Annotated in this window: 44 protein-coding genes, 3 rRNA genes, 3 pseudogenes and 1 riboswitch (2 of these 51 running past the window's edge); of the genes and pseudogenes, 21 read left to right on the top strand and 29 right to left on the bottom strand. The window is 67.7% G+C overall.

Annotated elements, in window-relative coordinates; genetic code table 11:
• Window positions 1-1,511: the 3' portion of an alkaline phosphatase D family protein gene (locus tag ACRQ5B_RS02055; protein ID WP_432396439.1), read on the top strand. Its footprint begins 100 nt before the window's first position; only the last 1,511 of its 1,611 coding nucleotides appear in the window; its start codon lies off the left edge, out of view; its stop codon occupies window positions 1,509-1,511.
• Between the two features lie 174 nt (window positions 1,512-1,685).
• On the opposite strand, the gene ACRQ5B_RS02050 is transcribed toward ACRQ5B_RS02055, so the two are convergent.
• Complete coding sequence (locus ACRQ5B_RS02050; RefSeq protein WP_432396436.1) at window positions 1,686-2,579, bottom strand: glucose 1-dehydrogenase; 894 nt, start codon at window positions 2,577-2,579, stop codon at window positions 1,686-1,688.
• A gap of 213 nt (window positions 2,580-2,792) precedes the next feature.
• Between ACRQ5B_RS02050 and ACRQ5B_RS02045 the strand changes: the two genes are divergently transcribed.
• The 4 genes from ACRQ5B_RS02045 to rrf all read left to right on the top strand — a co-directional run bounded on the left by ACRQ5B_RS02045 (window position 2,793) and on the right by rrf (window position 10,215).
• A complete protein-coding gene (locus ACRQ5B_RS02045) occupies window positions 2,793-4,061 on the top strand; it encodes a plasmid pRiA4b ORF-3 family protein (protein ID WP_432396434.1) in 1,269 nt (422 codons plus the stop codon).
• Between the two features lie 588 nt (window positions 4,062-4,649).
• Window positions 4,650-6,170: ribosomal RNA gene (locus tag ACRQ5B_RS02040) — 16S ribosomal RNA — on the top strand.
• Between the two features lie 575 nt (window positions 6,171-6,745).
• A 23S ribosomal RNA gene (locus ACRQ5B_RS02035) occupies window positions 6,746-9,872 on the top strand.
• Window positions 9,873-10,098: 226 nt separating this feature from the next.
• Window positions 10,099-10,215 (top strand): 5S ribosomal RNA (rrf, locus tag ACRQ5B_RS02030).
• Together the 16S, 23S and 5S rRNA genes form the textbook arrangement of a ribosomal RNA operon.
• A gap of 84 nt (window positions 10,216-10,299) precedes the next feature.
• On the opposite strand, the gene ACRQ5B_RS02025 is transcribed toward rrf, so the two are convergent.
• Both ACRQ5B_RS02025 and ACRQ5B_RS02020 read right to left on the bottom strand, forming a co-directional pair.
• Complete coding sequence (locus ACRQ5B_RS02025; RefSeq protein WP_432396431.1) at window positions 10,300-10,953, bottom strand: glycoside hydrolase family 16 protein; 654 nt, start codon at window positions 10,951-10,953, stop codon at window positions 10,300-10,302.
• Complete coding sequence (locus tag ACRQ5B_RS02020; RefSeq protein ID WP_432396428.1) at window positions 10,899-11,249, bottom strand: hypothetical protein; 351 nt, start codon at window positions 11,247-11,249, stop codon at window positions 10,899-10,901. The genes ACRQ5B_RS02025 and ACRQ5B_RS02020 overlap by 55 nt, the downstream gene beginning before the upstream one ends.
• A gap of 326 nt (window positions 11,250-11,575) precedes the next feature.
• Between ACRQ5B_RS02020 and ACRQ5B_RS02015 the strand changes: the two are divergent.
• Window positions 11,576-12,405 (top strand): annotated as a pseudogene (locus ACRQ5B_RS02015) (SDR family NAD(P)-dependent oxidoreductase).
• A gap of 51 nt (window positions 12,406-12,456) precedes the next feature.
• Here the strand turns inward: ACRQ5B_RS02015 and ACRQ5B_RS02010 are convergent.
• From ACRQ5B_RS02010 to ACRQ5B_RS01965, 10 genes and pseudogenes are all read right to left on the bottom strand, one after another.
• Window positions 12,457-13,155, bottom strand: a complete 699-nt coding sequence (locus ACRQ5B_RS02010) for an EAL domain-containing protein (RefSeq protein ID WP_432396425.1) — start codon at window positions 13,153-13,155, stop codon at window positions 12,457-12,459.
• Entirely contained in the window at window positions 13,062-14,264 is a 1,203-nt protein-coding gene (locus ACRQ5B_RS02005) for a diguanylate cyclase domain-containing protein (protein ID WP_432396423.1), read from the bottom strand. Before ACRQ5B_RS02005 ends, ACRQ5B_RS02010 begins: the two co-directional genes overlap by 94 nt.
• Before the next feature lie 154 nt (window positions 14,265-14,418).
• Window positions 14,419-16,518 (bottom strand): EAL domain-containing protein, encoded by a 2,100-nt coding sequence (locus ACRQ5B_RS02000; RefSeq protein WP_432396421.1) that lies wholly within the window; start codon window positions 16,516-16,518, stop codon window positions 14,419-14,421.
• A gap of 92 nt (window positions 16,519-16,610) precedes the next feature.
• Window positions 16,611-18,398, bottom strand: a complete 1,788-nt coding sequence (locus ACRQ5B_RS01995; RefSeq protein WP_432396418.1) for a putative bifunctional diguanylate cyclase/phosphodiesterase — start codon at window positions 18,396-18,398, stop codon at window positions 16,611-16,613.
• Window positions 18,399-18,488: 90 nt separating this feature from the next.
• Window positions 18,489-19,859 (bottom strand): UDP-glucose dehydrogenase family protein, encoded by a 1,371-nt coding sequence (locus tag ACRQ5B_RS01990; RefSeq protein ID WP_432396415.1) that lies wholly within the window; start codon window positions 19,857-19,859, stop codon window positions 18,489-18,491.
• Window positions 19,856-20,680: a glycosyltransferase gene (locus ACRQ5B_RS01985; protein ID WP_432396412.1), complete on the bottom strand. Its 825-nt coding sequence runs from the start codon at window positions 20,678-20,680 to the stop codon at window positions 19,856-19,858. Before ACRQ5B_RS01985 ends, ACRQ5B_RS01990 begins: the two co-directional genes overlap by 4 nt.
• 41 nt (window positions 20,681-20,721) lie before the next feature.
• Window positions 20,722-20,985: pseudogene (locus tag ACRQ5B_RS01980) on the bottom strand (glycosyltransferase); the annotation flags it as partial.
• Between the two features lie 120 nt (window positions 20,986-21,105).
• Window positions 21,106-21,354, bottom strand: a complete 249-nt coding sequence (locus ACRQ5B_RS01975) for a hypothetical protein (protein ID WP_432396409.1) — start codon at window positions 21,352-21,354, stop codon at window positions 21,106-21,108.
• 9 nt (window positions 21,355-21,363) lie between these two features.
• Window positions 21,364-22,851, bottom strand: coding sequence for a flotillin family protein (locus ACRQ5B_RS01970; RefSeq protein WP_432396407.1), 1,488 nt, complete (start codon window positions 22,849-22,851; stop codon window positions 21,364-21,366).
• A gap of 185 nt (window positions 22,852-23,036) precedes the next feature.
• Complete coding sequence (locus tag ACRQ5B_RS01965) at window positions 23,037-23,438, bottom strand: DUF4383 domain-containing protein (RefSeq protein ID WP_432396404.1); 402 nt, start codon at window positions 23,436-23,438, stop codon at window positions 23,037-23,039.
• Window positions 23,439-23,635: 197 nt separating this feature from the next.
• Between ACRQ5B_RS01965 and ACRQ5B_RS01960 the strand changes: the two genes are divergently transcribed.
• A complete protein-coding gene (locus ACRQ5B_RS01960) occupies window positions 23,636-24,979 on the top strand; it encodes a cell division protein PerM (RefSeq protein ID WP_432396401.1) in 1,344 nt (447 codons plus the stop codon).
• Window positions 24,980-24,996: 17 nt separating this feature from the next.
• Here ACRQ5B_RS01960 and ACRQ5B_RS01955 read toward each other — a convergent pair whose 3' ends face one another.
• A complete protein-coding gene (locus ACRQ5B_RS01955; protein ID WP_432396398.1) occupies window positions 24,997-25,389 on the bottom strand; it encodes a hypothetical protein in 393 nt (130 codons plus the stop codon).
• Between the two features lie 39 nt (window positions 25,390-25,428).
• Here ACRQ5B_RS01955 and purN point away from each other — a divergent pair, with 39 nt between their 5' ends.
• Together purN and ACRQ5B_RS01945 are read left to right on the top strand one after the other, a co-directional pair.
• Window positions 25,429-26,001, top strand: coding sequence for a phosphoribosylglycinamide formyltransferase (gene purN, locus ACRQ5B_RS01950; RefSeq protein WP_432396396.1), 573 nt, complete (start codon window positions 25,429-25,431; stop codon window positions 25,999-26,001).
• Between the two features lie 120 nt (window positions 26,002-26,121).
• On the top strand, window positions 26,122-27,057 hold the full coding sequence (locus tag ACRQ5B_RS01945; RefSeq protein WP_432396393.1) for a hypothetical protein: 936 nt from the start codon (window positions 26,122-26,124) through the stop codon (window positions 27,055-27,057).
• Window positions 27,058-27,141: 84 nt separating this feature from the next.
• Here the strand turns inward: ACRQ5B_RS01945 and ACRQ5B_RS01940 are convergent, their stop codons facing one another.
• Window positions 27,142-28,494 carry an MFS transporter gene (locus ACRQ5B_RS01940; RefSeq protein ID WP_432396390.1) on the bottom strand — a complete coding sequence of 451 codons (1,353 nt, stop codon included), beginning with the start codon at window positions 28,492-28,494 and terminating at the stop codon, window positions 27,142-27,144.
• A gap of 188 nt (window positions 28,495-28,682) precedes the next feature.
• On the opposite strand from ACRQ5B_RS01940, the pseudogene purH reads away from it, so the two are divergent.
• A pseudogene (gene purH / locus ACRQ5B_RS01935) lies at window positions 28,683-30,370 on the top strand (bifunctional phosphoribosylaminoimidazolecarboxamide formyltransferase/IMP cyclohydrolase).
• A 230-nt stretch (window positions 30,371-30,600) separates the two neighbouring features.
• Here purH and ACRQ5B_RS01930 read toward each other — a convergent pair.
• Window positions 30,601-31,602, bottom strand: a complete 1,002-nt coding sequence (locus ACRQ5B_RS01930; protein ID WP_432396387.1) for a trypsin-like serine peptidase — start codon at window positions 31,600-31,602, stop codon at window positions 30,601-30,603.
• Between the two features lie 262 nt (window positions 31,603-31,864).
• On the opposite strand from ACRQ5B_RS01930, the gene ACRQ5B_RS01925 reads away from it, so the two are divergent.
• Window positions 31,865-34,084: an NADP-dependent isocitrate dehydrogenase gene (locus ACRQ5B_RS01925; protein WP_432396384.1), complete on the top strand. Its 2,220-nt coding sequence runs from the start codon at window positions 31,865-31,867 to the stop codon at window positions 34,082-34,084.
• A gap of 80 nt (window positions 34,085-34,164) precedes the next feature.
• Here ACRQ5B_RS01925 and ACRQ5B_RS01920 read toward each other — a convergent pair whose 3' ends face one another.
• The 12 genes from ACRQ5B_RS01920 to purU all read right to left on the bottom strand — a co-directional run bounded on the left by ACRQ5B_RS01920 (window position 34,165) and on the right by purU (window position 47,458).
• Complete coding sequence (locus ACRQ5B_RS01920) at window positions 34,165-34,782, bottom strand: SRPBCC family protein (protein ID WP_432396381.1); 618 nt, start codon at window positions 34,780-34,782, stop codon at window positions 34,165-34,167.
• Between the two features lie 127 nt (window positions 34,783-34,909).
• A complete protein-coding gene (locus ACRQ5B_RS01915; protein WP_432396379.1) occupies window positions 34,910-35,485 on the bottom strand; it encodes a mucin-associated surface protein in 576 nt (191 codons plus the stop codon).
• Window positions 35,482-36,804, bottom strand: a complete 1,323-nt coding sequence (locus ACRQ5B_RS01910) for a serine/threonine-protein kinase (protein ID WP_432396376.1) — start codon at window positions 36,802-36,804, stop codon at window positions 35,482-35,484. The genes ACRQ5B_RS01915 and ACRQ5B_RS01910 overlap by 4 nt, the downstream gene beginning before the upstream one ends.
• A gap of 518 nt (window positions 36,805-37,322) precedes the next feature.
• A complete protein-coding gene (locus ACRQ5B_RS01905) occupies window positions 37,323-38,615 on the bottom strand; it encodes a hypothetical protein (RefSeq protein ID WP_432396373.1) in 1,293 nt (430 codons plus the stop codon).
• Window positions 38,616-38,779: 164 nt separating this feature from the next.
• Entirely contained in the window at window positions 38,780-39,856 is a 1,077-nt protein-coding gene (locus ACRQ5B_RS01900) for a Gfo/Idh/MocA family protein (RefSeq protein ID WP_432396370.1), read from the bottom strand.
• A 145-nt stretch (window positions 39,857-40,001) separates the two neighbouring features.
• Entirely contained in the window at window positions 40,002-41,102 is a 1,101-nt protein-coding gene (locus ACRQ5B_RS01895) for a substrate-binding domain-containing protein (protein WP_412882376.1), read from the bottom strand.
• 62 nt (window positions 41,103-41,164) lie between these two features.
• Entirely contained in the window at window positions 41,165-42,433 is a 1,269-nt protein-coding gene (gene mmsB, locus ACRQ5B_RS01890; RefSeq protein ID WP_412882377.1) for a multiple monosaccharide ABC transporter permease, read from the bottom strand.
• A 43-nt stretch (window positions 42,434-42,476) separates the two neighbouring features.
• Window positions 42,477-44,033 (bottom strand): multiple monosaccharide ABC transporter ATP-binding protein, encoded by a 1,557-nt coding sequence (gene mmsA / locus ACRQ5B_RS01885; protein ID WP_412882378.1) that lies wholly within the window; start codon window positions 44,031-44,033, stop codon window positions 42,477-42,479.
• 130 nt (window positions 44,034-44,163) lie between these two features.
• The gene (locus ACRQ5B_RS01880) at window positions 44,164-45,354 is read right to left on the bottom strand and encodes an ROK family transcriptional regulator (protein WP_290258833.1); all 1,191 of its coding nucleotides are present in this window, start codon (window positions 45,352-45,354) and stop codon (window positions 44,164-44,166) included.
• 109 nt (window positions 45,355-45,463) lie between these two features.
• On the bottom strand, window positions 45,464-45,982 hold the full coding sequence (locus tag ACRQ5B_RS01875; protein ID WP_432396365.1) for a gamma carbonic anhydrase family protein: 519 nt from the start codon (window positions 45,980-45,982) through the stop codon (window positions 45,464-45,466).
• 117 nt (window positions 45,983-46,099) lie between these two features.
• Entirely contained in the window at window positions 46,100-46,543 is a 444-nt protein-coding gene (locus ACRQ5B_RS01870; protein ID WP_432396362.1) for a methyltransferase domain-containing protein, read from the bottom strand.
• 54 nt (window positions 46,544-46,597) lie between these two features.
• Complete coding sequence (purU, locus tag ACRQ5B_RS01865) at window positions 46,598-47,458, bottom strand: formyltetrahydrofolate deformylase (RefSeq protein ID WP_412882381.1); 861 nt, start codon at window positions 47,456-47,458, stop codon at window positions 46,598-46,600.
• 32 nt (window positions 47,459-47,490) lie between these two features.
• Window positions 47,491-47,576: riboswitch (ZMP/ZTP riboswitch) on the top strand.
• Window positions 47,577-47,699: 123 nt separating this feature from the next.
• Between purU and glyA the strand changes: the two genes are divergently transcribed.
• The 10 genes from glyA to ACRQ5B_RS01815 all read left to right on the top strand — a co-directional run bounded on the left by glyA (window position 47,700) and on the right by ACRQ5B_RS01815 (window position 57,134).
• Entirely contained in the window at window positions 47,700-49,001 is a 1,302-nt protein-coding gene (gene glyA, locus ACRQ5B_RS01860; RefSeq protein WP_432396358.1) for a serine hydroxymethyltransferase, read from the top strand.
• Window positions 49,002-49,018: 17 nt separating this feature from the next.
• Entirely contained in the window at window positions 49,019-49,912 is an 894-nt protein-coding gene (locus tag ACRQ5B_RS01855) for a bifunctional methylenetetrahydrofolate dehydrogenase/methenyltetrahydrofolate cyclohydrolase (RefSeq protein WP_432396355.1), read from the top strand.
• Between the two features lie 258 nt (window positions 49,913-50,170).
• Complete coding sequence (locus ACRQ5B_RS01850; protein ID WP_290258869.1) at window positions 50,171-51,046, top strand: ABC transporter ATP-binding protein; 876 nt, start codon at window positions 50,171-50,173, stop codon at window positions 51,044-51,046.
• A gap of 10 nt (window positions 51,047-51,056) precedes the next feature.
• Window positions 51,057-51,881: an ABC transporter permease gene (locus ACRQ5B_RS01845; RefSeq protein ID WP_432396352.1), complete on the top strand. Its 825-nt coding sequence runs from the start codon at window positions 51,057-51,059 to the stop codon at window positions 51,879-51,881.
• Window positions 51,878-52,729, top strand: coding sequence for an ABC transporter permease (locus ACRQ5B_RS01840; protein ID WP_412882384.1), 852 nt, complete (start codon window positions 51,878-51,880; stop codon window positions 52,727-52,729). Before ACRQ5B_RS01845 ends, ACRQ5B_RS01840 begins: the two co-directional genes overlap by 4 nt.
• Window positions 52,730-52,825: 96 nt before the next feature.
• Window positions 52,826-53,395, top strand: coding sequence for a hypothetical protein (locus ACRQ5B_RS01835; RefSeq protein WP_412882385.1), 570 nt, complete (start codon window positions 52,826-52,828; stop codon window positions 53,393-53,395).
• A gap of 10 nt (window positions 53,396-53,405) precedes the next feature.
• Complete coding sequence (locus ACRQ5B_RS01830) at window positions 53,406-54,239, top strand: exodeoxyribonuclease III (protein ID WP_412882386.1); 834 nt, start codon at window positions 53,406-53,408, stop codon at window positions 54,237-54,239.
• A 16-nt stretch (window positions 54,240-54,255) separates the two neighbouring features.
• Entirely contained in the window at window positions 54,256-55,353 is a 1,098-nt protein-coding gene (gene trpS / locus ACRQ5B_RS01825; RefSeq protein WP_432396347.1) for a tryptophan--tRNA ligase, read from the top strand.
• A gap of 112 nt (window positions 55,354-55,465) precedes the next feature.
• The gene (locus tag ACRQ5B_RS01820; protein WP_412883227.1) at window positions 55,466-56,035 is read left to right on the top strand and encodes a 2'-5' RNA ligase family protein; all 570 of its coding nucleotides are present in this window, start codon (window positions 55,466-55,468) and stop codon (window positions 56,033-56,035) included.
• Window positions 55,980-57,134, top strand: coding sequence for a YihY/virulence factor BrkB family protein (locus ACRQ5B_RS01815; RefSeq protein WP_432396345.1), 1,155 nt, complete (start codon window positions 55,980-55,982; stop codon window positions 57,132-57,134). The genes ACRQ5B_RS01820 and ACRQ5B_RS01815 overlap by 56 nt, the downstream gene beginning before the upstream one ends.
• Here the strand turns inward: ACRQ5B_RS01815 and ACRQ5B_RS01810 are convergent.
• Window positions 57,091-57,671, bottom strand: partial view of an alpha/beta hydrolase family protein gene (locus ACRQ5B_RS01810; RefSeq protein WP_412882389.1) — the 3' portion only. It continues 190 nt past the right edge of the window; 581 of the gene's 771 nt are visible here — the last part of the coding sequence; its start codon lies beyond the right edge, outside the window; its stop codon occupies window positions 57,091-57,093. The genes ACRQ5B_RS01815 and ACRQ5B_RS01810 overlap by 44 nt on opposite strands.

Raw genomic sequence — 57,671 nt, 5'->3', positions numbered from 1 at the left:
GCGTCGCCCTGGTCCGCAACCGCCTGACCCTGCCCTCCGGCATCTCCACCGGCGACGTCACCACCGGCTCCGGCGTCCTCTGGTCCCGCGCGTCCGGGCCCGGCACGCTGGTGGCGGAGCTGCTCGCAGTCGACGACGGCGGGTCCCCGCTGAGCGGCGGCCGCGCCTTCCGCCGGGTGCTGCGGGGGAGTGCAGCCACCGAGGCCACCGACTTCACCGCCCGGATCGACGCGAGCCACCTGCCCGCCGGGACCCGCTTCGCCGTGAGCATGCATTTCGAGGACGCCGACGGCAACGCCGGCGAGACCGCGCAGGGTTCCTTCAGCACCGCCGCCGACACCGGTCTGCTGGCCAGCGGCCGTGAAGCCCGCGGCCAAAGCTTCGTGTGGACCGGCGACACCGCCGGCCAGGGCTGGGGCATCAACGAGGAGATCGGCGGCATGCGCGGCTACGCGGCCATGCACGCCACCCGCCCGGACTTCTTCATCCACTCCGGCGACACCATCTACGCCGACGGGCCCATCAGCGCCCAGGTCACCGAACCGAACGGGCAGATCTGGCGCAACCTGGTCACCGAGGAGGTCTCCAAGGTGGCCCAGACGCTCAACGACTTCCGCGGCCGGCACCGCTACAACATGATGGACAAGAACATCCACGCGCTCTACGCCGAGGTGCCCGTCATCGCCCAGTGGGATGACCACGAGACGCACAACAACTGGTACCCCGGCCAGATCCTCACCGACACCCGCTACACCGAACGCCGCGTGGACGTCCTCGCCGCCCGCGGCCGCCAGGCCTGGCAGGAATACCAGCCCATCGCCGGGGTGACCGCCGGCGGCACCGGGTTCGAACCCGAGCGGATCTACCGCAAGATCTCCCGCGGCCCGCAGCTGGACATCTTCTGCCTGGACATGCGCAGCTTCAAGGACCCCAATACCGACGGCAAGGAAACGCACCTGACCCACATCCTGGGCCAGGAGCAGACCGACTGGCTGATCCGCGAGGTCAGCCGCTCCAAGGCCACCTGGAAGGTGATCGCCAACGACCTGCCGCTGGGCCTGGTGGTCCCGGACGGGCCGGTGAACGAGGAATCGCTGTCCAACCACGACGACGGCGCCCCGCTGGGCAAGGAGCTCGAGCTCGCCGCGGTCCTCTCCGCGTTCAAGCGCGACCGGGTTAAAAGCGTGGTCTGGCTGACCGCCGACGTGCACTACTGCGCCGCGCACCACTACTCGCCGGACCGGGCCGCGTTCACCGACTTCGACCCGTTCTGGGAATTCGTCGCCGGGCCGATCAACGCCGGCAGCTTCGGACCCAACGCCCTGGACGGCACGTTCGGCCCCAAGGTGGAGTTTTTCAAGGCCGGCGCCTACGCCAACGAGTCCCCGCGCAGCGGCACCAGCCAGTTCTTCGGCCACGTGGACCTCGGCGCGGACGACGTCTTCACCGTCAGCCTCCGCGACGCCAACGGCACCGTGGTCTGGAGCAAATCCCTCCCGCCGCAGCGCTAACCTCCGCGCGTGCCTGGGAGCCGCCGTCGTCCGCCCCACCCAACTAGCTCGCACCTGAGGCCGTTTTCACCCCTCAAAACGGCCTCACCTGCCAGTCAGTTGGGTCCCCAGAAGGCCAGTGGGCCCCTCCCGGAGTATCCCGGGAGGGGCCCACTGGCGTTCGACGCGAGGACGTTACGGCGTCGGCATGCCGCCGTTGACGTTCAGCGTCTCGCCGATCACGTAGCTGGACTCGGGCGAGGCCAGGAACACGTAGGCCGGGGCGAGCTCGGCCGGCTGCCCGGCGCGGCCCAGCGGGGTCTCCTTGCCGAACTCCGGCAGGTCCTCGGTGAGCTGGCCGCCGCTGGGCTGCAGCGGGGTCCAGATGGGGCCCGGCGCCACGGCGTTGACGCGGATGCCCTTGGGTGCCAGCTGCTGGGCCAGGCCCTTGGTGAAGTTGTTGATCGCGGCCTTGGTGGAGGCGTAATCCACCAGCGTCTCCGACGGGCTGTACGCCTGGATGGAGGTCGAGTTGATGATAGTCGCGCCGGCCGGCAGGTGCGGCAGGGCTTCCTTGGTCAGCCAGAACATCGCGTACACGTTGGTCTTGTACGTGTGGTCGAACTCGACGTCGGTGATGTCGCCCAGGGCCTTCTGCGCCATCTGCTTGCCGGCGTTGTTGACCAGGATGTCCAGGCCGCCGAGTTCGCGGACGGCGGTCTCGACCAGTTCGCGGCACACGGCCGAATCCTTCAGGTCACCGGGAACCTTGACCGCCTTGCGGCCGGCCTTCTCGATCAGCCCGGCGATGCGGGCGGCGTCCTCTTCCTCCTCCGGGAGGTAGGACATGACGACGTCGGCCCCCTCGCGGGCGAAGGCGATGGCCGTGGCGGCGCCGATCCCCGAGTCCGCGCCGGTGATGAGCGCCTTGCGGCCCTCCAGGCGGCCGGTGCCGCGGTAAGTCTCCTCGCCAAGGTCGGCCTTGGGGGTCATCTTGGCGTCCAGGCCGGGTTCCGGCTGGCTCTGCTCCGGCGGCTCAATCTGGTCATACGCCGTGACGGGGTTCCTGAACGTGTACTGGTCAGTCATAGTTCTCCTCCGATAAGTGCGTTCGGCCCGGCCGTGATGCGGCCCGGGCTCGGGCGGCGGGTGGATCCCACGGCACGCTAAGCATGCTTATCAATCACCCTAGTTCGACGGCGGGGACGGCGCAATGCGGGGGCCGGAGCGCCCGGGGCCGGCGCGCGCCCGGACGCCCCGCGAAGAGGTTCCGGGCATCCGCCGTCTGGCACAATGGCCAGCATGCAGCCAGTGGACCCGCACTCATCCACCGTTCCCGCCTACGACCTCCGGATCAGCATCCGGGACACTGAGCCGGAGATCTGGCGGAGGCTCCTCGTTCCGGAAAGCGTGACCGTCTTCGAACTGCACCACATCGTTCAGGCCGCCTTCGGCTGGGAAGACCGCCATCTTTTTGGCATCCGTTGCACGGACCGACGCGGCAGTGCCCGCGTCATCATTGGCCCCGATAGCGCTGCCGAAGAAATGGACGACGAGCCGGCGTCCGGCGTCGTTCTGGCCGATCTATTGGACCCCGGGCGCACGGGAGCCGCGGACTTCGAGTACGAATATGACTTTGGCGACGCCTGGACCCATGACGTCGTGGTGATGGGCGCCGCAGAACTGCGGCGGGACTCGTTACGGTGCAGTGCCGGCGCCAACCGCGGACCGGTGGAGGACTCCGGCGGCCCGCACGGATATGCACGCCTTGTTGAGGCGCTCGGCGATCCGTCCGATGGCGACCACGACGAACTCGCGGACTGGTACACCTTCGCAACTGGGGAGGATGCCAAGGCCTTCGAGCCCTTCGCGTTCGACGTCGATGCCCTCAATGCGCGACTGGAGGCCCTTGCGAAGCGGCTGTGGCCGGAACCTCCGACCGGCGCAGAAATCGACGCCGTTGTTCGACCCGTCCTCTGGATGCTGGAGCAGGCCGGCGCAGACGGACTGCCACTGACCCCCGAGGGCTACCTGAAACCTGCTGTTGTGAACCAAGCCGTTCACGACCTCGGCTGGGCTTACCGCTGGCCGGGCAAAGCAAACCGGGAGAGCCAGACGCTGCCGGTGTTGACACTCAGGAAGCAGACGCAGGCCTGGAAGCTGTTGCGGAAGTCCAAAGGCCGGCTGATTCCGACGCCGGCCGGGCGGAAGCTACGCGACGGCGGGCTGCCGTTGTGGGATTACCTCGCAGATGAGGTGGCACGACCGTCGGAGGAGGCAACGGCGATGGTGACCCAAATCGTCGTCAGCTGGCTGCTGCAAGGTTCGACGCCGTCCTGGACGGATGTCGGACAGATCATCGCGGACACGATGAATGCGGCGGGGTTTCGGGTAGGGGAGGGCAGTCCCGTTCCCCCGGAGGAGGCGCGGGAGCTCTATCGGGAAGTGCGCTGGTTGTTGGACAGCCTGCAGTTGAAGGTTCCCCAACGCACCTTCCTGGACGGCGCGGAACTCACCGACGGCGGCCGCAAATTCCTGCTTCAGGTCCAGCGCGTTTTTCGTGAGGGGTGATGCCACGGGCGTCTACCGGTCCGCATCCCGGTTCCGCGGGGTGGTGACCGAGCGCACACGGACCGGTTTTGCGCACGACGCCGGTTGTTTCGGCCGCGGAGGGGTGCTGGGTCCCGGGTTTCCGGGGTTTTTGGGGCGGGGAGGGCCTTTGGGGTGCGATTTGTGTGGGCCGGTGTTCGTGTGTAAAGTTATTCGAGTCGCCGCCGCTGAAGCGGAAAGATAGCGACCGACCCCCTGATGAACAGCCTGAAAAATGGTGCGGAATTGTGCGCCGGTTTTTCGGGTGGGGACCCTTCCATTGCGTGGGATTCGGCGAGTACGCCGGTTTGCATTGCGGTTGGTGATCGGGTAAGTTTGAAAAGTTGCTCCGGAGCGAGTTGCGGCCCTTGTGGGTTGTGGTGGTGCCGGGTGTGTCTGTTGTTTGAGAACTCAATAGTGTGCCAAGTTTGTTGATACCGATTGTTTTATTGATTGGTTGATTATGCTGTGTTGTCCACCCCGTGGATGGCATGGTTTTCAGCTGGTTTCAAATTTTGTGCAGCCTTCGTATCCCGTTTTCCCGGGGTTGTTGGTTGTGTCTGTTTGTTTTCAACGGAGAGTTTGATCCTGGCTCAGGATGAACGCTGGCGGCGTGCTTAACACATGCAAGTCGAACGATGATGCCAGCTTGCTGGTGGATTAGTGGCGAACGGGTGAGTAACACGTGAGTAACCTGCCCTTAACTCTGGGATAAGCCTGGGAAACTGGGTCTAATACCGGATATGACTCCTCATCGCATGGTGGGGGGTGGAAAGCTTTTGTGGTTTTGGATGGACTCGCGGCCTATCAGCTTGTTGGTGAGGTAATGGCTCACCAAGGCGACGACGGGTAGCCGGCCTGAGAGGGTGACCGGCCACACTGGGACTGAGACACGGCCCAGACTCCTACGGGAGGCAGCAGTGGGGAATATTGCACAATGGGCGGAAGCCTGATGCAGCGACGCCGCGTGAGGGATGACGGCCTTCGGGTTGTAAACCTCTTTCAGTAGGGAAGAAGCGAAAGTGACGGTACCTGCAGAAGAAGCGCCGGCTAACTACGTGCCAGCAGCCGCGGTAATACGTAGGGCGCAAGCGTTATCCGGAATTATTGGGCGTAAAGAGCTCGTAGGCGGTTTGTCGCGTCTGCCGTGAAAGTCCGGGGCTCAACTCCGGATCTGCGGTGGGTACGGGCAGACTAGAGTGATGTAGGGGAGACTGGAATTCCTGGTGTAGCGGTGAAATGCGCAGATATCAGGAGGAACACCGATGGCGAAGGCAGGTCTCTGGGCATTAACTGACGCTGAGGAGCGAAAGCATGGGGAGCGAACAGGATTAGATACCCTGGTAGTCCATGCCGTAAACGTTGGGCACTAGGTGTGGGGGACATTCCACGTTTTCCGCGCCGTAGCTAACGCATTAAGTGCCCCGCCTGGGGAGTACGGCCGCAAGGCTAAAACTCAAAGGAATTGACGGGGGCCCGCACAAGCGGCGGAGCATGCGGATTAATTCGATGCAACGCGAAGAACCTTACCAAGGCTTGACATGAACCGGTAAGACCTGGAAACAGGTCCCCCACTTGTGGCCGGTTTACAGGTGGTGCATGGTTGTCGTCAGCTCGTGTCGTGAGATGTTGGGTTAAGTCCCGCAACGAGCGCAACCCTCGTTCCATGTTGCCAGCGCGTTATGGCGGGGACTCATGGGAGACTGCCGGGGTCAACTCGGAGGAAGGTGGGGACGACGTCAAATCATCATGCCCCTTATGTCTTGGGCTTCACGCATGCTACAATGGCCGGTACAAAGGGTTGCGATACTGTGAGGTGGAGCTAATCCCAAAAGCCGGTCTCAGTTCGGATTGGGGTCTGCAACTCGACCCCATGAAGTCGGAGTCGCTAGTAATCGCAGATCAGCAACGCTGCGGTGAATACGTTCCCGGGCCTTGTACACACCGCCCGTCAAGTCACGAAAGTTGGTAACACCCGAAGCCGGTGGCCTAACCCCTTGTGGGAGGGAGCTGTCGAAGGTGGGACTGGCGATTGGGACTAAGTCGTAACAAGGTAGCCGTACCGGAAGGTGCGGCTGGATCACCTCCTTTCTAAGGAGCGCCTACAACAACCCCGCCAGGCCGCATGGTTTGTGTGGTGGTGTTGTCAGGAGTAGGCCCGTTGCGCAGACGCAAGTTCTGCGGCGGGTGCTCATGGGTGGAATATCAACGAATAGGTGCCTGTCGGGTTTTTGCCGGTGGTTAGTACGGAAGACGCATCCTCTCTTGGGGGGTGGGTGTTCCTGGAACGCTTCGGTGGGATTCCTGGTGGGTAGTGTTTGGCACACTGTTGGGTCCTGAGACAACAGGACCATGTTCTGTGTCTGTCCCTCGTTTGTGGGGGTTGGGTGCGGGGTGTGGGGCTTGTGTGTTTCTGGTTTCCTGGCTGCGACGCCCTGGACGCTGTCGACCTTCTGCTTTCGGGCTGGGGGTTGGTGTGTGGGGTGTGTGGTACGGGGTTGTTGTTTGAGAACTACATAGTGGACGCGAGCATCTTTTATAAGAAGCAATTTCCAAGAATATGAACCTGGATCTGGCTGCGCTCGATGGTGTCACCCTTCGGGGTGGTGTTGTTGTGGTGTGGTTGGTTTCTGTGGTTCTCTCGAAATTACTCCTTGATCTTTTGTGGTCAAGTTTTTAAGAGACACACGGTGGATGCCTTGGCATTAGGAGCCGAAGAAGGACGTAGGAATCTGCGATAAGCCTGGGGGAGTCGATAACCGGACTGTGATCCCAGGGTGTCCGAATGGGGAAACCCCGCCAGGGGCGCGAGTTGCCTGGTGACCCGCATCTGAACACATAGGGTGCGTGGAGGGAACGCGGGGAAGTGAAACATCTCAGTACCCGCAGGAAGAGAAAACAATAGTGATTCCGTTAGTAGTGGCGAGCGAACGCGGATCAGGCTAAACCGTTCCATGTGTGATAGCCGGCGGGCGTTGCATGGTCGGGGTTGTGGGACTTTCCGTTCTGTCTCTGCCGGGACAGTGGGGTGAGAGCGTGGGCATAGGTGAACGGTCTTGAAAGGCCGGCCAGAGAGGGTGTGAGCCCCGTAACCGAAATGTTTTTACGCCGCCTGGAGAGTATCCCAAGTAGCACGGGGCCCGAGAAATCCCGTGCGAATCTGTCAGGACCACCTGATAAGCCTAAATACTCCCTAATGACCGATAGCGGACCAGTACCGTGAGGGAAAGGTGAAAAGTACCCCGGAGGGGAGTGAAACAGTACCTGAAACCGTGTGCTTACAATCCGTCGGAGCAGCCTTGTAGTTGTGACGGCGTGCCTTTTGAAGAATGAGCCTGCGAGTTAGTGTTACGTCGCGAGGTTAACCCGTGTGGGGAAGCCGTAGCGAAAGCGAGTCTGAATAGGGCGTTGCAGTGGCGTGATCTAGACCCGAAGCGAAGTGATCTACCCATGGCCAGGTTGAAGCGACGGTAAGACGTCGTGGAGGACCGAACCCACTTCAGTTGAAAATGGAGGGGATGAGCTGTGGGTAGGGGTGAAAGGCCAATCAAACTTCGTGATAGCTGGTTCTCCCCGAAATGCATTTAGGTGCAGCGTTGCGTGTTTCTTATCGGAGGTAGAGCTACTGGATGGCTAATGGGCCCTACAAGGTTACTGACGTCAGCCAAACTCCGAATGCCGGTAAGTGAGAGCGCAGCAGTGAGACTGTGGGGGATAAGCTTCATAGTCGAGAGGGAAACAGCCCAGACCACCAACTAAGGCCCCTAAGCGTGTGCTAAGTGGGAAAGGATGTGGAGTTGCGAAGACAACCAGGAGGTTGGCTTAGAAGCAGCCATCCTTAAAAGAGTGCGTAATAGCTCACTGGTCAAGTGATTCCGCGCCGACAATGTAGCGGGGCTCAAGTACACCGCCGAAGTTGTGGCATTCAGATTTTTGCTAAGCCCTTGTGGTTCAGGCGTCTGGATGGGTAGGGGAGCGTCGTGTGGGCAGTGAAGTCGCGGTGTAAACCAGCGGTGGAGCCTACACGAGTGAGAATGCAGGCATGAGTAGCGAAAGACGGGTGAGAAACCCGTCCGCCGAGATGATCAAGGGTTCCAGGGTCAAGCTAATCTGCCCTGGGTAAGTCGGGACCTAAGGCGAGGCCGACAGGCGTAGTCGATGGACAACGGGTTGATATTCCCGTACCGGCGAAAAACCGCCCATGTTGAACAGGGGGATACTAACCGCCCGAGACCTGCCCGATCACCCTTGTGGTGTGAGGGTTTTGGTGGAGCGCGGGACCTGATCCTGGGAGGCAAGCGTATTAACAGGTGTGACGCAGGAAGGTAGCCGGGCCGGGCGATGGTTGCCCCGGTCTAAGGATGTAGGGCGAACGGTAGGCAAATCCGCTGTTCATGATGCCTGAGACCCGATGGGACCCCCGTATGGGGGGATCCGGTGATCCTATGCTGCCGAGAAAAGCATCGACGCGAGGTTTTAGCCGCCCGTACCCCAAACCGACACAGGTGATCAGGTAGAGAATACTAAGGCGATCGAGAGAATTATGGTTAAGGAACTCGGCAAAATGCCCCCGTAACTTCGGGAGAAGGGGGGCCCCTATCGTGATGGACACTTGCTGTCCGGAGCGTGGCGGGGCCGCAGAGACCAGGGGGAAGCGACTGTTTACTAAAAACACAGGTCCGTGCGAAGTCGCAAGACGATGTATACGGACTGACTCCTGCCCGGTGCTGGAAGGTTAAGAGGACCGGTTAGCCGCAAGGCGAAGCTGAGAATTTAAGCCCCAGTAAACGGCGGTGGTAACTATAACCATCCTAAGGTAGCGAAATTCCTTGTCGGGTAAGTTCCGACCTGCACGAATGGAGTAACGACTTCCCCGCTGTCTCAACCATAAACTCGGCGAAATTGCAGTACGAGTAAAGATGCTCGTTACGCGCAGCAGGACGGAAAGACCCCGAGACCTTTACTATAGTTTGGTATTGGTGTTCGGAGTGGCTTGTGTAGGATAGGTGGGAGACGTTGAAGCCCGGACGCCAGTTCGGGTGGAGTCATCGTTGAAATACCACTCTGGTCACTTTGGACATCTAACTTCGGCCCGTAATCCGGGTCAGGGACAGTGCCTGATGGGTAGTTTAACTGGGGCGGTTGCCTCCTAAAAAGTAACGGAGGCGCCCAAAGGTTCCCTCAGCCTGGTTGGCAATCAGGTGTCGAGTGTAAGTGCACAAGGGAGCTTGACTGTGAGAGAGACATCTCGAGCAGGGACGAAAGTCGGGACTAGTGATCCGGCGGTACATTGTGGAATGGCCGTCGCTCAACGGATAAAAGGTACCTCGGGGATAACAGGCTGATCTTGCCCAAGAGTCCATATCGACGGCATGGTTTGGCACCTCGATGTCGGCTCGTCGCATCCTGGGGCTGGAGTAGGTCCCAAGGGTTGGGCTGTTCGCCCATTAAAGCGGTACGCGAGCTGGGTTTAGAACGTCGTGAGACAGTTCGGTCCCTATCCGCTGCGCGCGCAGGAAATTTGAGAAGGGCTGTCCTTAGTACGAGAGGACCGGGACGGACGAACCTCTGGTGTGTCAGTTGTACTGCCAAGTGCACCGCTGATTAGCTACGTTCGGATGGGATAACCGCTGAAAGCATCTAAGCGGGAAGCTCGCTTCAAGATGAGATTTCCATACACCTTGTGTGTGAGAGGCCCCCAGCCAGACCACTGGGTTGATAGGCCGGATGTGGAAGCGAGGACTAAAGACTCGTGAAGCTGACCGGTACTAATAGGCCGATAACTTACACCACACACCACCCCCGCCAGCATCGACTGGAACACCGCGGGGTGGGTATGAAGAACAAGACTGCTTGCGTCCACTATGTGGTTCCCAACCAACAAACCCACCACGGGTACGTTGCGTTGCACGGAACCAAACCATAATTGAATACAACACCACACTGCCCTAAAAAGCAGAGTTGTAACCACAATAGATTTCCCGCCAACCCCGCAGGGGTTCGGTCCAGGTAACAGGGTTACGGCGGTCATAGCGTGGGGGAAACGCCCGGTCCCATTCCGAACCCGGAAGCTAAGACCCACAGCGCCGATGGTACTGCACCCGGGAGGGTGTGGGAGAGTAGGTCACCGCCGGACAACCATTAGGTCGAGAGCCTCCAACCACACGGTTGGAGGCTCTCCCACTAAGCCACCCATACAGGGTTCAGCCGTAAACGCCGGTCACTCCCAGACCCGGACGTAGTCCACCCGCATCGCGCCGGCCTCCCCTAGGATCCTGGCGCCCCGCCACACCCCGATGTTCAGCAGGAGGTAGTGCGGGCTGACGTTGTCGCTGGTGGCGTACGAGTGGACCAGCACGCCGTCGTAGTACACCTCGTTGGCGCCCGGCTTACGCAGCACCCCGTAGGTGTGATAGCCGCCGGCCCAACACCCGGGAACAACCCGGCTCTTCTTCCACGCCGCCGAGTGGTAGACGCTCCACATGTCCCCGGCGAGAGGTTCGGCGATGTCGATTTCCCCTGTGGAGGGATAGGCCTGGCCGGCGGTCCACCAGGCGCCCCAGTTCCTGATGCTGGTCTCGCAGGTGCCCGGGAAGAAGATCCGGGCTTCCGCGTAGCCGGTGGTGAACTGGAAGCCCGTATGCCCGGCTACGCCGTCGTTCGGGTTGGTTGAGAGCAGCGCCCCCGAGGAGACGTCGCTGAGCTGCAGCACGGCCTCGCCGTTGGCGATCCGGACGTTGCTGGAACAGGTCTTCACATTGTTCTTGACCGACTTCAGATCGCAGTCATCGAACCAGTATGGTGTCCAGGCCGCGGTGTTCAGGGAGTTGAAGTCGTCGTTGAAGACCAGATTCCAGCTCCCGGGAACACCCACCGGGTTCGGGGGAGGGGAGCCGCCACCGCCGGGGCGGCCATGGAGTCCGCCGCGGGAGCCTTGATGGCCGCGGGGGCGGGCGGCATCACGGCCGGCGCCGCGCCGACGGCCTGAGGCGCATCCGGCCCGCCGCCGAGCGCGCCACTCATGGGCGCGGGCGCGTTCGCTCCTGCGTCGCTGGAGACCTCCGGGGGCGGTGCCGCGGCCGGACCCGGCGCGGCTGTGGGCAGGGCACTGCTGGAGAGCACAGCGGCGGCTACCAGGCAGACGATCCAGGGGACTGAGCGGTGCTTCATGGGACCACCCTCTCCAGGGTGAGGGCAGCGACAGACAGCTGCTGGTGACGGTTTGCCCTGACGACCGGTTTCCCCCCAGTCAGACCGAGCAATGTGAGGGCTGAGCGCACGATGATCCCTTCTCTCGTGTCCGGGCGGGCCCGGTACTCCCACTAGCCTTCAGGCTATGAGCGGATCGGCCCTACGTCAGGCGTACCGACTACTTGCCCCGCGCGGTGGACCTCTTGGATCCACCGACCGGACTACCTGTTCCGGAACAGCCCAGAAGCCCCGCGCGTTGACTACCCTTGAGTAACACCAGACAGCAACAGCCACGGGAGGCCACCTTGAGTGCACGGACCATCATCATCACCGGCGCCAGCGACGGGATCGGCGCATCCGCGGCCCGGACCCTGGCAGCGCAGGGCGAGAACGTCGTCGTCGTGGGGCGTTCCGCCGCGAAAACGGCGCAGATTGCCGGGGAAATCGGCGCCGACCACTTCGTGGCCGACTTCGCCGAGCTGGGCCAGGTCCGCCGGCTCGCCGCGGAGCTGAGGGAGAAGTACCCGCGGATCGACGTGCTGGCCAACAACGCCGGCGGCATCATGGGGGATCGGCAGCTCACCGTGGACGGCCACGAGAAGACGTTTCAGGTCAACCACCTGGCCCCGTTCCTGCTCACCACGGAACTGCTCGACGTGCTGACCGCCAGCCGCGCGAAGGTCATCAACACCTCCAGCGTGGCCAACTCGATCTTCGCCCGCTTCGACATCCAAGACCTGGACGCGGAGCGTAAGTATTCGACTAACCGGGCCTACGGCAACGCCAAGCTCGCCAACATTCTCTTCACCAGCGAACTGCACCGCCGCTACCACGACGCCGGGATCTCGACCGCGGCGTTCCACCCCGGCGGCGTCGCCACCAACTTCGCGGCCGAGTCCACCAGCCCCATGCGGGTGGCGTACACCAGCTTCCTCAAGCGCTTCATGCTGACCCCGGAACAGGGCGCGGACACCCTCGTCTGGCTGGCCAACGGCACCCGGGGACGGACTGGACCTCCGGCGGGTACTACGCCAAGCGGGCGCTCTCGAAGGCCAACAAGCTGGCGTACGACGGCGCGCTGGCGCGGCAGCTGTGGGACCGCAGCGAGGCCATGGTGGCCCCGAAGGGCAGCTGACCCGGGGCGCGGGCCTGAACCAGAAGTGGCCTAAGCCGGACCGGGGAGGGCCTAGCCGGCCGCCTCGACGGTGTCGATGGCGTCCAGGGCGCTGCCCATGGTGCCGGCCAGGTCACTGGCCGGCGCCGGCTTCGCGAACAGGTAGCCCTGCAGCGCGTCGCAGCCGAGGTCCATCAGGTACTTGGCCTGCGCCGGGGTCTCGATGCCCTCGGCCGTGACCTTCAGGCCCAGGGCCTGCGCGGCGTTGATCATGGTCCGGAAGAACGGCAGGTGCTCCTTGCCGGTCTTGATCATGGCCACAAAGGACCGGTCGATCTTGACCTGGTCCAGCGGCAGCTCCCGGAGCCGGCCCAGCGAAGAGTACCCGGTACCGAAGTCGTCCATGGCGATCCGGACGCCCGCCTCGCGCAGCTGGTGCAGCTGGCGGATGACGTCCGAGTCGGCGTCGAAGAACACGCTCTCGGTCAGCTCGAGCATCAGCTGCCGCGGGTTCACCCCGGTGGAGGCGGCAATGCCGAGCACGTCACCGGCGAAGTCGCGCTGCTGGAACTGCAGGCCGGAGACGTTCACGGCCACGCTGTAGGCGGCGTCGCCAGCCAGCCACGGGCGGATCTCGGCGCAGGCCCGGCGCATCACCTCGTCGCCGATCTCCCGGATCAGTCCGCTCTGCTCGGCCACCGGCAGGAACTGGTTCGGCGGCACCAGCTTGCCGTGCCGCTCCCAGCGGGCGAACGCCTCGAACTGGACCACGGCACCGAGGCCGGGGAGACCACCGGCTGGTAGTGCACCGAGATCTGGCCCAGCTCCACGGCCTGGCGCAGCCCGGTCTCGCCGCCGGACTGGTGCGTGGGCGTCGCGAGCATTTCCGGCCGGAACTCCAGCCAGGTGTTCTTCCCGGCGGCCTTCGCCGCGCTCAGGGCCGAGTCGGCCTGCCGCAGCAGTTCCGCGCCATCGTGGTTCTGCGCCGTCCGGGACGCCATCCCCATGCTCACCGCGGGCCGGACCGTGGACCCGCCGATCCGTGCCGGGGTGTACAGCGAGTCCGAGATCCGCTTGGCGACCGCAGAGATGCTGTGGCAGTCCGTCAGCAGCACCACGAACTCGTCGCCGCCCAGCCGGGCCACGGTGTCGTGCGGGCGGATGCAGTTCCTCAGCCGGCTGGCGACCTCCACCAGCAGCTCGTCCGCGGCGGAGCGGCCCAGCATGTCGTTGTAGGTGCGGAAGTCGTCCACGTTAATGATCACAACGTCCACAGAGTCCTTGCGGCGCAGGGCCGCGGCCAGGCGCTCGTTGAACAGGGTGCCGTTGGGCAGGCCGGTCAGGGTGTCGCGGAGGACGGCGGCCTTGAGCTGGTCGTCGTGCTCCACCGGGGTCAGCCGCGGCAGGATCCCGGTGGTGCCGGGTACCAGTTGGGAGTCCAGGCCGGCCGGGCGGCCGGACGCGGAGTGGCCCTGCGCCGCCCGGGACGCGTTCTGGGTTCCGGTTGCACGGGGTGCGGCGGCCCGGGCGGAGAGCGCGACGGCGGCCTGGCCGCCGCCGGGCAGCGCGGCCACGGTGATCTCCACCGGGAACTCGGCGGCGTCCGCGCGGCGGCCTTCACCGGCGAACAGCGGGGCCGCACCCCCGGACGCGCCGCCGTCGTGCGTTCCCGCGAGCACCCTGGAGACGGTGGCGTGCAGGCCCTCACGCGAGGTTTCGGCCAGCAGGAGGCTGTAATCGGCGCCCAGCAGCTGCGCCCGCGGGTAGCCGAAGAGCCGCTCCGCGGCGCGGTTCAGGAAGGCGATGGAGCCGTCGGGGGCAAGCAGCAGCAACGCGTCCGGGCTGTGGTCCAACACGGTGTGTGCGAATGCTGAGTCCATAGTGATGCTGTCCCCCCGGAAGCAAATGATTCGATAAATATCCGCCCCATCATATGCGCCAGGCGGCATACCGGCTTCACGCCGCGACGCATATTTCCAAAGGCCCCGAATGTGTCGTCCGGAGTCCCGGACACGCGGCCCCGGCGGCGCCGCCTTAGTACACGACAAGCGGTTCCAGCAGTGATTCGATGGCCTCCACCGACTGCGCAAGGGAAGCGTCCCGCTGCGTCCCCGGCGCGGGCCGTGAGAACAGGTAGCCCTGCAGGGCGTCGCACTCGTGCTCGATCAGGTACCGGCCCTGGGCGGGGGTCTCGATCCCTTCCGCGGTGACCCGCAGGCCCAGGCTGTGCGCCATGTGGATCATCGAGGTCAGGATGGGCAGCCGCTCCTCCCCGGTGCGCAGCATGGAAACGAACGACTTGTCGATCTTCACCGCGTCCACCGGCAGTTCCTGCAGCCGCCCCAGCGAGGAGTACCCGGTGCCGAAGTCGTCCAGCGCCACCCGGATACCGGCCGCGCGCAGGTGGCTGAGCTGGGCAATCACGTGCGAGGCGGGATCGAAGAAGACACTCTCGGTGACCTCCAGGACCAGCTGGTGCGGGTCCACGTTGCTCCAGGCGGCGATGTCCAGCACCCGTTCGCCGAAGTCCTTATGCTGCAACTGCACGCCGGAAACGTTCACGGCCAGGGTCCGGCCCGGATCCTCGGCGAGCCACGGCTGGAGCTCCGCGCAGCTCTGCCGCAGCACCTCCGCCCCGATGTCCCGGATCAGTCCGCTGCGTTCGGCGGTCTGGATGAAGGTGTCCGGGGCCATGATCACGCCGTCGCGCTCCCAGCGGGCCAGTGCCTCGAACTGCACCACCTCGCGCCGGTTGGCGGAGACCACCGGCTGGAAGAACACCTTGATCTGGCCCAGCTCCACCGCCTGGCGCAACCCCGCGGTCAGCTGGGTGCGTTCCATCAGGGTGGCCAGCATCTCCGGCTGGAAGTGCACGTAGCAGTTCTTCCCGGCCTCCTTGGCCGCATACATGGCGACATCGGCCTGCCGCAGCAGCTCCGCGGAGGACACCTTGTCCGCCGCGCGCTTGGCCACCCCCAGGCTCAGGCTGGGACGCAGCAAGGCGCCCTCGATGGTGACCGGGGCATTGAGGGTACTCACGATCCTCTGGGCGACGGCGTCGGAGTCCCCGCAGCCCTCCAGCAGCACCACGAACTCGTCGCCGCCCAGCCGGGCCACCGTGCCGTGGGGGCCCACGCAGTTCTGCAGCCGGCGGGCGACTTCGATCAGCATCTGGTCGCCCGCGTGGTGGCCCAGGATGTCGTTGACTTCTTTGAAGTCGTCCAGGTCCAGCAGCAGCACGGCCACGGATCCGGTGGAGTCCAGCGCGGCGGAGGCCCGCTCGTTGAAGAGCATGCGGTTGGCCAGGCCGGTCAGCGGGTCCTGGAACGCGAGGGCCTTGAGCTGGTCCGCCTGCTGCGCCAGCTCCTGCAGCGCCCGCCTGGCCTGGTCCTCCGCGACGGTCCGGGAGGTGACGTCGCGGAAGTTCCAGATCCGGCCCACCACCTCGCCGGCCACCTTCTGCGGCCGCGAGTCCAGCTCCACCGTGCGGCCGTCCTGGAATTCCAGCACGTCCTGGCTGTGCAGCTCATGGTTGGCGTAGAGCTCGGCCACCTTGGCCTTGAAGCAGTCCGGGTGCTGCAGCTTGGTGGCGATGAACTTCACCAGCGCGTAGGCGTCGTTCTCGGCCAGGATCTCGCGCGGCATGCCCCACAGGCGCAGGTACTGTTCGTTGACGCCGGTGATCTGCCCGGAGTTGGAGACCACCACGATGCCGTCCGCCGTCGTCTCCAGCGTCGCGTCCAGCATGGAGATGGCGTGCCGCCGCCCGGCGTCGGTATCCCGGTAGGTGGTTTCCCGCACCGCGACGGCCACCGACGTCCGGGCACCGGTGCTGACCAGCGAGCAGGTCAGCTCCAGCTGGATCTCGGTGCCGTTGCGGTGCAGCCCGATTCCGGGGAAAGGCTTGATGCCGAAGGTGCTGTCGCCGCCCAGCCGGCCGAGGATGCGCAGGAACCCGCCGCGGTCGTCCTTGGCCAGGAGGCGGGTGTGCTCCTCGCCCACCAGGTCGCAGGACTCGTAGCCGAACAGCCGTTCGGCCGCGGGATTGACGTAGGAGATGATCCCCGAGGTGGTTAGCAGCAGTAACGCGTCCGGACCCTGCGTCAGCAGGGTCTCTGCGAGTCCTTGTTCCACGTTGATGCCAGCCCCCAGGCTTTTGATGTCAAGTGCCGCCGGCCGCGCGGTGGCCAACAACTTTCAAGCATCATAGGGCCATGAGAGCCAAATCACAGTAACAGGGACCTCCGGGGCGCGGTGTCGCCGCGCAGGGCGGCCGCCGCGGCCTCCGCCAGGGCCAGCGCCGCGGGCAGGTTCGCCGCCGGCTGCGGGGTGGAGAGCATGTAGCCCTGCAGCGAATCGCAGCCCCGCTCCACCAGGTACCGGGCCTGCTGCAGGGTCTCGACGCCCTCCGCAGTGACGGTCAGGCCCAGGCCGTGGGCCATGCTGATCATGCAGTTGAGGATCGGCAGGTGCTCGGTGCCGGTGCGGATCATCTGGACGAAGGACTTGTCGATCTTCAGGGTGTCCACGGGCAGGTCCTGCAGCCGGCCCAGGGAGGAGTAGCCGGTGCCGAAGTCGTCCAGGGCCACCCGGACGCCGGCGCCGCGCAGCTCCACCAGCTGGCGGTGGACCTGGCAGTCGTCGTCGAAGAAGACGCTCTCCGTCACCTCGACCACCAGCTGGCGCGGGTCCACGCCGCACGCGGCCGCGGTGGAGAGCAGCAGCTCCGGGACGTTGCCCTGCTGCAGCTGCACGCCGGAGACGTTCACCGCCAGGGACCGGGCAGGGTCCGCGGCGAGCCAGGGCTGCAGTTCGGTGCAGCCGCGCAGCAGCACCTCGGTGCCGATTTCCACCACCAGGCCGCTGCGTTCGGCAGCGGGAATGAAATGCTGCGGCGGCACCAGGACACCGTTGCGCTCCCAGCGGGCCAGTGCCTCGACCTTGACCACGCGGCCCAGCCGTGCGGCGACGATCGGCTGGTAATGGACGGTGATTTCGCCGCGTTCGACGGCGGCGCGCAGCCCGGCCTCGAGGTCCGCGCGTTCGAGCAGCGCGGTCATCATCTCCGGTTGGAAGCGCAGGTAGCGGTTCTTGCCGGCCGCCTTCGCCGCGTACATGGCGATGTCCGCCCGGCGCAGCAGCTCGGACGCGTCGGTGGCGTCGGCGCTGATCGATGCCAGGCCCAGGCTGAGGCTGGGCCGGAGCATGGATCCGTCCACCCAGAGCGGCTCCTTCAGCGACTCGACAATCCGGGCCGCCGCGGCGTCGGCGTCGAGGGACCCGACCATCAGCACCACGAACTCGTCGCCGCCCAGCCGTGCTACAACGTCGGAGGGGCGGACGCAGGCGCGGAGCCGGCGGCCCACCTCGATCAGCATCTGGTCCCCGGCATGGTGGCCGTGGATGTCGTTGACTTCCTTGAAGTCGTCCAGGTCCAGGAGCAGCACGTCGACGGCGGTGCCGCACGGGCCGGCCAGGGCGTGGGCCAGCTGGTCGTTGAAGAGCTGGCGGTTGGAGAGTCCGGTCAGCGGGTCGTTGAAGGCCAGGGAGCGCAGCTGGCTGGCCTGCGCGGCGAGGTCGGCCATGGCCTGGGTGATGCGTTCCTGGTCGCGGCGTGCCTGGCTGACGTCGCGGAAGCTCCAGACGCGGCCGGCCACCCGGTCGCCCACCTTCTGCGGGCGGGAGTAGCGTTCGAAGGTCCGGCCGTCGCGGAAGGACAGCACGTCGTGGCTCTCGGCCTCCGGGTCCGCGTAGAGGGCGGTGACTTTGGCCAGGAATGCCTCCGGATCCGCGAGCTGGCCCAGGACGAAGCCCATCACGGCCTCGTCGTCGCCGGTGTCCACCAGGGCCCGGGGGACGCCCCACATGGCGAGGAACTGGTTGTTGACGGAGGTGATCCGGCCATCGCCGCTGACCACCAGGATCCCGTCCGCCGTCGATTCGAGGGTGGCCGCAAGCAGCGACATGGCCTCGCGGAGCCGGGCGTCCTCTTCGGAGCGCGTTGAAATGGTCATGCGGCCGGGACCGCGCGACTGTGAGACCGACGTTGGTGCAAAGTGATTCCTCCCCTCAGAGATCATAGGGGCCGACGCCGGTTCCGTCCGTTAGCGCGGCACCGCGGCGCCGTGGGCGGACCCGGCCCCGGCCCGGCCGAGCCCCCGCACGGTCCAGCCGGCCGCGGTCCAGGCCCCGGCGTCGAGCGCGTTGCGGGCATCCAGCAGGACCCGGCGCCGGACCTTTTCTCCGGCGGCGCGGGGGTCAAGGGTCCGGTACTGCTCCCATTCGGTCAGCAGCAGCACCAGCTCGGCGCCGTCGAGGGCAGCGTCCGTGCCGGCCTCGAAGCGCAGCTGCGGGTGATGCAGCCAGGCGTTGTTGACCGCCGCCGGGTCGGTGACGGTGACGTGGGCGCCGTCGTCGGCGAGCCGGCGGGCGACGTCCAGGGCGGGGGAGTCGCGGATGTCGTCGGTATCCGGTTTGAACGCCGCCCCGAGCACCGTGACCCGGCGCCCGGCCAGGCTGCCGCCGCACAGCTCCCGGGCCGCGGCCACCGTGCGGGAGCGCTGGTTGCGGTTGATCCCGTCCACGGTGGCCATCCAGTCGTCCACCGAGTCCACTCCCAGCTCCCGGGCCTGGACGCGGAGCGAGCGGATGTCCTTGGGCAGGCAGCCGCCGCCGAAGCCCAGGCCCGCGTGCAGATACCGGCCGCCGATGCGCGGGTCCAGGCCCATCGCGGCGCCCAATTCGGTGACGTCCCCGCCGGCGGCCTCGCAGAGTTCGGCCATGGCGTTGATGAAGCTCAGTTTCGTGGCCAGGTAGGCGTTGGCGGCGGACTTGATCAGCTCGGCCGTGGCAAAGGTGCAGACCAGCCGGGGGATACCGGCCGTCATCAGCGGGGCGTAGACAGCGTCCAGGGCCGCGGCGACGGCGGCCGCCGTGCTGCCCGGCTGGTCCGCCGCGTCGGCGCCGCCGGGGACGCCGTACACCAGCCGGTCCGGGACCAAGGAGTCCTTGACCGCGGTGCCCTGGCGCAGGAATTCGGGGTTCCAGCCCAGCAGCACGTCCGGCCTGGCGGCCAGCACGCCGCCGAGCATGTCCACGGTTCCCACCGGGACGGTGGATTTGCCGACGACCGCGGAGCCCGGGGCCAGGAAGGGCAGTAGGGCTTCGGTAGCGGCGACAAGGAAGCTGAGGTCGGCGCCGTCCGAGGTCTTCGACTGCGGGGTGCCGACGCAGAGGAAGTGCAGCTGTGCCCCGGCGGCGTCGGCGAAGCTGGTGGAGAAGGTGAGCCGGCCGTTGGCCCTCCCGTCGCGCAGCAGCTCGTCCAGTCCCGGCTCGTGGAAGGGCGCGGTGCCGCGGTCCAGCTGGGCGACCTTGGCGGCGTCGACGTCGATACCCGCCACGCTGTGGCCCATCGAGGCGAGGGTGGCGGCGTGCACGGCGCCGAGGTAGCCGCAGCCGATCACGGAAATTTTCACAGGGTTGCTCCTCTTCCGGGGCGGGTGGTGGAGGCGGCGCCGGCGGGTGCCGGTGCGCCGGTGGAAGCCTCGCGGTAATGGGTGACGAGTTCCTCGCCGAGGGCGTGCCAGGTCCGGCCCTGGACCGCGGCGTGGGCGGCCTCGGCGAAGGCCCGGCGCTTGGCGCCGTCGCCTGCCAGGTCCGACACCCGGGCGCGCAGGCCGGCGAGGTCGCCGGGTTCGTACAGCCAGCCGGTGCGGGAGTTCTCCACCAGGTCCAGCGGGCCGCCGCGGCCGGTGGCGACCACGGGTACACCCGACGCCATGGCCTCCTGGATGGTCTGGCAGAAGGTTTCAAATTCGCCGGGGTGGACGAACAGGTCGAAGGAGGCCACGGTCCGGGCCAGGTCTTCGCCGCCCAGGAACCCGGTGAATACGGCGCCCGGGAGCGCCGTCTCGAGGGCGGCCCGCTGCGGGCCGTCGCCCACGATCACCAGCCGGGTCCCGGGGAGGTCCGCCAGCACTGCCAGGTCCTCCACCTGCTTTTCTGCCGCGAGCCGGCCCACGTAGCCGATGATGCGCTCGCCGGCCGGGGCGACGGCCGCCCGCCAGCCGTCGTCGCGCTTGGCCGGGTGGAACCGGGCGGTGTCCACGCCCCGGCGCCACATCTGCACCCTGGGGATACCCCGGCCGCGGAACTGCTGCAGCGCGAAGGTCGAGGGAACCAGGGTGCGGGTGGCCAGCAGGTGGATCTGCTCCACCCGGTTCCACGCCCAGTTCTCCAGGTACGGCACGCCGTAGCGGGCCGCATAGCCGGGGACCTCGGTCTGGTAAATGGCCACGGTGGGGATGCCGAGCTGGTGCGCTGCCTGCACCGCCCGCCAGCCCAGCACGAAGGGGAGGCGAGGTGGACGACGTCGGGCGCGTAACCGGCAAGGATTCGCTTGACCCGGGCCACGCCTCCCATCGCCACGCGAACGTTGGTGTAGCCGGCCAGGGGGAGCGCTGGGAGCCGGTGGATCCGGGCCCCGAAGACCTCGTCCGGGACGCCGGTGTCCTGGCCGGAGGGGCAGATCACCAGCACCTCGTCACCGCGGGCCTGGAGATGCTCCAAGACCCGCAGGATGGAGTGGGTGACCCCGTTCATCTGGGGCAGGAATGATTCGGCGACGAGTGCGATCCTCACCCCTCCACCGTGGGGGCCGCGGCTGACGGCCCGGGGTGGCGGGCGTGGCGTGTGGGGGAAGACTGGGTTAACAGGCGGGGATCAGGGCCGGCTGCCGCCGCGAAGCACCTCGGGGAGTTCGTCCACGTAGACCGTCTGCGGCGGTTCGTAGTAGATCACCAGGACCTCCTCGCCCACCGCGAAGCTGCTTTCCTTGTCGAAGGGGTGGGCGTGGAAGGCGCTGATGCCGCCGCGGAACGGCAGCATCACCTCACCGAGCGTCCCCGGACCTACCCGGCCGGAGACCCGGCCGATCCGGCCGGTCAGGCTCCGGTCGACGTTCCTGGGCATCCTGGGTTCCTAGGTGCCCGGGGTCGGCTGCTTCGGGGCGGGGCGGCCCTGGGGTCCGGGTGTGCCGTCCGCCCGGGTACCGTCCGCACGGGCGCCGTCGCGGCCGTTCTTGAGCGCGCTCCGCAGCGCCGGAAGGTAGTCGCCCACCTGGGCGAGGATGCCGCCGACCATCCGGTTCAGGCCTTCGCCGCCGTTGAGCACCGTCAGCTGCCCCACGTGCGCGAACGGCTCCGCGGCCGCGGCGACAATGCCGGGCATGTTCTCCGCGAGCTGCTGGGAGATGACCGCGTCCTGGTTGGTGCCCAGGGCCTCGCCCCGGGCCTTGATGCCGTCCGCCTCGGCGAGGGCCTTGGCCTTGATGGCCGACGCCGCCGCATCGCCGCGGGCCTTCGTGGCCGCGGCCTCCGCCTCGCCGGTCACCCGGGTGGCGCCGGCGGCGGCCGCAGCGGCGTTGGCGTTGGCCTGCGCCTGCAGCTCGGTGCGCCGGGCGTTGGCCTGGGCCTCGAGTTCGGTGCGGCGGGCCAGGGCCTCGGCGGCGCTGATGTCCGCGGACTTCTGGCCCTCCGCCTCGGTCCGTTTGGCGTAGGCCTTCGCGTCCGCGGGCTTCCGGATGGTGGTCTGCAGCTTCTGCTCCTCCCGGTCCGCCTCCAGTTTGGCCACCTCGGTCTCCTGCACCACCACCTGCTGCCGGGCGGTGGCGTCTGCCAACGGGCCGGCCTGGGCAGCATTGGCGCGGGCGCGTTCGGCGTTGGCCTGGGCCTCGGACTGCTTGATCGCGGAGAGGCTCTGGGCGTCCGCGATCTGCGCGGCAGCCTCCGCCTCCCGTTCCGCGGCTTCCCGGTTGCGCGTGGCCTCGGCGATCCGGGCCTCCATCTTGACCTGGGCGATGTGCGGCTTGGCGATGTTCTGGATGTAGCCGGTGGGGTCCTGCAGGTCCTTGATCTGCAGCGAGTCCACCACGAGGCCCAGCTTCTCCATCTCCACGCCGCTGGCGCTGCGGACCTGGGAGCCCAGCTTGTCCCGCTCGCGGATGATCTCCTCCACGGTCATGCTGCCGATGATGGAGCGCAGGTGGCCCTCGAAGACGTTGTAGACCTGGCTTTGCATCTTCGGCTGCTGCCCCAGGAAGCGGCGGGCCGCGTTGGCGATGAAGGGCGGTGCGTCGCCGATCTTGTAGATCACCACGCCCTCGACTATCACCTGGATGCCCTGGGAGGTCACGCAGGAGACCTTCAGCTCGGTCTCGTTCAGCGTCAGCGAGAGGGCCCGGACCGTCTGCAGGCCGGGCACCACCAGGGCGCCCTTGCCGGTGACGATCTTGAAGTCCATGCCGTCCCGGGTTTCCAGCGTTCCACGGGTCAGGCCGGAGATGATCAGCGCCTCGTTCGGCTCCGCCACCTTCCACATCAGCTTCACCGCCACCCAGACGAGGGCGACGACGACAATCACCCCCGCGACGACGGCGAAGAACGGGATGAGGGACGTGAGATCAGGCATGGCCAACCTTTCGCGACGGTGCGTCAGGCCAGTCTGGGGTGACGGCGCCGGGTAAGTCCAGCATTTGGGCAAAGAAGGCTGGTGCGGGCTTCGGGACGCTGCCCGGGCCCGCACCAGCGGGTACTACGACTTATCGGATTAGTTGAACTCGCTCCTCATTCGCGGCTCCCTTTCCCGGTGGTGGTTTACCGGGTACCTGCGTCTTCGGCCAGGTGCCGTGCGAGCAGCCAGCCGGCGCCAATCATTGCCACGCCCAGCACCATGTGGGTCCAGTTATCCATGGTGTTGAAGGCCAGGAAATTGGCCGCCGAGCCGACGCCCACGATCAGCCCGTAGACGGCGAAGATGATGTACAACAGGCCAAATCCCATCAGGTAATTCCGGGCTCCCATGCTGTTGCGGGACATGACGTAGCCGGTCCCGCCGATCGCGAACTGGACGATGTTCAGCAGCATCGAGACCTGGAACAGATTGAGGAACATGGCGTTCGAATCCGGTCCAAGGAACCGGAGCTCGCCGTAGTGCGTGGTGATGCCGGGGATGAATCCCAGGACACCCACGGCCATGAGGACAATACCCACACCCATGCCGACGTTCTGGACGTCTGTCCGTCCGAAATGGACGCCGTGTGCATGTGGGGATGCGGTAGTCATTTTCTGCCTCCAACCACTGATTGCGGACAGTTCAATTTTACGGCGGCAGGGCCAAAAAAGCGCCGGGAATACGGCCCCGGACGCCTGTCGGAACCCGGGACGGACGCCGCCGCGTGGCACGATGGATCACGATGAAACTGCGCGCTGATCAGACCGGGGACCGTGGCCTTCCGATGCCGTTGTGGCTGCAGGGGGCACTCGAGTCCGCACAGGCCGCGGTGATCTCCGCGCTGGTGGTGATCGCCCCGATCGTGGCCGTCTGGGCCGGCGCCGGCTTCCGCGAGAGCGGGTTCGAGTTCCTGGCCCGTCTGGCCGGCCAGGCCTGGCTGCTGATCCACGGTGTCCCGCTGCTGCTGAACGGGGTCGGGGCCGACGCCGTCGCCCGCCCGGACTCCGGCGCCCTCACCCTGATCCCGCTGGGCCTGACCCTCATCCCGTTCCTGCTCGCCTGGCGTGCCGGCCGGCGGCTGGCCCGGGCTTCCTATACGGACCAGCTCTGGCAGGCACTTGTCGGGTCCTGGCTGACCTACGCCGCGTTCGGTTTCGCCACCGGCTTCCTCTGCCGCACCGCCGAGGTGGGGGTGAGCCTCTGGGCCGCCTCGGTCATTCCTCTGATTCCCTACGCCCTCGGCATGGTGGTGGGCGCCCGCCGCGAAGCCGGGTCCTGGAGCCGGCTGATCGGCGTCGACGCCGTCGCCTGGATCAGCCGCACCAGCCAGCACTCGCGCTGGGCCGGGTCCTACCTGGGCTCCGCCATCAAGGCCGGGTACGTGGCCGTGATGGCCACCCTGGCGATGGCCGCGGCGCTGCTGGCCGTGGACCTGCTGATCCACTGGAACCTGATCATCGACGTCTACGAGGCCCTTGGCGCCGGGCCGGTGGGCGGAGCGGCCCTGACCATCGCGCAGCTGGGCTACCTGCCCAACCTGGTGGTCTTCGCCCTCGCGTGGGCCTCCGGGTCCGGATTCGCCCTCGGCGTCGGCTCCCAGGCCGGGCCGCTGGCCACCGCCGTCGGGCCGCTGCCGTCCATCCCCGTGTTCGCGGCCCTGCCCTCGGGCCCGCTGGACTACGCCCTCGTGGCGCTGGTGGTCCCCGTCCTGGCCGGAGCCCTGGCCGGCTGGTGGTTCCTGCGCGAAGGGGAGAACCACTTCGACGAATGGCTCTCCATCAAGGTCAAGGCCCGCTGGTTCACCGCCACCGTCTCCACTCTGGTCCTCGGCGCGCTGATCGGCGTCGTGGCCGGGGCGCTCGCGGCCGGGCTGGCGTGGCTGGCCCGCGGCTCGGCCGGGATCGGGCGGCTGACCGACATCGGGCCGGACCCGGTGGCGACGGCGCTGTTCGTGGCCGCCGAAACCGGGATCGGCGTTGTCATCGGCTACGCTGCCGGCCCTTGGCTGGAACGCCGGCAGCGGCTGCAGGAAGCGGATCTCTCGGCGTCGACCGCCTCCTCATCCTCGTCCGCCCGGAGCAACTGAGCCCGGACGCCGGTGTCCTAGCGGAGCGGGGCCGGCAGGGATTTCTCCAGCGTGACCCGGCAGGTGGAGGCCGCCTGCTCGGTGAGAGCCTGCCGCGCGCACTGCTGGTAGTCGCGGATCTGGGTGTAGAACACGGAACTGACCAGCAGCATCAGCACCATCACGGTGGAAACCACCAATCCGGAAATCGTCCCGAAGAGCACCATCCGGGACTCCCGGAGTTTCAGGGCCCGCACCAGCAGGACGACGCCGAGCACCACCGCGCAGAGGGTGAGCAGCGCGGCCAGCCACAGGTAGGCGACGTCGAGCTGGAAGACGAAGAACGAGCCCAGGACCACCACGATAAAGGCGCGGAAGAGGTTCAATGTTCGCAGCCGCGACTCGGCCTTGCCGCCCTGGGGAAAACTCATGGTTTCCAGCGTACGCGAGCGGCCGCCTAAGCTAAGTCAATGCGCATCGTAGTCCTTGTTTCCGGCACCGGATCGAACCTGCAGGCCGTCATCGACGCCGTCCGGGCGGGTGACCTGGACGTGGAGCTCGCCGCCGTCGGCGCCGACCGTCCCGGGACCTACGGGGTGGAGCGCTCGGCCGCCGCGGGGATCCCCACCTTCGTGGTGGACTTCAAGGCCTACCCGGACCGCGCGGCCTGGAACGCGGCCCTAACCGAAGCCGTCGCCGCCTACCGGCCCGACGTCGTCGTCTCCTCCGGATTCATGCGGATCGTCAGCGCCGACTTCATCGCCGCGTTCGACGGCAAATACCTCAACACCCACCCGGCGCTGCTGCCGGCCTTCCCCGGCGCGCACGGCGTCCGCGACGCCCTGGCGTACGGGGTCAAGGTCACCGGCTGCACGGTGCACTGGGCCGACGCCGGCGTGGACACCGGCCCGATCATCGCCCAGGAAGCCGTCACGGTGGAGGACGGCGACACCGAGGAGACCCTGCACGAGCGGATCAAGACCGTGGAACGGCGACTGCTGGTGTCCACCCTCCGCGACCTCGCCGCCGCGGCACCCAACTAACTCGCAGCAGGGGCCGTTTTGGCGCCTCAGAACGGCCTCAGCTGACAGCCAGTGTGCGGGCCGGAGCCCCGCCTGTGGATAACCCTCCGAGGGTGGCCCCGGCTTTGCGACGATGGGTCGATGAAAACACCGCGGCCGCTTCCGGCCCCGCTGGGTACCGCGCCCTTCACGTTCCAGGAAGCCGTCGACGCCGGAGCAAGCCGGCGCCGGCTCAAGCACCGGTCCCTTATGGTCCCGAGTCGCGGCATCCGGGTGCCAGCGGGTGTTCCGACGGAGAGCCCGCTGCTGGTCAGGCCGCTGACCATCGTGACGGAGTTCTCGGCCGCCTCCCACGCGACGGCCTTCAGGATCTGGGGTTTCCCGGGTTTCCATCCGGGGCTTCACGATCCCGGCGTCCACATCTCCCGGCCGGACACCATGGCCATTCCGCGCCGCCGGGGCGTGGTTGGCCACGTGGGCCAGTTCTTCGACGACGAGATCACGGAGGTCGACGGCGCCCTCGTCACCACCAGGGCCCGGACCTGGCTGGACTGTTCCCGGCGGATGAGTATTGACGAGATCACCGTCGTCGCGGACCACCTGCTGCGCCGGCCGCGACCCTCGTTCGAGGGCCGGTCCGAACCCTACGCAACCATCGAGGAACTTGCCGACATGCTGGACCGGCACAAGGGCACGCCCGGAATCCGCAAAGCGCGGCTGGCCTTGGAGGACGCGCGCGTGGGTGCCGATTCGGCACCGGAGACGAGACTGCGCCTGATCCTTGGCCGGGCGGGTCTCCCCGAACCGCAGCTGAACGCCCCCACCGTTCTTCGGCCCGGCGTCGTTCGTGAACCGGACCTGTCCTACCCCGAGCACCGCGTGGCAGTGGAGTATGAGGGCGAGACAGTCCATTCGGACGCGGCCCAGGTAGTCCGGGACATCGCCCGGGAAGAAGATTTCGCCTCCGCGGGCTGGACATCGGTCCGCATTTCGAAGAGTCACCTGGCGAAGTCTGGCCATGCTGCCGTCGCCAAGGTCCGGGCTGCGCTCTATGCGCACGGCTGGCAGCCGGGGTGATTCGTCGCAAACTGCCTGGCAGCCGAGGACGTTGTGGGGGCTGAAAACGGTCTCAGCTGCGAGTGAGTTGGGGCAGGAAGGGTGTCAGTCCAGCCGGCGCTGCTTGGTCTCCGGGGCGAAGAACGCCATCCACAGCACCGAGACCAGCACCAGCCCGCCGGCCAGGGCGAACGAGGTGGCCAGTCCCAGCTGCGGCCAGAGCACCGCGGCGAACAGCAGCGGCCCGAAGCCTGCACCTACCCGGGAGAAGGTCGAGGCCCAGCCGAAGCCGGTGCCGCGCAGCTCGGTCGGGTACAGCTCGGAGACGTAGGCGTACAGCACCGGGATGGCCACCTGCACTACGAAGCCGAAGAGCAGCAGCCAGAACACCGCGGCCGTGGGGATGTCCACGACGACGGCGACCACCACCAGGATCAGGGCCGAGAGCGGGCCGGTGACCGCCAGGATCCATTTGCGTCCCGTCCGCTCCACCAGCAGGGCCGCCACCACCACGCCCAGCAGCCCGACGGCGGCCATCGAGGCCGTGGTCAGGAACGCCTTGTACTCCTCGAACCCGGCGCCGATCAGGATCCGCGGCATCCAGGTCAGGGACAGGTAGTAGACCAGCAGGATGGAGAAGAACAGGGCCCAGGCCGCGGTGGTGATCTTCCAGTCGTAGCGCCACAGCGCGCGCAGCTGGGTCCAGGCGCTGCCGGCGGAGAGCCGGGGGACGTCCTGCGGCTCGGGCAGGCTGTACGCCCGGGCCTGGCCGCCGGTCGCTGCCACCAGGGAATCGATCACGGCGGCCGCCTCCTCGCGGCGCCCCTTCCGGATCAGGAACAGCGGGGACTCCGGGACGCTGCGGCGGACCCAGACCACCAGCAGGGCAGGCAGCACCATGATCAGCATGGTCAGGCGCCAGTCCGCGAACGCCGCCACCAGCCCGGCGGAGACGAAGCCGCACAGGGCGGCCCCCACCGGCCACCAGCCGTCCATCGCGGTGAGGACCCCGCCGCGCTGCTTCCGCGGCGTGAACTCGCCCACCAGCGCGTAGTCCACCGGGATGCAGCCGCCCAGGCCGAACCCGGCCAGGAACCGGAACACCACGAACCAGGTGAAGTCGGGGGAGAGCGCGCCGAGGACGGTGAAGATGGAGAAGATCAGCAGCGTGGCGGAGAAAGCCTTCTTCCGGCCGATCGTGTCCGCAATGGTGCCCCAGACGAAGGCGCCGAGGGCCATGCCGATGAGGTTGGAGGTGCCGATCCACGCGGCGTCCCCGGGGCCGAGCGACCAGTGCTTGGACAGCAGCGGGATGAGGATGCCGTTGAGCGTGACGTCCCAGGCGTCGAACATGAAACCCAGCCCGCCGATCAGGAAAATCCGGCCCTGGACCTTCCACCGCCACGGCAGCTCCTGGACCACCTGTTCGCCGCTGGGCACCGTGGTATACGTGTTCATATCTGGCCTCCTGCAAGAACTCTACGTGCCCGGACCGACGGCCGGGGAGGTGGCCGGCCCCGGCGCGCGGAGCCGCTTCACACTCGGCCTGGGCGGCGGTCCCGGGACGGGGAAGTCCGGGCCGACGCGATAAACTGGGCGCATCCCCACCCGCCGCGGCCGCGCCGCGATATAAGACGGAGACTTTTGTGAGCTTTACGCAGCATGAGCGTGTGTCCATCGACCGTGTCCCCATTCGCCGGGCCCTCATCTCGGTCTACGACAAGACCGGCCTGGAGGAGCTCGCCCAGGGCCTGCACAACGCCGGCGTCCGGATCGTCTCCACCGGCTCCACCGCCAAGAAAATCGCGGCCGCCGGGATCCCGGTGCAGGAAGTCGAAGAAGTCACGGGCTCCCCGGAAATGCTCGACGGCCGGGTCAAGACGCTGCACCCGCGCGTCCACGGCGGCATCCTCGCCGACCGCCGCGTTCCCGCCCACATGAAGACCCTCGAGGACATGGCCATCGAGCCGTTCGACCTCGTGGTGGTGAACCTTTACCCGTTCGTGGAGACCGTAAAGTCCGGCGCCGCGCAGGACGACGTCGTCGAGCAGATCGACATCGGCGGCCCCGCCATGGTGCGCTCGGCCGCGAAGAACCACGCCGCCGTCACGATCGTGGTTGACCCTGCCGCCTACGGTTCCGTCGTGGAAGCCGCCGCCGCCGGCGGTTTCGACCTGAAGACCCGCCGCCGGCTGGCCGCCAAGGCCTTCGCGCACACCGCGGCGTACGACACCGCCGTCGCCACCTGGACCGCCAGCCAGTTCCTGGACGAGGACGGCGACGGCGTCATCGACTGGCCCGCCTACGCCGGCCTGGCACTGGAGCGCTCCGAGGTACTGCGCTACGGCGAGAACCCGCACCAGCAGGCCGCCCTTTACGTGGACAAGGCCGCCCCGGCCGGCATCGCGCAGGCCGACCAGGTGCACGGCAAGGCCATGAGCTACAACAACTTCGTCGACGCCGACGCCGCCCTGCGCGCCGCGTTCGACTTCGACCAGCCCGCCGTCGCGGTCATCAAGCACGCCAACCCGTGCGGCGTGGCCGTGGGCTCCGCCGACGCCGCGGACCCGATCGCCGACGCGCACGCCAAGGCCCACGCCTGCGACCCCGTCTCCGCCTTCGGCGGCGTGATCGCGGCCAACCGCACCGTCACCGCCGGCATGGCCCGGACCGTCGCCGGCATCTTCACCGAGGTGGTCATCGCCCCCGGCTTCGAGGATGAGGCGGTGGAGATCCTCTCCAAGAAAAAGAACATCCGCCTGCTGACCCTGCCCGAGGGCTACGGCCGCTACCCGACCGAGTTCCGCCAGGTCTCCGGCGGCATGCTGGTCCAGGCCACGGACAATGTCGACGCCGACGGCGACAACCCCGCCAACTGGACCCTCGCCGCCGGTGAGGCCGCCGACGAGAAGACCCTCGCCGACCTCGCCTTCGCGTGGACCGCGTGCCGCGCGGCCAAGTCCAACGCCATCCTGCTGGCCGCCGACGGCGCCGCCGTGGGCATCGGCATGGGCCAGGTCAACCGGCTCGACTCCTGCCGCCTCGCCGTCGAACGGGCCAACACCCTGGGCGTCTCCGTGGAGTCCGACGTCGACGGCGCCGGCGGGGCCTCGAACGCTTCGACGTCTCCGGGGCGCCGGAGCGTGCCCGCGGCGCCGTCGCGGCGTCGGACGCGTTCTTCCCGTTCGCCGACGGCCTGCAGATCCTGATCGACGCCGGCGTCCGCGCCGTCGTCCAGCCCGGCGGCTCCGTCCGGGACGAGGAAGTCATCGCCGCGGCCAACGCCGCCGGCATCACGATGTACTTCACCGGCGCCCGCCACTTCTTCCACTAGGAACCTCCGCCCGGGAGACCGGGCGGCTCGTGGAGCCTGCATAAAAACAGCGGTCGTGCCCTTCCCCGACGGGAAGGGCACGGCCGCTGTTTGTTATGCCGGGGAACGGCGACGGACGCGGGAACGCGGGGTCCCGGTGCCGGCCTGTCGAGGGGGATGGCCGGCGGTGGAACCCCGCGTTGCCCTGTCTTTTCCTTTCCCTAGGGCGCGGATAGTTGGGGAACTGGTACTTAGGAGGCTGCGGCGGTGCTGTAGGCCTGCTGGATGACCGAGCCCCAGTAGGGGCCATACATGGTGGTGGAGCTGCTGCCGTAGCCGTAGCTGTTGATCGAGTTCTGGTAGCCGGAAGAGCTGGTGCCGATGAACCACGGGCCGCCGGAGGAGCCGCCGGTCATGTTGCACGGGATGCCCTGGGTGTTGAACTGCGGGTTATACGGATCGTTCTTGGCGGTGCCGCTGCAGCTCTTGAGCGATTCGCCGTTGAACGGGGCGGCGGCCGGGTAGCCGAAGGACTTGTAGCTCAGGCCACGGGCGGCGTTGAACTGCACCCCTGAGGCGCCGACCACGTCGGAGAGGGTCTTCCCGTTGAGGGTGTTCATCACGGCGAAGCCGGTGTCATAGGTCATGTCGCCGCCCGAGCTCCACTGGGTGGGGGTGTAGAGGGCGTTGGCCGTCCACTTCCCGTAGGGTGCCGACCCGTTGAGATAGGCCGGCACGAAGGTGAAGTTGGTGGCGAAGGCGCCCGGGCCCTCGTTGACGCAGTGCCCGGCGGTGGACACTGTGCTCTTGTTCGCCGAGGTCACGGAGTTGCCGGAGCATACGTAGTTGGCGCCGGCCAGGGTGAAGAAAACCTTGCCGATGTGCGGGACGGGGTTCTCGCTGGCGTTGGTCTTGGTCTGGACCTGCTTGGACTGCAGCGTGGGGGTGGTTCCCTCCACCTTCGCCGGCGCCCCCACCTCCACCGGCTTGCCCGCGTCGGCCTTCGCGGCGCCGCGGTTCACGGCCTTGGCGGCCAGCACGTCACCGGGGATCGCGTTGCGCATCCGTTCGGGCGTCCAGTAGTCCGCGGCGGCGGCCTCGGTCACGGTGTGGCTGGCCACGTCCGGAGTGCCCGAGGGGGCGCGTCCGGCACCGCCGGGGGAGGCGGTGGCGCTGCCGGCGGCGACGACGGCGAGCAGGGCTGCGGCGGAGAGGCTGAGCAGGCTGGTGCCCAGGGATTTGCGTGTGCGCATGGGGATCCTTTTGGGTGCGGGATGCGGTGCGGCCCTTGGGGACGGGCCGCAGTGATGGCATCGAACCTACTGCACTATGACGAACCTGTAAAGCTGTTTGTCAAAACTTGTCATATCGCTTTTTGGCCGCTACCCGCCGTCGAGCCCGCTTCACCTGACTGCCGCCGGCCGTCCCTAACAAGCGCCGAGGCCGCCACCTCGGGTAAGTTAGAGCCGTTGAGATAACAAAGATTTCCGCAGACTTTCAGGGAGACGCCCAAGCATGGCCAAGATTATCTATACCCACACCGACGAAGCGCCGATGCTGGCTACCTATTCGTTCTTGCCGATCATTGAGGCCTACGCCTCGACGGCCGGTGTGGAGGTAGAGACCCGCGACATTTCGCTTGCCGGCCGCATCATCGCCGTCTTCGGCGACTACCTCACCGAAGACCAACGCATCGGCGACGCGCTCGCCGAACTCGGCGAACTCGCCAAGAAGCCTGAAGCCAACATCATCAAGCTGCCGAACATCAGTGCCTCCGTGCCGCAGCTGAAGGCCGCCATCGCCGAGCTCCAGGGCCAGGGCTACGCCCTCCCGGACTACCCGGACAACCCGGCCTCGGACGAGGAGACGGACATCCGCTCCCGCTACGACAAGATCAAGGGCTCCGCCGTAAACCCGGTGCTGCGCGAGGGTAACTCGGACCGCCGCGCGCCGCTGTCGGTGAAGAACTACGCGCGCCAGAACCCGCACAGCATGGGTGCCTGGACCCCGGAGTCCAAGACCAACGTGGCCCACATGGAGGCCGACGACTTCCGCTCCAACGAGAAGTCCGTGGTGATCCCGGCCGACACCAACCTCAAGATCCAGCTGGTCAAGGACGACGGCACCGTCAAGGTCCTCAAGCGTGCCTTCCCGGTCCTGGCCGGCGAGGTCATCGACGGCACCGTGATGCGCGCCGCTGCCCTGGACGAGTTCCTCAAGGCCCAGGTGGCCCGCGCCAAGGAAGAGGGTGTCCTCTTTTCTGCCCACCTCAAGGCCACCATGATGAAGGTCTCCGACCCGATCATCTTCGGCCACGTGGTCAAGGCCTACTTCGCGGACCTCTTCGCCACCTACGGCGAGCAGATCGCCGCCGCCGGCCTCAGCCCGAACAACGGCCTGGCCTCCATCCTCAACGGCCTGGAGGACCTCCCCGAGGAGACCCGCGGAGACGTCGAGGCCGCCATCACCAAGGGCCTCAACGAGGGCCCCGAGCTGGCCATGGTCGACTCGGACAAGGGCATCACCAACCTGCACGTGCCCTCCGACGTGATCGTGGACGCCTCCATGCCGGCCATGATCCGCAGCTCCGGCCACATGTGGGGCCGCGACGGGCAGGAGGCGGACACCCTCGCCGTCCTGCCGGACAGCAGCTACGCCGGCATCTACCAGGTGGTCATCGATGATTGCCGCGCCCACGGCGCCTTCGACCCCACCACCATGGGCACCGTCCCGAACGTCGGCCTGATGGCCCAGGCCGCCGAGGAATACGGCAGCCACGACAAGACCTTCGAGATCACCGCCGCCGGCACCGTCCAGGTGGTCGACGACGAGGGCACCGTCCTGATCGAACACCAGGTCTCCCCGGGCGACATCTGGCGCGCCTGCCAGACCAAGGACGTGCCGATCCGCGACTGGGTCAAGCTGGCCGTCACCCGTGCCCGCGCCTCCGCGACCCCGGCCGTATTCTGGCTGGACAAGACCCGCGCGCACGACGCCCGGATGATCGCCAAGGTCGAGGAATACCTCAAGGACCACGACACCGAGGGCCTGCAGATCGAGATCATGTCCCCGGAGGAGGCCACCGCCTTCACCCTGGAGCGCATCCGCAAGGGCGAGGACACCATCTCCGTCACCGGCAATGTGCTCCGCGACTACCTCACGGACCTGTTCCCGATCCTGGAACTGGGCACCAGCGCCAAGATGCTCTCGATCGTCCCGCTGATCAACGGCGGCGGTCTGTTCGAGACCGGCGCCGGCGGCTCCGCCCCGAAGCACGTCCAGCAGCTGCTCAAGGAAAACCACCTGCGCTGGGACAGCCTGGGCGAATTCCTGGCCCTGGCCGTGAGCTTCGAGCACCTGGCCACCACCACGGGTAACGCCCGCGCCCAGATTCTCGCGGACACCCTGGACCGCGCCACCGGCACCTTCCTGCTCGAGAACAAGTCCCCGAAGCGCAAGGCCGGCGAGCTGGACAACCGTGGCAGCCACTTCTACCTGGCCAAGTTCTGGGCCGACGAACTGGCACGCCAGAGCGACGACGCCGAACTCGCCCAGGCGTTCGCCGAGGTCTCCAAGACCCTCAGCGCCGACGAGGAAGCCATTGTCGGCGAGCTGCTGGCCGTCCAGGGCTCCCCGGTGGACCTCGGCGGCTACTACCGCCCGGACGAGGCCAAGGCCTCTGCCGTGATGCGCCCCTCCGCCACCTTCAGCAAGGCCCTGTCCCTGCTGGGCTAGGCACTTGAGGCGATAAACGCCGACGGCGCACCGGGTATCCGGTGCGCCGTCGGCGTTTAGGCTGTTTTTCGAATCCGCCGTTAATCGTCGGCGCGGCGCCCGCCCTCGGCGGTGGCGTCGTCCGCGTCCGCTGCGGGGCCGGTCGCGGGCTCCGTGGCCAGGTCCGGATCTGTGTTCTGCGGCGCGCCCGTGCCGATCACGTCGTAATCCGGGTCCGTCACCGGGGTCAGCCCGGAGTCGACCTCGCCGTTGTTGACCCGTTCCCGCCAGGCGCCGGTCTCGAAGTCGCGGTCCTCGATGAACTTCTTGAACCGCTCCAGGTCCGCGGCCACCTGCCGGGAGTCGAGCCCGGCGGCGGCGCCGAGCTTCTCCACGGCACCCTCTGGCTCCCAGCTGAGCTCCACGTCGACCCGCACGGAGCCCGGCGTGAGCTCGGTGAAGCGCACCGCGCCGGCATTCCGCGGGGCGTCGATGCTCTCCCACGCAACCAGCCGGTCCGGTTCCTGCGCCGTAATCCGGGCATCGTAGGCGCGCTGGACGCCCCGGATGCTGGTCTCGAAGTGGACGGTGGTGTCATCGAGCTGCCGGACGCTGTCGACGCCTGTCATGAACTGGGGAAAATCCTCGAACTGGGTCCACTGGTTGTAGGCCTGCTTGACGGGGACGTTGACGTCGATGGATTCCTGCACTGTTGCCATGCGCTCTGTACTCCTCTGGTCGGATAAAGCCCGGCTCTCTGCGGCCTGATTCACAAGCTATCCGCAACGGGGCATCCGGCAAAGTCCGGGCACGATGGCCGGGGCGGCAACGGCAAAGACCCGCGGGCTAGCCGCCGCCCTTCTTGCCGCCCTTGGCCTTACCGGGTGCCTGCTGTTGAGCCTGCTGGGCGGCGGCCTGTTGGGCCGCTTGATTAGCGGCAGCCTGGTCGGCGGCGGCTTGATCCGCGGCCGCCTTGGCCGCCGCGTCGGCTGCAGCCTGCGCCGCCTTTTCCTCCTCGGCGGCTGCAGCCTGCGCCGCCTTCTCCTCCTCGGCGGCCTTGGCGGCGGCATCCTTGGCGGCCTGCTGCTGGGCGATCCGGGCGTTCAGGTCGTTCCGGACGGCGTCGATGGAGGATTTGATGCTCTGGTGCCTTTTGAAGGAGACCTTGCCGTCCGCGGCGGCGGTGTCCAGGGCGGTGGTCAGTTCATCCAGCTGTTTCAGGGCGCCCGGGGAATCGTCGGCGGCCGCGGCTTGGGTGACGGCGAGGACGCGCGACTGCAGCTGGCCGGCTGCGGCGGCGTCCAGGTCGGGGGCGGGGGAGGCACATCCGCCCAGCGCGCCGGCACTTACGATCAGGGCCAACGCCGCGGCGGCGGCGCGGCGGTTCACAAGGCGCGCGCCATTGGAGGACAGGCCGGTCATGGGTTCACGCTCTCTTCCAGCTGCTTCAGGTGCTCGCCGATGTCTCCCGTCACGGCCGGGTACGGGACCGGCGGCGGTGCGGCGGGCGCCGCGGTCAGGGAGAGCAGCACGGCGGCGGCAACCGCGAGCAGCACGACGACGGCGAGGGCCAGCAGGAGCTTGGCCCGCCGGCCCAGCGGCCGCCGGGCGGTGGGGCGGCCCGGTGCGGCTGAGAGGCCCGGCCGGGAGGCGGAAAGTGCGGCAGTCGAGGGGATGGGCGGCAGCGCGGCGGTACCAGGCGCCGTCGTCCGGGCCGTCGAGCCCAGCCCCGGGCCCGCACCTGAACCTGCGGCCGCGCCCCTGGCGGTATTCCGCGACCGGCCCCGCGCCGGACCCTTCGCCGATTTCGGCGGTCGGGCCGGGGGCTCGGGCAGCACACGGGTCTGCTGCTCGGCCAGCGGGCCGGGCAGGTAATCCGGGGAGACCAGGGCCTGGCGCAGGACGGGCTCGAGGTCGGAGGCGGCCGGGCGCTCCAGCGGGTCAAGCGCCGTCATGGCCCGGATCAGGCTGGCCCAGGCGGCGGGCACGTCGTCGGGGATGGCGGGCGCCCGGTGCAGCCGGGCCACCGCCGATTCGACGGCGCTTCCCGGGTACTCCACGGTGCCCTTGATGCACTCCAGGAGCACCAGGCCCAGGGAGTAGATGTCGCTGGCCGGGCCCATGTCCGCGCCGCGGGCCTGTTCGGGGCTGAGGTAGGCGGCGGTGCCGACCATGGTCCCGGTGGCGGTGAGGCGGGTCCCGTCGGCGATCCTGGCGATGCCGAAGTCGGTCAGCTTGGGCCGGAGCGGCTCGCCCGGCCGGGTCCGGACCAGCAGGACGTTGGCGGGTTTGATGTCCCGGTGGATGATGCCGAGGGAGTGGACGTAGGCGAGGGCGTCGGCCAGGCCGGCGCCGATCACGGCCACCTCGTCCAGGGGCAGCGGGCTGTGCCGGATGCGGGTGCGGAGGTCCTGTCCGTCCACCAGTTCCATGGTCAGGAAAGGGCGGGGCTCGTCCGGGACGCGGGTGTCGGTGCCGGCGTCGAAGAGGGTAACCAGGCCGGGGTGGTTGAGAGTTGCCAGGAGTTCGATTTCGGCCTGCTGCCGGCGCAGTTCGTCGGCATCTGAGGCCTGGGGTGCGAAGAGCTTCAGCGCCACGTCGCGGCCCAGGTTCTCATCCTTGGCGGTGTAGACCGAGGCCATTCCGCCCCGGCCGATGACCTCTCCCAGTCGGTAGCGGCCGCTGAGAACCTCGGCCGTGACCTCGTTGGGCGACGTGTCCACGGGTACCCCCTGTTGCATCCGGACGCCGCGGTGGCGTCCTAAGGAAATGATACGGGTATGGGTATCGCGGTCCGGCGCGGGGCAGAATGGCCCCCATGGTGGTGCTGGTACGTGACGGGTGCTGTGCGCTTGTTCCTGTTCGTGACCTTTCTGACAGGGGCGCCGCCGGGGATAGAGACTTTTCCGGCAACGGCGCCTTGCTGGCACGGGACTGAAGGGTTCCGCCGGGGCCTGCGCGGCCGTTGGATCCCCCAGCGGACCCAACGACCACGCCCCGGCGCTCACGAGAACCTGCGCGGGGCGGCCTGTATCACGGCGGGCGTTCCGCAGTGGCCGGGAGGACACGGCTGCGACGGCCGCCCGGGACCTGGTGGCGGCGTGGCGCGACGGCGGGACTTTGATTGAAGCGGGAAACGGGTGCCGGGGTCCGGCGGGGGTGGGGCACATGGAAACTTCTCCTGACGAGCTGGTGGCGGGCGCAATGGGCGGCCCGCGGGACAGTTCTCTGCAGAGCGATGCTGCAGAGGACGGTCCAGCTAGTCGGGAGAAGAGCCGGGGTCCGCGGTGACGGCGCGGTAGGCGTGCTGGAGCGGGCCGCTAATGGGCTCGAAGCCCAGCGGCGGTACGACAAGGAAGGCATCCGGCAGCCAGGCGGCGGTGCCGGAAGCGCTGCCGGCGGTGGAACCGCCGCCGGATCCGGAGCCTGGGGCGGGCGGCAGCGCAGAGGGAGCCGGGAAGCCCGTTTCTCCGCCCCACGGGTGCGGCAGGTCGTTGTTGCCGGCGGGCGCGGCGGGGGCGCCGTCACCTGCGGGCGCGGCCGTACCGGCCGACCCTGTCGGGACGGTGCCGGGCGCGGGCGCTGGCAGATTCGGCTCCGGCAGGACCAGGACCGGGGTGAACGACGGATGCGTCGCAGCGTAACTGGTGATGCTGCCTACGTTTTGACGCACGACCACGGGGGCCGGGCTGCAGGGGAGCGCCGGGTCAACGGCGGCGACTGTCACCGCGGTGGCCGGGCTGGCGGGACCTGTGGGCTGGCCGGAGGCGGCAGGCCGGCCCGGGGAAGCTGCGGGCTCGGCGGCCGGGGGAGCGGGCGACGGGGCCGACTGCGCGGGCGGCTGGGTGGCGGGGGTGGTGCCGGTGGATCCGGCCAGCGGGTCGATCACGGGCAGCACCGGAACGGGCGACGCCGGGACGGTGACTACCGGGACAGAGACCACGGGGACGGTCACGACTGGCACGGGAGCCGTGGCTGAGGGCGTCGGAGTCGGTGTCGGTGCGGGCGTGGTGGGGGCCGGGGCCGGGACGGGGACGGGAGAAGGCGAAGGGGCCACCACGGGCGGCGCCGGTTCCGTGACGACGGGAACGGGCACGACGACGGGGTCCACGGGCGGCACGGGTGCCGGGACGACCGGGGTGGGATCGGGCGCCGGGGCCGGATCTTGCACTGGTGGATCTTGTACGGTCGGCTCCGGGGCGGTGACGGGAGCGGTGGCCGGGTCCGGCTGGGGCTCGGTGGCCGGAAGAGCCGATTCGGCGGGCGCGGGTGCCGGTGACACCGGCGTAGCCTCGACGGCGGGCGCCGTGGCCGTTGCCGTCGGCTCCGGGGCGGGCGTCGCGGCGGCCTCCAGTGCCTCGTCGGTCATGGGCAGTTGGATCATGGTGCCCAGCGAGGTTTTCACGTGGCCGGCTGCAACGGTGATGGCGGCCGGCTCGTCGGCGCTGGCCGCGGCGGCGCTCAGCGTCAGCCAGGCACAGACCGCCAACAGGGCCAGGAGGAGCCGCCGGAGCCGGAGACGCAGGGGAGAAGGGCCCGCCGCTTCACGCATGCGCAACACCCCTCCCCGGATAGGCTCGATGATTGGCCTATAGCGTAGAGCCAGGCGTAGCGGCGCGTCCAGAGCGGGAGGGCACTATTAGTCCCGGATTTCGGGTGCATGGTCCGGTGACCGGTGACCGGTGACCGGTGACCGGTGTCCTCCGGAGTCCCGCGTCAGCGAACGTGCACGTCGTTCGGGTAGCTGACCCCCAGCTGGGCGCGGACGCCGTCGAACAACCGCATGGTGTCCAGGGAATCCTGCAGCGGCATCACGGGGCTCTCGGTCAGCCCCTGCTGGATGCAGCGGGTGACCTCGCGCAGCTCGTAGCTGTAGCCGCGGCCCACCGTGGTGAACTGTTCCGTCCGCGGATCGTCGAAGCCCACCCGGACCAGCAGCTCGCGGGGGTTGTTGATCGATCCCAGGCTTTGCAGGAACCCCTTGTTCCCGGCCACGGTGGCGGTGCGCGGCCCGTGCGCCAGCAGGGAGGAGGTCAGCTGCGCCTGCGCCCCGTGGTGGTAGCCGAGCGTCAGGGCGTTCTGGGCGTCGACGCCGTCGTCGTTGACGAAGCCAGTGGCGGTGACCGTCTGCGGGAAGCCCAGCGTGCCCAGCGCCCAGAGCAACGGGTAGATGGTGATATCCAGCAGGGCTCCGCCGCCGTCCCGCGGCGCCCAGAGCCGTGAAGTGGGGGAGTAGGGGGCCGGAAAGCCCAGATCCGCGCCGACCCACTGGACCTCGCCGATCTCGCCGGACGCGGCGATCTCGAAGGCCCGCTGCATCGCCGGCAGGAACCGGCTCCACATCGCCTCCATCAGGAACAGTCCGTTGGCGCGGGCCAGGTCGATCAGCTCGGCCGCCTCGCGGGCATTGACGGTGAGGGCCTTCTCGCATAGGACGTGCTTGCCGGCCGTGAGCGCGGCCTTGGCGATGGCATGGTGCTGGGCGTGCGGGGTAGCCACGTAGACGACGTCGACGGCGTCGTCGGCCAGCAGGTGCTCGTAGCCCGGAACCCCGTCCCGGTCCCCGTAGGCGCGGGCGAAGCCGTAGTCCGCCGCGAAGGCATCCGCGGCGGCCTGGCTGCGGGAGGAGACCGCGTACAGCTGCGCGTCCGCGAGCAGTTCCAGGTCCCGGGTGACGGTGGCCGCGATCCCGCCGGTGGCGATGACGCCCCAGCGCAGCCGCGCTCCGGTGGCGGTCCGGGGATCCTGGTCGGGTTGGTCAAAGAGCCAGGGCCTGGCGATCGGGGCGTTCATGCTGCCATCCTCTCACCCGGGGCGCCGCCGTCGTCGTCCCTGGCCAGCCGCCGCCCCGAGCCCCCAGGCCCCCGGACGCAACAGGGCCCCGACCCTCCCGCAGCGAACTGCGGGGGAGCCGGGGCCCTGATGGTGGAGCGGAAGACTACTTGGTGATCGGTCCGAGTACCGGATCGTCAACGTAAGCGGTCTTGACGTTCTCCTTGGTCACGATGACCGGCTCCAGCAGGAACGCCGGAACGGTCTTGACCTTGTTGTTGTAGGACTTGTCGTCGTTGATCTCAGGCTTCTTGCCGGCCTGGATGTCCTTGACCATGGTGATCGCGTGCTCAACGAGCTTGCGGGTGTCCTTGTTGATGGTGGAGTACTGCTCACCGGCCATGATGGACTTGACGGACTCAACCTCGGAGTCCTGACCCGTGATAACCGGCAACGGCTTGCCTGCAGCCTTGACCGAGGTCAGGACCGCGCGGGCCAGCGTGTCGTTCGGGGACAGGACGCCGTCAAGGGTGGTGCTGCCGTAGCTGCCGCTGAGCAGGGTGTCGGCGCGACGCTGGGCGTTCTCAGCCTTCCAGCCCTGGGTCACAGCCTGCTCGAAGGAGGTCTGGCCGGAAACGACCTTGAGGGTGCCGTCGTCCATCTTCGGCTTCAGCACGCTCATTGCGCCGTCGAAGAAGACCTTCGCGTTGGCGTCATCCGGGGAACCGGCGAACAGTTCGATGTTGTACGGGCCCGTCGGCTTCTTGGCCTTCATGCCGTCCAGCAGGGCCTGGCCCTGCAGGACGCCAACCTTGAAGTTGTCGTAGGCGACGTAGTAGTCGACGTTCTCGGTGTTCAGCAGCAGACGGTCGTACGCGATGATGGTCGCGCCGGCGTCCTTGGCCTGCTTCAGCTGGGTACCCAGCTGCGCACCGTCGATGGCACCGACGATGATGACCTTGTCCCCCTTGGTGACCATGGCGCTGATCTGGTTCTGCTGCTCGGAAACGCCACCGTTGGCGAACTGAACATCAGCCTTGAAGCCGGCACCGTTGAGGCCATCGTTGAACAGCTTCTCCGCGAGGACCCAGTTCTCACTGGTCTTCTGCGGGAGGGCGACGCCGATCGGGGAGTTCTTGGGGAACGCCTCGCCGCCGCTGCTCGCGGAACCGGAGGTGCCGGTGTCGGCACGGCCGCAGGCTGTCAGCGCCAGTGCCGCAATAGCAGCGATTGCTGCTGCCTTTCCTGCTTTACCAATCATTTGCATTGCTTGGTTCACTTTCTTTTGATGGTGCGTGGAGACTCGGTGGTTTAGGGGAAGGGATCCGGTCAGGATTCCTTGGCGATGACCTCTTTGGTGGAAGTGGTCTCGTCGGCCTTGATCTCGTTGCCGCGGCCGAAGTTTTTCATCATCATGCCGATGATCGATTTCTTGCCCTGCGACTTGTTGTAGACGTCGAACGCGACGGCGATCAGCAGGACCAGGCCCTTGATGATCTGGGTCAGGTCGGCGCCGACGCCGAGCAGCTGCAGGCCGTTGTTCAGGACAGCCATCACCAGGCCACCGACGATCGAGCCGATCACGGTGCCGACGCCGCCGGTCACGGCCGCGCCGCCAATGAAGACTGCCGCGATTGCATCCAGTTCCCAGCCGACGCCGTCGAACGGGCCGGAGGCGGTGGAGCGGCCGACGAAGATCATGCCGGCGAGGCCGGCGAGGATCGACATGTTCATCATGACCAGGAAGTTGACCTTCTTGGACTGGACGCCGGAGAGTTCGGCCGCGTGGCGGTTGCCGCCGACGGCGTAGACGTGGCGGCCGATGACCGTCTTCGAGGAGATGAAGCCGTAGAGAAGGACGAGCACGGCCAGGATCAGGCCGGGGATCGGGAACGAGGTGCCCGGGCGGCCGGTGGCGAAGAGGTACGTCGCGTAGAGAATGGCCGCGCAGATCAGGACCAGCTTGGTGATGGTGACCCAGGCCTCGGGCACGTCGGCGCCGAGGGACTTGGCCTTGCGGCGGGCGCGCAGTTCGCTGACGATCACGAAGACGGCGCCGGCCAGACCCAGCAGCAGGGTGAGGTTGTTGTAGCCGGTGTTCGGGCCGAACTCGGGCAGGTAGCCGGAACCGATGTACTGGAAGTCGTTGGGCACCGGGATGGTGTTGGACTTGCCGACGTACTGGTTGAATCCGCGGAACAGGAGCATGCCGGCGAGGGTCACGATGAAGGCCGGGATGCCGACGTAGGCGGTCCAGAAGCCCTGCCAGGCGCCGATCAGGGCGCCCAGGAGCAGGCCGAAGAGGATGCCGAGGTACCACGGGATGCCCCAGTCACGGATCATCAGGGCCACGCTGACACCCACGAACGCGGCCACGGAGCCGACGGAGAGGTCAATGTGGCCGGCGATGATGACCAGCACCATGCCGATCGCGAGGATCAGGATGTAGGAGTTGCCGTTGAAGAGGTTGATGACGTTGCCCGGGGTGAGCGTGCGGCCCTCGGTGAAAATCTGGAAGAAGACGATCAGCGCAACCAGGGCGAAGATCATGCCGAATTGGCGGGTGTTGCCGCCAAAGAGCTTCTTGAGCGCGTTCATTGTGTCAGTCCTTGTAGTCCGGATTGTTCTGGATCGCCCGGGGTCAGGCAGTCTTGCGGGCGGAGGTCATCAGCTTCATCAGGCTTTCCTGGCTGGCTTCCTCTTTGGTCAGCACGCCGGTGATGGCGCCTTCGAAGATGGTGTAGATGCGGTCGGAGAGGCCCAGCAGTTCCGGCAGTTCCGAGGAAATGACGATCACGCCCTTGCCCTGGTTGGCCAGCTGCTGGATGATGCCGTAGATCTCGTACTTGGCGCCGACGTCGATGCCGCGGGTGGGCTCATCGAGGATCAGCAGGTCCGGGTCGGTGAACATCCACTTGGCCAGGACGACCTTCTGCTGGTTGCCGCCGGAGAGCTTCGCGACGCCTTCCTCCACCGACGGGGTCTTGGTGCGCAGCGACTTGCGGTACTGCTCCGCGACGGTGAACTCCTCGTCGGCGTCGACCACGTTGTGCTTGCTGATCTTCTTCAGCGCCGCCGAGACGGTGGTGGCCTTGATGTCGTCGAGCAGGTTCAGGCCGAGGGACTTGCGGTCCTCGGTGACGTAGCCCAGGCCGGCGTTGATGGCCGCCTTGACCGTCTTGAGCTGGATTTCCTTGCCGTCCTTGTAGATGTGGCCGGAGATGAAACGGCCGTAGGAGCGGCCGAAGAGGGAGCGGGCCAGCTCGGTGCGGCCGGCACCCATCAGCCCGGCGAACCCGACGATCTCGCCGCGGCGGACGAAGAAGCTGGAGTTCTTGCAGACCAGGCGGTCCTGGATCTGCGGGTGGCCGACGGTCCAGTTCTTGACCTCGAAGAAGGTCTCGCCGATGTTCGGGGTGTGGTCCGGGAAGCGGGACTCCAGGGTGCGGCCCACCATGCCCTTGATGATGCGGTCCTCGTCGACGCCGTCGGCCTTCACATCGAGGGTCTCGATGGACTTGCCGTCACGGATGATGGTGATGGAGTCCGCGATCTGCTCGATCTCGTTCAGCTTGTGGGAAATGATGATCGAGGTGATGCCGCGGCCCTTGAGGCCCAGGATCAGGTCCAGCAGGTGCTGGGAGTCGGACTCGTTCAGGGCTGCGGTGGGCTCGTCGAGGATGAGGAGCTTGACCTTCTTGTTCAGCGCCTTGGCGATCTCGACCAGCTGCTGCTTGCCGACGCCGATCTCCTTGACCGGGGTGTCCGGGTCCTCGCGCAGGCCCACGCGGGCGAGCAGTTCGGTGGAGCGGAGCCGGGCCTCGGCCCAGTCGATCACGCCGCGCTTGGTGGGTTCGTTGCCCAGGAAGATGTTTTCCATGATGGACAGTTCGGGGATCAGCGCCAGTTCCTGGTGGATGATCACGATGCCGGCGTGCTCGCTGGCCCGGATGTCCTTGAACTCCTGGACTTCGTTCTGGTAGACGATGTCGCCGGTGTAGCTGCCGTGGGGGTAAACGCCCGAAAGGACCTTCATCAGGGTGGATTTGCCGGCGCCGTTTTCACCGCAGATGGCGTGGATTTCGCCGGCCTTCACCCGCAGGTTCACCTCGGCCAAAGCTTTAACGCCGGGGAACTCTTTGGTGATGGAGCGCATCTCGAGAATTACGGGATCGCTGTGCGTGTCGAGGGACGTCATCTGCCCTTACGCCTCCAATGCATGACTTCGTTGTCCGCCCCTGCAAACCGCAGGGCCGTCTGATGGAAAAGTAAACTGGATCACGTCGTTGTCGTCAAGTCTTTAACGCAACGGACGGATAACGGTGGAGCTAGTTGCGCCGGATTCCGGCCTGCTGGAAGACCAGTGCGGTGGCCCCGAGGGCCTCGGCGCGGTCGCCCAGGGAGGACATGGTGAGGGTGGTTGTCTCGCCGATCACGGGCACGGCGTGCCGGATCAGGCCCCGCCGGATGGGGTCCAGCAGGAGCTCGCCGAGGCCCGCCAGCGGCCCACCGACGACGATCACTTCGGGGTTGATCAGATTCGCCACGTTGCCCAGCGCACGCCCGGCGGCGAGGCCGGCGTCGTCCACAACCCGCAGGGTGGCGGAGTCCTTGGCGAGGGCCTTGCGGACGATGTCCTCGCTGGTCATGGGTCGGTCGTCGCCGCGGCTGAGCAGCTCCAGCATGGTGGTGGTGGAGGCGACGGTTTCCAGGCAGCCGCGGTTGCCGCAGCGGCAAACCAGGCCGTGTTCGTGGATGGTGGCATGGCCGATTTCGCCGGTGATGCCGACGTTGCCGTAGTAGGGCATCCCGTTGATGATCAGGCCCGCGCCGATGCCCGAACCGATCTTGAGGAAGAGCAGGTTGCTGGTGCCGCTGTGCGGTCCCCACGTCACCTCGGACAGGGCGCCGAGATTGGCGTCGTTGTCCACGAAAATCGGCAGATCAAGGGCTTCCTCGAGCCGTTCCAGGATGTTGATGCCGACCCATTCGGGGAGGATGGCGCCCTGCGCAACGGTCCCGGAGCGGCGGTCGATGGGGCCGGGGATGCCGACGCCGGCACCCACCAGGGCGCTGCGTTCGACGCCGCTGGTATCGAGCAGCCGGTCAAGGACGGCGACGGCGGCGGCGATGCCGTCCTCAGCGTGGTGGCCCAGCGGCAGGAGCACCGCCTCCTCGGCCAAAACGTGATAGCTCAGTGAGGCCAGCACCACGCGCAGGTGCCGGCGACCGAAGTCGATGCCCACCGCCACGGCACCCTGGCTGTTGAGCCGGACGTTCAGGGCCCGGCGGCCGGAGCTGGTGGTCGGTTCCGTGGAGGCGAGCCCGGCGTCCTGCATGATCTTGACGATGTTGGAGACCGTGGCCGTGGAAAGTCCGGTCTGCCGGGCCAGTTCAGCCTGCGTGGACGGGCCCGCGAGCAGGCATTCGATGATCCGTTGCTGGTTCAAATGGCGGAGCGCGGACTGCGACCCGGGGTTTTTCGTGCGGCTCCTCGTTGAGCGCGTTGGTGAGGGCATGCAAAGAAGCGTGCACCATCAGGGGTTTGTAGTCAAGAAGTTAACGCAAGCGGCGGCGCGCCCCGCCCCGGGATCAGCCCACGAACCGGCTCACGGATCAGCGCACGGATCAGCCGTGCAGCTCCCGGTGCGCCCGGGCGAGCTCCCGGTAGTGCGCGGCGTTGTGGCGGACGCCGTCGAACTCCTCCTCCGTGAGTTCCCGGCGCACCTTGGAGGGCACGCCCGCCACCAGCGAGCGGGGCGGGATTACCGTGCCCTCGAGCACGACGGCGCCTGCCGCCACGAGCGAGCCGGTGCCGATCACGGCGCCGTTGAGGACGGTGGCGCCCATGCCGATGAGGCAGTCGTCCTCGACCGTGCAGCCGTGCACCACGGCGCCGTGGCCGATGCTGACGCCGGCGCCCACCGTGCAGGGGAAGTCCGGGTCCGCATGCAGCACCACGTTGTCCTGCAGGTTGCTGCCGGCGCCGACCCTGATGGCGGCGGTGTCCGCGCGGACCGTGACGCCGTAGAAGGCGCTGGAGTACTCGGCGAGGCTGGCGTTGCCGATAATCGAGGCGCTCGGGGCAACGAAGGCGGAGTCGTGGACGGCCGGGGTATCGCCGGCGAAAGCGTAAACGGGAGTCATGGACCCCAGCCTAGGACAGCGGCCGGACCTGCGGGAGCGTCGGGCGGGTTCGCGCCGGACGTGAGGGAGCGTCGGGCGGATTCGTGCCGGACGTGAGGGAGCGTCGGGCGGCAGGGATCAGGCGCGGAGGATCGTGAAGCCGGGTCCGGGTCCGGGGCCGGCGTCCGGGCCGGCCTGCGGGAGGACGACGGCGATCGGTGCCCCGGGGGCGGCTACGCGCCGGAGCTCGCGGGCCGCGTCGTCGGCCGCCTCGGCGTCGAGTCCGGCCAGGGCGTCGAGGGCCCAGACGGCCGGGAAGGCGGCATCCGCGAACGGCAGGGCGGCGGCGGTTGCCACCGAGGCGGAGAGGCCGTGGGCGCGGGCGGCGTGGATGTTCTCCTCGGAGGCGTCCACGCCGGTGAAGTGGAGCCCGGCGCGGACGAAAGCGAGGCCCTCGGCGCCCGTGCCGCAGTCCAGGCCCAACACGGCGTGCCGGCCCTCCTCCTTGAGCAGGGCCACGAAGTCGTCCAGCCGCTGCGCCCTGTCGTACATGGTCCAAGGCCCGGTCATGGGTGTGGTCATGGCTCCAGTAAAGGGCCCCGGCCGCGCACGCGGCAAGGGCCCTCCCGGGAACGGCTAGCTGAAGACGACCGTCCGGTTGCCGTCCAGCAGCACCCGGTGCTCGGCGTGCCACTGCACGGCCTGGGCCAGGGTGCGGCCCTCGACATCGCGGCCCATCTGCACGAACTGCTCGGCGGTGCGCCGGTGGTCCACGCGGATGACCTCCTGCTCGATGATCGGGCCCTCGTCCAGGGCGGCGGTGACGTAGTGCGCGGTGGCGCCGATCAGCTTCACGCCCCGGGCGTGCGCCTGGTGGTACGGCTTGGCGCCCTTGAAGGAGGGCAGGAACGAGTGGTGGATGTTGATGGCCTTGCCGGTCAGCTCGGTGCAGAGCTCGTCCGAGAGGATCTGCATGTAGCGGGCCAGGACGGTCAGTTCGACGTCGTGCTCGGCCATCAGGGCGCGGAGGGCGTCCTCGGCCTGGGCCTTGGTGTCCTTCGTGACGGGGATGTAGTGGAAGGGGATGCCGTAGAACTCGGCGAGGCCGGCGAGGTCGCGGTGGTTGGAGACGATCGCGGGAATTTCGATCGGCAGGGTCCCGGAGCGCTGCAGGAACAGCAGGTCGTTAAGGCAGTGCGCCGAGGTGCTGGCCATCAGCAGGGTGCGGAGCTTCCGGCCGGCCGGGTTCAGGTTCCACTGCATGCCGAAGGCCTGCGCCACCGGCTCCAGCGCGGCGAGCAGCTCCGACTCGGGGGCCGCCGTCGTCGCCTCCACCCGCATGAAGAAGGTGCCCGTCCCCTCGCTGCCGTACTGCTGCGAGTCCGTAATATTGCAGCCCGCCACCAGCAGGGCGCCGGCTACCGCGTGCACGATGCCGGGCCGGTCCGGGCAGGAGAGGGTGAGGATATAGGAGGCAGTCAGCTGGTCGTCAGTCACGATAGAACAGCCTACCCGCGGCTGGGATAGGCTTAACCTGTCGCAACTGGCGTTGGGTGGCCTACCACCAGGGAGCGGCACGCACGCAGACCACGGATCGTACGCCTGGGCCGAGGGTCATGTTTTTCCGGTTGGCAGCCCCGCGCTGCCCTCCCGCGGCCCCGTAATCTAGGGGCGCCGGCGCGGACCAGCCGGTAACCTGACCTCACAGCAGTGACCGTTGCCAAGCCAGGAGTTCTTCGTGACTACTTCCCTTCGCCTTTCTTCAGCAGCCGTAAGCAACCAGCCCCTCGCTGAACTCGATCCCGAGATCGCCGCCGTCCTGGACCAGGAGCTCGGCCGCCAGCGCGGCACCCTGGAAATGATCGCCTCCGAAAACTTCGCCCCCCGCGCCGTCATGGAAGCCCAGGGCTCCGTGCTGACCAACAAGTACGCCGAGGGTTACCCGGGCCGCCGCTACTACGGCGGCTGCGAATACGTCGACGTCGCCGAGCAGCTCGCGATCGACCGGGTCAAGGCCCTCTTCGGCGCCGAATTCGCCAACGTCCAGCCGCACTCCGGCGCGCAGGCCAACGCCGCCGCCCTCTCCGCGATGATCACCCCCGGCGACAAGATCATGGGCCTATCCCTCGCCCACGGCGGACACCTCACCCACGGCATGAAGCTGAACTTCTCCGGCAAGCTCTACGACGTCGCGGCCTACCAGGTCGAGGAAGACACCTTCCGGGTGGACATGGACAAGCTCCGCGAGCAGGCGCTCGCCGAGAAGCCCCAGGTCATCATCGCCGGCTGGTCGGCCTACCCGCGTCACCTCGACTTCGCCGCCTTCCGCTCGATCGCCGACGAGGTCGGGGCCCTGCTCTGGACCGACATGGCGCACTTCGCCGGCCTGGTGGCCGCCGGACTGCACCCGAGCCCGGTGCCCCACTCCGACGTCGTCACCTCCACCGTGCACAAGACCCTCGCCGGCCCCCGCTCCGGCGTGATCCTGGCCAAGCAGGAGTGGGCCAAGAAGATCAACTCCAACGTCTTCCCCGGCCAGCAGGGCGGCCCGCTCATGCACGTCATCGCGGCCAAGGCCGTGGCGTTCAAGATCGCCGGCGGCGAGGAGTTCAAGGAACGCCAGGAACGCGTCCTCGAGGGCGCCCGGATCATCGCCGACCGGCTGAACGCGGCCGACGTCGCCGAAGCCGGCGTCTCGGTCCTCACCGGCGGCACCGACGTGCACCTGGTCCTGGTGGACCTGCGCAACTCCCAGCTGGACGGCCAGCAGGCCGAGGATCTGCTGCACTCCGTGGGCATCACCGTGAACCGCAACGCCGTTCCGTTCGACCCGCGCCCGCCCATGGTCACATCCGGCCTGCGCATCGGCACCCCGGCCCTGGCCACCCGCGGCTTCGGCGCCGAGGAGTTCACCGAGGTCGCCGACATCATCGCCACCGCCCTCAAGGCAGGCACCGGTGCCGACGTCGAGGCCCTCCAGTCCCGCGTGGACAAGCTCGCCGCCGACTTCCCGCTGTACCCGCAGCACGAGCAGTGGTGATCCGGTTGACCAACGACATGACCGAAACCCACACCGCCCGCATCCTCGACGGCAAGGCGACCGCGGCCGCCATCAAGGCCGAACTGACCGAACGCGTAGCCGCCCTCAAGGCCGGCGGTGTTGTCCCCGGCTTGGGCACCATCCTCGTCGGCTCCGACCCGGGCAGCACCTGGTACGTCGGCGGCAAGCACAAGGACTGCGCCGAGGTGGGCATCACCTCGATCCGCCGCGACCTGCCCGAGGAGACCACCCAGGAGGAACTGCTGGCCGTGGTCCGGGAGCTGAACGAAAACCCGGAATGCACGGGGTACATCGTCCAGCTGCCGCTGCCAAAGCACATCGACCAGGACGTCATCCTCGAAGCGATGGACCCGGACAAGGACGCCGACGGCCTGCACCCGATGAACCTTGGCCGCCTAGTGGCCAACGTGTCCGGCCCGATGACCTCCCCGCTGCCCTGCACGCCCAAGGGCTGCATTGAGCTGCTGACCCGGCACGGCATCAGCCTCAAGGGCAAGCGCGTCCTGGTGGTGGGCCGCGGCGTCACCATCGGCCGGCCCGTGGGACTGCTGCTGACCCGCAAGGACGTGAACGCCACCGTCATCCTGGCGCACACCGGCACCGTGGACCTGCCCGCCGAAATCCGCCAGGCCGACGTCGTCATCGCCGCCGCAGGCCAGCCGCACATGATCAAGGCCGCGGACCTCAAACCCGGCGCAATCGTGCTGGACGTAGGCGTCAGCCGCGTCGACGACGGCAACGGCAAGGCCGTGGTGACCGGGGACGTGGAGCCCGCCGCGGCCGGCGTCGCAGCCTGGATCTCCCCGAACCCCGGGGGAGTGGGGCCGATGACCCGCGCCATGCTGCTGGCCAACGTGGTCGAGACCGCCGAACGCCAGCTCCAGGACTAACCCCGTACCACCCAACTGACTCGCAGCTGAGGCCGTTTTCAGCGCTCATAACGGCCTCAGCTGCGAGTCAGTTGGGTTTCCCGGCCTGAAAAGTCCGAAGAATTTACGAAAAGACTCTTTCATGGTTTGCCCGGATGGACTAGCGTGTTTCGGGTGCCTGAACTCGCCGCAAAAGAATCGCCCGTGGAAAGCGCCGCCGGATCCGGCCCCGCCCAGTACGTCATCACCGCAGAGAACCTGACCAAGAGCTACGGCGACATGACTGCCGTGGACGGGATCAGCTTCCGCGTGCCCGCCGGCGAGGCCTTCGGCCTGCTGGGCCCCAACGGCGCCGGCAAGTCCACCACCATGCGGATGATCGGCGGCGTCTCCCAGCGCACCTCCGGCTCCCTGACGATCATGGGCCTGGACCCGGAGCAGCACGGCCCCGAGGTCCGCGCGCACCTGGGTGTGGTCCCACAGCAGGACAACCTGGACGAGGAACTCAAGGTCCGGGACAACCTCCTGGTCTACGGCCGCTACTTCGGCCTGCCGATGAGCTACCTCAAGCCCAAGGCCGACGAGTTGCTGGAGTTCGCGCAGCTGACCGACAAGGCCAAGGCGAAGGTGGATGCGCTCTCCGGCGGCATGAAGCGGCGCCTCACGATTGCCCGCTCCCTGATCAACGAACCGAAGATCCTGCTGCTGGACGAGCCCACCACCGGCCTGGACCCGCAAGCCCGCCACATCCTCTGGGACCGGCTGTTCCGGCTCAAGGAACAGGGCGTCACGCTGATCCTCACCACCCACTACATGGACGAGGCGGAGCAGCTCTGCGACCGGCTGATCGTGGTGGACAAGGGCCGGATCATGGCCGAGGGGTCCCCGGCCAGCCTGATCCGCGAATACTCCACCCGCGAGGTGCTCGAGCTGCGCTTCGGCTCCGCCCGCAACGCCACGGTCGGGGCGGAACTGGAGGGCATCGGCGAACGGGTCGAAACCCTCCCGGACCGCGTCCTGATCTACGCCAACGACGGCGAGGCCGCCCTGGAAGAGGTCTCCGCCCGCGGCCTCCGCCCCGTCACCTCGCTGGTGCGCCGCTCTTCGCTGGAGGACGTCTTCCTGCGCCTGACCGGCCGGAGCCTCGTTGACTAGGGACGCGACCGTGACCGGGCGCGCCCACGCGCCGCAGGTCTCCGCGGCAAGGGCCCGCCGCTGGGGTGCGTTCTACTACGCCGAACAGGTCCTGCGGGTGATGAAGGGCTACGGCTGGACCATCGTGATGTACGGCGTGGGCCAGCCCGTCGCGTACCTCTTCGCCATGGGCGTGGGGCTGGCAACGCTGGTGGACTCGAACTCCGCGGCGGCCTTCGGCGGCGTCAGCTACCTGACCTTCATCGCCCCCGCGCTGCTGATCTCCGCCGCCGTGATGACGGCCGCGAACGAGTTCACCTTCCCGGTGATGGACGGGTTCAAGTGGCGCCGGGTCTACTACGGCCCGCACGCCTCCCCGCTGACTCCGGAGCAGATCGCCGCCGGACAGATCATCGCCGTGACGGTCAGGTTCGTGCTGCAATCCGCGATCTACTTCGGTGTGGTGACCTTGTTCGGCGCCTCACCCAGCGGCCGGGGCTGGGTCTCGATCTTCATCGCCACCCTGGCCGGCCTCGCCTTCGGCCTGCCCCTGATGGCGTATGCGGCCCGGATCAAGGAGGACAAGGGCCAGTTCGCCATGGTGATGCGCTTCATCGTCATGCCGCTGTTCCTGTTCTCCGGCACCTTCTTCCCGCTGGACACCCTGCCGCTGGGCGTGCGCTGGGTCGGCTGGATCTCCCCGATCTGGCATGGCACGGAGCTGGGCCGGGTGGTCAGCTATGGCTACCCCGAGCCGGCCTGGCTAAGCGCCGTCCACCTGATTGTCCTCGCCGGCCTCACGGTCCTCGGCTGGGTCCTGACCCGGCGCCAGTTCGCGAAAAGGATGGGTGCATGAGCACGCTCGCCACCGCCGGACAGCACGACGGCGCCCCCAGCGTCACCGACGCAGCCCGCGCCCGCCGCTTCGGCCCGCTGTACTCGCGCAACGTGCGCGCCGTCGTCGCCCGCGGGCTGATGGCCACCAAGAGCAGCAATTGGATGGTGATGCTCTCGGGCTTCTTCGAACCCGTGCTGTACCTGATCTCGATGGGTGTGGGCCTCGGCGCGATCGTCGGCTCCGTGCAGGGTCCTGGCGGCCAGGAGATCTCCTACGCCGCCTACATCGCCCCGGCGCTGCTGGCGGTCTCGGCCATGAACGGCGCCGTGTACGACTCCACCTGGAACGTCTTCTTCAAGATGAACTTCGCCAAGCTCTACCAGGGGATGCTCTACACCTCGCTGGGGCCGATCGACGTCGCCATGGGGGAGATCTTCCTGGCCCTGCTCCGCGGCCTCATGTACGCCACCGGGTTTACCGCGGTGATGGGCGTGATGGGGCTGATCACCACCCCGTGGGCCATCCTGATGATCCCGGCCTCGGTGCTGATCGCGTTCGGCTTCGCCAGCTTCGGCATGGGCATCACCAGCTTCATGAAGACCTTCCAGCAGATGGACTGGATCAACTTCATCATGCTGCCGATGTTCCTCTTCAGCGCCACCTTCTATCCGCTGAGCGTCTACCCGGGACCCATCCAGCTGCTGATCCAGGCCATGCCGCTCTGGCACGGGGTGGAGCTGCTCCGCCAGATCAGCGTGGGCGCCTTCGACGCCTTCACGCTGCTCCACATCGGCTACTACCTGGTGATGATCGTGCTCGGCGTCGCCCTCACCACCAGCCGGCTGCGCCGGCTGTTCCTGAAGTAGGGGCCCCGGCAGCGGCAGCAGGCCCGGACGACGGCGGCCCGTTCGCCGGGGGTGGAAGCGCCGCTGGCGGTGCGCGCCGTTTGCGATAATGGACCCATGCGATCCCTCGGCAACCCTTCCTCCACCACGTCCCCGTTCGCCGCCGCCGGCAAGAACCCGATGTTCCGCATCGGCGGCCTCGGCATGACGGTGTTCATCATCGCCTTCCTGGTGGCCGTGATCTTCGCGGCGAACCAGAACGACGTCGTGGGGTGGGTTGTCGCCGTCATCGCCTTCTTCTGGCTGGCGCTGGCCTCCTTCGTGGTCTTCAGCATCCAGAGGGCCGCCAAGCGCGCCGGGGCCAAGATTAACGAGGCGCAGAACGCCTTCAACTCCGCCGTGGGCCGGGCGCCGTCGGCCGGCAGCGCCGACCACGGCGGCACCCGCGTCGTCGGGGAGCGCCGGGAGGCCGATGAGGTCCGCGACATGAAGCTGGACCACTCCTTCAAGATCGTCCAGGTGCAGGTCCGCGTCGTCGAGCAGGAACGGGCCAAGGGCGAGGCGTCGGACCAGGACACCATCCGCCGTGCCCTCGAGACGATCGAAATCACCGCCACCAACGCCCGGGACATGATCAAGTCCGGCGGCGGTTCCGACGAGCCGGTGAGCGGAACCATCATCGACTAGAGTGGATCGGGTGAGCTCGGCATTGGAGAAGGACCACCTTCGCATCGCAACGGTCAACGTCAACGGCCTTCGCGCCGCCTACAAAAAGGGCATGGCGGAATGGCTGGCGGCGCGCGAGGTGGACATCCTCTGCCTGCAGGAGGTCCGCGCGCCCGACGCTGTGGTCCGTGACCTGCTCGGCGACGACTGGCACATCCTGCACGCCGAAGCCGAGGCGAAGGGCCGCGCCGGCGTCGCCATTGCCTCCCGTACCGAGCCGACGGCCACCCGGGGACACATCGGCGAGGACTACTTCGCTACCGCGGGCCGCTGGGTGGAGGCGGACTACATGGTCCGCGACGCCGCCGGGAACCCCGCCACGCTGACCGTGGTCAGCGCCTACGTCCACTCCGGCGAGGCCGGGACCCCGAAGCAGGATGACAAGTTCCGTTTCCTGGACCTCATGCTGACCCGGCTGCCGGAACTGTCCAAGCACAGCGACCACGCCCTGGTGGTGGGGGACCTGAACGTGGGCCACACGGAGCTGGACATCAAGAACTGGAAGGGCAACGTCAAGCGTGCCGGCTTCCTGCCCGAGGAGCGTGCTTATTTCGACCGCTTCATGGGCGAGGAGATCGGCTGGAAGGATGTTCACAGGGGCCTGGCGGGTACCGTCAACGGCCCCTACACTTGGTGGTCGCAAAGGGGACAGGCCTTCGACAACGACACGGGCTGGCGGATTGACTACCACCTCGCCACCCCAGCCCTTGCCGCCGCAGCGGTGCAGGCCGTCGTTGACCGGGCGCCGTCCTGGGATACCCGCTTCTCCGACCATGCCCCGCTGGTAGTGGACTACCGGCTCTAGTTTTAAGGCTTTCCCGATGACCTCTCCCGCCACCGCGTCGCCGATCCCCGACGCCACCCCCTCCACCGACGCCGCACCGGCGGCCGCCGCCGGCACCCGCCAGCGCATCCTCTCCGGGATGCAGCCCTCCGCCGACTCGCTGCACCTGGGCAACTACCTCGGCGCCCTGGTGAACTGGGTCCGGATGCAGGACGAATACGAGGCCGTCTTCTTCATCCCGGACCTGCACGCCATCACCGTGCCCCAGGACCCCGCCGAGCTGGCGCAGCGCACCCGGGTGACCGCCGCCCAGTACATCGCCGGCGGCGTCGACGTCGACAAGTGCACCCTGTTCGTCCAGTCCCAGGTCCCCGAGCACGCCCAGCTGGCCTGGGTGCTGAACTGCATCACCGGCTTCGGCGAGGCCTCCCGGATGACCCAGTTCAAGGACAAGGCGCTCAAGCAGGGCTCCGACCAGGCCAGCGTGGGCCTGTTCACCTACCCGATCCTGCAGGCTGCCGACATCCTGCTGTACAAGCCGCACGGCGTCCCCGTCGGTGAGGACCAGCGCCAGCACGTCGAGCTCAGCCGCGACCTCGCCCAGCGCTTCAACTCCCGCTTCGGCGAGACCTTCACGGTGCCCCAGCCCTTGATCCAGAAGGGAACGGCGAAGATCTATGACCTGCAGAATCCGACGGCGAAGATGTCCAAGTCGGCGGAGTCCCCGGCCGGCCTGATCAACCTGCTGGACGAGCCGAAGCTGATCGCCAAGCGGATCAAGTCCGCCGTGACGGATACCGGGACCGAGATCCGCTTCGACCGGGAGAACAAGCCGGGCGTCTCCAACCTGCTGACCATCTACTCGGCCATCACCGGCCGGACCATCGAGCAGCTCACGGAGGCCTACGAGGGCAAGATGTACGGCCACCTCAAGGTCGACCTGGCGGAGGTGGTGACGGCACACCTGAGCCCGATCCGCGACCGCGCCAACGAACTCCTGGCCGACCCGGCCGAGCTGGACCGCCTGCTGGCGGTCGGCGCGGACAAGGCCCGGGAAGCCGCGGCGGCCACCCTCAAGGACGTGTACGCCAAGGTAGGCTTCCTGCCGTACGCCGGGGCACGGGGAGACATCTAGGGCAATGTCCTCCGCCAGCAACGTCACCGCGAGCGAAACCGGCACGTCCACGGGCTTGTCCCGGGACACCGGCGGCACCGCCCCCTCGGCGGCTGCGCCCGCGGGACAGGACATGCACGCTTCGGAGGACGGCATCAGCATCGGTGTGATCCTGGGCTTCCCGCCCAGGATCGCCGAGGAGCTGCGGCGCTGGCGGGCCTCCTTCGGGGACCCGCTGGCCGCCACGGTGCCCGCCCACATCACGCTGGTCACCACCACCACCACCCGGGACTGGGAGGCCACCCGGCGGCACGTCCGCGAGGTCGCCGGCCGGCAGGAGCCCTTCACGGTCACGATTGCCGGCACCGGATCCTTCCGTCCCGTCTCCCCGGTGGTGTTCCTGAAGGTGGAGGAGGGTTTCGGCGAGTGCGTGAACCTGCACCGGCAGCTGCAGCGCGGCCCGCTGGAGCGCGAGCTGCCCTTCGCCTACCACCCGCACGTCACGGTGGCCCACGACGTCGCCCCGGAAAGCCTCGATGAGGCCGAAACGGCGCTGAAGGATTACAGGGCCAGCTTCCCGGTGGCTAGCATGGGTCTTTACGAGCACGATGACAACGGCATCTGGCAGCTACGGGAAGAACTGGACTTTGGCAGCGAACGTGACCACCACCGAGGCGAAGGCGCCCCAGAAGGCCCCCGCTAGCCCACCCGCACCCACGGACCTGCCCGGGCTGCGCTTGGAGGTCATCCACAAGCGGATGGACTGGGTCAAGGCACGCCGCTCCGGTGGCAACGTCCTGGCGGGATTGCCGCTGCTGTTCGCGAAGATCAACACCTTCCGTCCGCAGCGGGCGTTCATGCACTACAACCTCCAGCGCGGTCCGCTCCTGAGCGCTGGTATCGGCTTCCGGATGTTCTTCTCCATCACCGGCCTGCTGGCCACCGGATTCTCCCTCGCCGGGCTGATCCTCAACGGCCAGCCCGCCCTGCTGGAACAGATCATCCGCAGCGTCGCCGGCGCCGCCCCCGGCCTGCTCAAGGTCAACGGCGGCCCGGGCCTGGTGGACCCGCACCAGCTGCTCAACCCGTCCAACCTCGGCTGGACCGCCCTCATCGCCGCCGCCGTCACCGTGTTCACCGCGCTCGGCTGGATCAGCGGGGTCCGCGACGGCGTCCGCGGCATGATGCAACTCGGCCCGCGGCCCATCCTGCCCGTGCTGCAGATCCTGCGCGACGCCGGAACCCTGCTGCTGCTCGGCGCCGCCCTGGTGGTCAGCGCGGGCGCCTCCCTGGTGTTCGGCACCGCCGCCGACTGGGTGGCCGGCCTGCTGCACCTGGACCCGCTGCTGGCCGGTCCGCTGACCACGTCGGTGACCATCGTGGTGCCCCTGCTGCTGGCCTGGGGGACTGCCCTGATCATGTTCCGGGTGGCGGCCGGGGTGCGGCTGTCCCGGCGGGCGCTGCTGGAGGGCACCATCATGGCCGCCGCCGGCACCACGGTGCTGCAGTTCTTCAGCACCCAGCTGCTGGCCAGCTCGGGCCGCAACCCGATCCTGGCCCCCTTCGCCATCATCATCGGGCTGCTGGTCTGGTTCAACCTGGTCAGCCAGGTCTACCTGGTCTCCGCCTCCTGGTCCGCGGTGCGCGAATCAGATCGATCCGCCGGCCCGGCGGATAAGACCCTCGGCTGGGGTGCCCGCCAGGTCCAGCCCGGGCGGACCCCCGCCGAGCCGCGCGTCCGCCCGCGGCGGGCGCCGGCTAGTTTCCGGCGTCGAGGTACTGATCGGCCCACGCCGAAATAATCTTCGCCGCCCGTGCCGCCTGCCCCTTGCCGGTGAGCAGGTGGTCCGAGCCCTCGAGGGAGACGAAGTTCCGCGGGTGCCGGGCGGTCTGGAAGATGCTGCTGGCATTCTCGATGCCCACCGTGCTGTCCGTGGGGGAGTGCAGCACCATCAGCGGCTTGTGCAGCCGGTGGATGCAGTCGGTGAGGTCCGCGTTCTCCAGGTCCTCCACGAAGTGCCGGCGGATCTCCACCCGCTTGCCGCCCAGGTCCACCTCGGCGCTGCCCTCGCTGAGGATCCGGTCCAGGGCCGCGTCGAAGACGTGGGCCACGTGCTTGGGTGAGAACGGCGCTCCCACCGTGGCCACCGCATCCAGTTCCGGGATGCTGTGCGCCGCCGCGAGCACGGCGGCGCCGCCGAAGGAGTGGCCCACCAGCAGCGACACCGGCCGCCCGGAGGCACGCATGAACTCCGCCGCCCGGACCGTGTCCGCCACCTTGTGACTGAAGGACCCGGCCGACCATTCGCCCGCGGAGCCGCCCAGGCCCAGGTTGTCGA

Source organism: Pseudarthrobacter sp. L19, from assembly GCF_050859435.1.
In the GTDB taxonomy this organism is placed as follows: domain Bacteria; phylum Actinomycetota; class Actinomycetes; order Actinomycetales; family Micrococcaceae; genus Arthrobacter.
The sequence above is the reverse complement of the archived record's forward strand: the minus strand, read 5'-3'. Positions and strand labels throughout refer to the sequence as shown.

What these genes read in the sequence shown, in the direction of transcription:
- ACRQ5B_RS02050 (WP_432396436.1), bottom strand. Translation starts at nt 2,579, where the DNA reads ATGACTGACCAGTACACGTTCAGGAACCCCGTCACGGCGTATGACCAG.
- ACRQ5B_RS02045 (WP_432396434.1), top strand. Translation starts at nt 2,793, where the DNA reads ATGCAGCCAGTGGACCCGCACTCATCCACCGTTCCCGCCTACGACCTC.
- ACRQ5B_RS02020 (WP_432396428.1), bottom strand. Translation starts at nt 11,249, where the DNA reads ATGAAGCACCGCTCAGTCCCCTGGATCGTCTGCCTGGTAGCCGCCGCT.
- ACRQ5B_RS02005 (WP_432396423.1), bottom strand. Translation starts at nt 14,264, where the DNA reads ATGGACTCAGCATTCGCACACACCGTGTTGGACCACAGCCCGGACGCG.
- ACRQ5B_RS01995 (WP_432396418.1), bottom strand. Translation starts at nt 18,398, where the DNA reads ATGACCATTTCAACGCGCTCCGAAGAGGACGCCCGGCTCCGCGAGGCC.
- ACRQ5B_RS01975 (WP_432396409.1), bottom strand. Translation starts at nt 21,354, where the DNA reads ATGCCCAGGAACGTCGACCGGAGCCTGACCGGCCGGATCGGCCGGGTC.
- ACRQ5B_RS01970 (WP_432396407.1), bottom strand. Translation starts at nt 22,851, where the DNA reads ATGCCTGATCTCACGTCCCTCATCCCGTTCTTCGCCGTCGTCGCGGGG.
- ACRQ5B_RS01965 (WP_432396404.1), bottom strand. Translation starts at nt 23,438, where the DNA reads ATGGGTGTGGGTATTGTCCTCATGGCCGTGGGTGTCCTGGGATTCATC.
- ACRQ5B_RS01960 (WP_432396401.1), top strand. Translation starts at nt 23,636, where the DNA reads ATGAAACTGCGCGCTGATCAGACCGGGGACCGTGGCCTTCCGATGCCG.
- ACRQ5B_RS01955 (WP_432396398.1), bottom strand. Translation starts at nt 25,389, where the DNA reads ATGAGTTTTCCCCAGGGCGGCAAGGCCGAGTCGCGGCTGCGAACATTG.
- purN (WP_432396396.1), top strand. Translation starts at nt 25,429, where the DNA reads ATGCGCATCGTAGTCCTTGTTTCCGGCACCGGATCGAACCTGCAGGCC.
- ACRQ5B_RS01945 (WP_432396393.1), top strand. Translation starts at nt 26,122, where the DNA reads ATGAAAACACCGCGGCCGCTTCCGGCCCCGCTGGGTACCGCGCCCTTC.
- ACRQ5B_RS01940 (WP_432396390.1), bottom strand. Translation starts at nt 28,494, where the DNA reads ATGAACACGTATACCACGGTGCCCAGCGGCGAACAGGTGGTCCAGGAG.
- ACRQ5B_RS01930 (WP_432396387.1), bottom strand. Translation starts at nt 31,602, where the DNA reads ATGCGCACACGCAAATCCCTGGGCACCAGCCTGCTCAGCCTCTCCGCC.
- ACRQ5B_RS01925 (WP_432396384.1), top strand. Translation starts at nt 31,865, where the DNA reads ATGGCCAAGATTATCTATACCCACACCGACGAAGCGCCGATGCTGGCT.
- ACRQ5B_RS01920 (WP_432396381.1), bottom strand. Translation starts at nt 34,782, where the DNA reads ATGGCAACAGTGCAGGAATCCATCGACGTCAACGTCCCCGTCAAGCAG.
- ACRQ5B_RS01915 (WP_432396379.1), bottom strand. Translation starts at nt 35,485, where the DNA reads ATGACCGGCCTGTCCTCCAATGGCGCGCGCCTTGTGAACCGCCGCGCC.
- ACRQ5B_RS01910 (WP_432396376.1), bottom strand. Translation starts at nt 36,804, where the DNA reads ATGCAACAGGGGGTACCCGTGGACACGTCGCCCAACGAGGTCACGGCC.
- ACRQ5B_RS01905 (WP_432396373.1), bottom strand. Translation starts at nt 38,615, where the DNA reads ATGCGTGAAGCGGCGGGCCCTTCTCCCCTGCGTCTCCGGCTCCGGCGG.
- ACRQ5B_RS01900 (WP_432396370.1), bottom strand. Translation starts at nt 39,856, where the DNA reads ATGAACGCCCCGATCGCCAGGCCCTGGCTCTTTGACCAACCCGACCAG.
- ACRQ5B_RS01895 (WP_412882376.1), bottom strand. Translation starts at nt 41,102, where the DNA reads ATGCAAATGATTGGTAAAGCAGGAAAGGCAGCAGCAATCGCTGCTATT.
- mmsB (WP_412882377.1), bottom strand. Translation starts at nt 42,433, where the DNA reads ATGAACGCGCTCAAGAAGCTCTTTGGCGGCAACACCCGCCAATTCGGC.
- mmsA (WP_412882378.1), bottom strand. Translation starts at nt 44,033, where the DNA reads ATGACGTCCCTCGACACGCACAGCGATCCCGTAATTCTCGAGATGCGC.
- ACRQ5B_RS01880 (WP_290258833.1), bottom strand. Translation starts at nt 45,354, where the DNA reads ATGCCCTCACCAACGCGCTCAACGAGGAGCCGCACGAAAAACCCCGGG.
- ACRQ5B_RS01875 (WP_432396365.1), bottom strand. Translation starts at nt 45,982, where the DNA reads ATGACTCCCGTTTACGCTTTCGCCGGCGATACCCCGGCCGTCCACGAC.
- ACRQ5B_RS01870 (WP_432396362.1), bottom strand. Translation starts at nt 46,543, where the DNA reads ATGACCACACCCATGACCGGGCCTTGGACCATGTACGACAGGGCGCAG.
- ACRQ5B_RS01855 (WP_432396355.1), top strand. Translation starts at nt 49,019, where the DNA reads ATGACCGAAACCCACACCGCCCGCATCCTCGACGGCAAGGCGACCGCG.
- ACRQ5B_RS01850 (WP_290258869.1), top strand. Translation starts at nt 50,171, where the DNA reads ATGACTGCCGTGGACGGGATCAGCTTCCGCGTGCCCGCCGGCGAGGCC.
- ACRQ5B_RS01840 (WP_412882384.1), top strand. Translation starts at nt 51,878, where the DNA reads ATGAGCACGCTCGCCACCGCCGGACAGCACGACGGCGCCCCCAGCGTC.
- ACRQ5B_RS01835 (WP_412882385.1), top strand. Translation starts at nt 52,826, where the DNA reads ATGCGATCCCTCGGCAACCCTTCCTCCACCACGTCCCCGTTCGCCGCC.
- trpS (WP_432396347.1), top strand. Translation starts at nt 54,256, where the DNA reads ATGACCTCTCCCGCCACCGCGTCGCCGATCCCCGACGCCACCCCCTCC.
- ACRQ5B_RS01820 (WP_412883227.1), top strand. Translation starts at nt 55,466, where the DNA reads ATGCACGCTTCGGAGGACGGCATCAGCATCGGTGTGATCCTGGGCTTC.